Genomic DNA, 54090 nt, shown 5'->3' with positions numbered 1-54090 from the left:
AGCTGCAGGCCAAGGGTGTGAAGGAAATCTCGGTGGTCTCCGAGACCATCACCACCCACGAGTACGAATCGAAGACGCTGGCGAAGGCCTTCGAGGAAATCACCGGCATCAAGGTCAAGCACGACCTGATCCAGGAAGGCGATGTGGTCGAGAAGCTGCAGACCTCGATGCAGTCGGGCAAGTCGATCTACGACGGCTGGATCTCCGACTCCGACCTCATCGGCACCCACTACCGTTACGGCAAGGTCCTGAACCTGACCGACTACATGAGCGGCGCGGGCAAGGAGTGGACCAACCCCGGTATCGACATCAAGGACTTCATCGGCACCAAGTTCACCACCGCGCCCGACGGCAAGCTCTACCAGCTGCCCGACCAGCAGTTCGCCAACCTCTACTGGTTCCGCGCCGACCTGTTCGAGCGCAAAGACCTCAAGGACAAGTTCAAGGCCAAGTACGGCTACGACCTGGGCGTGCCGCTGAACTGGTCGGCCTATGAGGACATCGCCGAGTTCTTCACCAACGACGTCAAGACCATCGACGGCAAGGCAATCTACGGCCACATGGACTACGGCAAGAAGGACCCGTCGCTGGGCTGGCGCTTCACCGACGCCTGGCTGTCCATGGCCGGCACCGCCGACATCGGCGCGCCCAACGGCCTGCCGATCGACGAGTGGGGCATCCGCGTGGCGGCCGACAAGTGCACGCCGGTGGGCGCCTCGGTCGAGCGCGGTGGCGCGACCAACTCGCCGGCTGCCGTCTACGCGCTGACCAAGTACGTCGACTGGATGAAGAAGTACGCGCCCAAGGAAGCCACCGGCATGACCTTCGGCGAAGCCGGCCCGGTGCCCGCGCAAGGCCAGATCGCCCAGCAGATCTTCTGGTACACGGCCTTCACCGCCGACATGACCAAGCCGGGCCTGCCGGTGGTCAACGCCGACGGCACGCCGAAGTGGCGCATGGCGCCCGGCCCCAACGGCCCGTACTGGAAGCAGGGCATGCAGAACGGCTACCAGGACGTGGGCAGCTGGACCTTCTTCAAGGACCACGATGCCAACAAGACGGCCGCCGCCTGGCTCTACGCCCAGTTCGTGACCGCCAAGACCACCTCGCTCAAGAAGACCATCGTGGGCCTGACCCCGATCCGCGAGTCCGACATCCAGAGCAAGGCCATGACCGACATGGCGCCCAAGCTGGGTGGTCTGGTCGAGTTCTACCGCAGCCCTGCCCGCGTGGCCTGGAGCCCCACCGGCACCAACGTTCCTGACTACCCCAAGCTGGCGCAGCTGTGGTGGAAGAACGTGGCACAGGCCGTCACGGGTGAGAAGACCCCGCAGGGTGCGATGGACAACCTGGCCAAGGAGATGGACGAGGTGCTGGCCCGTCTGGAGCGCGCTGGCATGGCCCAGTGCCCGCCCAAGCTGAACAAGAAGGAAAGCGCCGACAAGTGGCTCTCCGACAAGTCGGCGCCGTGGAAGAAGCTGGCCAATGAGAAGCCGAAGGGCGAGACCATCAACTACCAGACCCTGCTGGACGCCTGGAAGGCCGGCAAGGTCCGCTGACCGGTTGTTTGTTTATCGTCTGATGTGAAACCTCCGCACGCACCCCGCCGAGGGTGTGTGCGGTCATCCCCTGATTCATGAACCCCGCAGAACGTCTTCAGTCCCTGGCCCGCCAACCACGCTTTGATCTGGTGGTGGTGGGCGGGGGCGCCACCGGCCTGGGTGTGGCGCTGGACGCGGCGCTGCGTGGTTTCTCCGTTGCCCTGTTCGAGTCGCACGACTTCGCGGGCGGTACCTCGTCGCGCTCCACCAAGCTGCTGCACGGCGGCGTGCGCTACCTCGCGCAAGGCAATGTGGCCCTGGTGCGCGAGGCGCTGGCGGAAAGAGCCACGGTGCTGCGCATCGCGCCGCACCTGGCGCAGCCGCTGCCGTTCGTCATGCCCTCCTACGCCTGGTGGCAGACGCCCTTCTACGGCGCTGGACTCAAGCTGTACGACCTCATGGCAGGGCGCGCTGGCCTGGGCCGCACGGAGTTCCTCAGCCGGGCGGAGACCCTGCAGGCCCTGCCAGGCGTCAACCCCGAAGGGCTCAAGGGGGGGGTGCAGTACTGGGACGGCCAGTTCGACGACGCGCGGCTGGCGCTGGCGTTGGCCCGAACTGCCCAGAACGCCGGGGCTCAGCTGTTCAACTATGCCGAGGTGGAGGCCCTGCAGCGGTCGGAGCAGGGCTTCTCTGTGACCGTTCGTGACCGTCTGTCCGGACATTCCCGGCAGGTCGAGGCCGGGTGCGTGATCAATGCCACCGGGGTCTGGGTCGACACGCTGCGGGCACGTGCTGGCGCGCCAGGTGGCGCGGGCACCGACCGCATGGTCAGCCCCAGTCAGGGTGTGCATGTGGTGGTGGACCGCGAGTTCCTGAATGGTCACCACGCACTGCTGGTGCCCAAGACGCGCGATGGGCGGGTCCTGTTTGCCGTGCCCTGGCTGGGCAAACTGGTGCTGGGCACGACCGACACCCCTCGCCAGGACCTGCCGCGCGAACCGCAGCCGTTCGCCGAAGAGCTGGATTTCATCTTGGGTGAGGCGGCCCATGTTCTGCGTCGTCCGGTGCAACGGCAGGACATCCGCAGTGTCTGGGTTGGGCTGCGTCCTCTGGTGGCTCCGCCCAAGAACGATGGGGGCGGGACCAAGGTGCTGTCGCGGGAACACACCATCGTGGTCGAATCCAATGGGTTGCTCACAGTCACCGGCGGCAAATGGACCACCTACCGCGCCATGGCGGACGATGTCATGGAGCGCTGTTTTTCTGCGGGCCTCCTGCTCCGCAAACCGGGAGGGCAGACAGAGTGCCATGCGCTGGACGGCGCACCCGCAGCGGCGCGGGCTGTGGTGCCGCTGCATGCTGGCCCCGGCCTGCACCTGTACGGGCAGCATGCGGATGAGGTTCTGGCCTGCTCGGGCGCCGATCACGTCCTGGGCTTGGGACTCACCGAGGCCATGGTGCGGTACGCAGTCAGATGTGAGTATGCGCACACTGTTGAGGATGTGCTGGCCCGTCGCTGGCGAGCCGTGTTTCTGGATGCCCGCGCCGCCGCCGCCATGGCGCCCCGTGTGGCGGAGATCCTTAAAGAGGAGGGCTGTAGCGGCCCTATGCTGGCCGAGTTCGAGTCGCTGTGTGCCAGCTACCTGCCAAAGAGCAGTTGACAGGCTGATACGGCGGTGCAATAATCCGCGGCTTCGCTGTAAAAGGCGAAGCTATCTGCCCAGCGACGCGGGCCATCCTTTCGGGGTGGTTGGCTACGACGGGCCCAAGACTGATCACTTCCAGCCGTGGTGGCCGGAAGGATTCAAGTTGGGACTTAAATCAAATGATCCAAACGCAATCTCGACTCGATGTTGCTGACAACACGGGTGCCAAGTCCGTGATGTGCATCAAGGTGCTCGGTGGTTCCAAGCGCCGTTACGCCAGTGTGGGCGATGTCATCAAAGTCAGCATCAAGGAAGCAGCGCCCCGTGGCCGCGTCAAAAAAGGCGAGGTGTACAACGCTGTGGTGGTTCGCACCGCCAAGGGCATCCGTCGCCAGGATGGCGCCCTGATCAAATTCGACGGCAATGCCGCCGTGCTGCTCAACGCCAAGCTGGAGCCGATCGGCACCCGCATCTTCGGCCCGGTCACGCGTGAACTGCGTACCGAGAAGTTCATGAAGATCGTGTCCCTGGCCCCCGAGGTTCTCTGAGGATTCACCATGAACAAGATTCGTAAGGGCGACGAAGTCATCGTCATCGCCGGGCGCGACAAGGGCAAGCGCGGCAAGGTGCTTGAGCGCGCTTCCGACGACCGTGTGGTCGTTGAGGGCGTCAACATCGTCAAGAAGCACGCCAAGCCCAACCCCATGAAGGGTGTGACCGGCGGCATCGTCGAAAAGACCATGTCCATCCACCAGTCCAACGTGGCCATCTTCAATGGCGCCACGGGCAAGGCGGACCGCGTGGGCATCAAGCAGCTGGCCGACGGCAACAAGGTGCGCGTCTACAAGTCCAGCGGCGAAGAAATCAAGGTGGCATGACCATGACACGCTTTCAAGAAATCTACCGCGACAAGGTTGCGCCCGAGCTGACCCAGAAGTTCGGTTACAAGTCTCCGATGGAGGTGCCCCGCATCACCAAGATCACCCTGAACATGGGTGTGAGCGAGGCGGTTGCCGACAAGAAGATCATGGACAACGCCGTGGGCGACCTGACCAAGATCGCCGGCCAGAAGCCCGTGGTGACCAAGGCCAAGAAGGCTATCGCCGGTTTCAAGATCCGCGAGCAGCAGCCCATTGGTTGCATGGTGACCCTGCGTGGCGCCCGCATGTACGAATTCCTGGACCGTTTCGTCACCGTGGCCCTGCCGCGCGTGCGCGACTTCCGTGGTATCTCCGGCAAGGCGTTTGACGGCCGTGGCAACTACAACATCGGCGTCAAAGAACAGATCATCTTCCCCGAGATCGAGTACGACAAGGTCGATGCCCTGCGCGGCCTGAACATCAGCATCACGACAACCGCCAAGACCGACGAAGAGTGCAAGGCTCTGCTGGCTGGTTTCCGTTTCCCGTTCAAGAACTGAGGTGGCGCGTGGCTAAACAAGCACTACTCCAACGTGAACTCAAGCGCGAGAAACTCGCCGCCAAGTTCGCCAAGAAATACGCCGAACTGAAGGCGACCGCCAACGACGCAAAGCAAAGCGACGAAGCCCGCGATGCCGCTCGTCTGGCGCTGCAGAAGCTGCCCCGCAACGCCAACCCGACGCGTCAGCGCAACCGCTGCGAGATCACCGGGCGTCCGCGTGGCACGTTTGCCTACTTCGGCTTGGCTCGTGCCAAGGTCCGCGAGATGGCCTTTGCCGGCGAGATCCCCGGCATCACCAAAGCCAGCTGGTAAGCCCTAGGAGAACCACAAATGAGCATGAGTGATCCTATCGCTGACATGTTGACCCGCATCCGCAACGCGCAGATGGTTGAAAAGACCACCGTGACGATGCCGGCGTCCAAAGTCAAGGCGGCCATTGCCCAGGTCCTGAAGGACGAGGGTTACATCGACGGCTTCCAGGTGAAGACCGAAGGTGGCAAGAGCGAACTCGAAATCGCCCTGAAGTACTACGCCGGTCGTCCGGTGATCGAGCGCATCGAGCGCGTGAGCAAGCCTGGCCTGCGCATCTACCGTGGCCGCGACGCGCTGCCGCAGGTGCAGAACGGTCTGGGCGTCGCCATCGTCACCACTCCCAAGGGTGTGATGACCGATCGCAAGGCCCGCGCCACCGGTGTCGGTGGTGAAGTCCTGTGTTACGTCGCCTGATGCGGGCATTGAGGAGCAACTGAAATGTCGCGTATTGGTAAACAGCCAGTCTCCGTCCCTGCAGGGGTCGAAGTGGCCGTCAAAGACGACCTGATCAACGTCAAGGGCTCGCTTGGTGCCCTGGCCCTGGCGCAGAACGCGCTGGTCAAGGTAGAAAACAACGCTGGCTCGCTGTCGTTCGTCCCGGTGAACGACTCGCGGGAAGCCAACGCCATGTCCGGCACCATGCGTCAGCTGGTGAACAACATGGTGACTGGTGTGAGCAAGGGCTTCGAGAAGAAGCTGTCGCTGATCGGTGTGGGCTATAAGGCCCAGGCCCAAGGTACCAAGCTCAACCTGAACGTCGGCTATTCGCATCCGGTCGAGATTGAAATGCCTGCAGGCATCAAGGTCGAGACCCCGACGCCGACCGAAGTCGTCATCAAGGGCGCTGACCGTCAGCGCGTGGGCCAGATCGCTTCCGAAGTGCGCGCTGTGCGCCCTCCCGAGCCCTACAAGGGCAAGGGCATCCGTTATGCGGATGAAAAGGTCGTGATCAAGGAAACCAAGAAGAAGTAAGGACCAGGATCATGTTGACCAAAAAAGAGCAACGTCTCCGTCGGGCCCGTCAGACGCGCATCCGCATTGCGCAGCAAGGCGCTGTGCGCCTGACCGTGAACCGCACCAACCTGCATATTTACGCCAACGTCATCTCTGGCGACGGCGCCAAGGTGCTGGCCTCCGCTTCGACGGCCGAAGCCGAAGTGCGCGCGCAACTGGGCGCTGCCGGAAAGGGTGGCAATGCCGCTGCTGCGGCTCTGATCGGCAAGCGCATTGCTGAAAAGGCCAAGGCCGCTGGTATCGAGAAGGTGGCGTTCGATCGTTCCGGTTTTGCCTACCACGGCCGTGTCAAGGCCCTCGCCGATGCGGCTCGTGAAGCCGGTCTGCAGTTCTGATCAGACGGGATACACAAAATGGCTAAATTTCAGGCAAACGTGAAGAACGAAGGCAACGACGACGGCCTGCGCGAGAAGATGATCGCGATCAACCGCGTGACCAAGGTGGTCAAAGGTGGTCGCATCCTCGGTTTTGCTGCATTGACCGTGGTCGGCGATGGCGATGGCCGCGTCGGCATGGGCAAGGGCAAGGCCCGCGAAGTGCCCGTGGCTGTGCAGAAGGCCATGGAGCAGGCGCGTCGCAACATGATCAAGGTGTCGCTCAAGAGCGGTTCCCTGCACCATGCGGTGCACGGCGAGCACGGAGCTTCCAACGTCATGATGCTGCCCGCTGCCAAGGGTACCGGCATCATTGCAGGCGGCCCTATGCGCGCAGTTTTCGAAGTGCTGGGCATCACCGACGTCGTGGCCAAGAGCCATGGCTCGAGCAACCCCTACAACCTGGTGCGTGCCACGCTGGACGCGCTGAAGAACTCCACGACTCCCGCCGACGTGGCCGCCAAGCGCGGCAAGTCGGTCGAAGAGATCCTGGGCTGATGGGATCGATCATGACCACTCAAAACACCGTCAAGGTTCAACTGGTGCGCAGCCCGATCGGCACCAAGCAATCTCACCGCGACACCGTGCGTGGCCTGGGTCTGCGCAAGCTCAACAGCGTCAGCGAGCTGCAGGACACGCCCGCCGTGCGCGGCATGATCAACAAGATCGCCTACCTGGTGAAGGTGCTTTAAGCACCCGACCGAAGAGGACTCATTCGTCATGGAACTCAACACCATTCAACCCGCAGCGGGTGCCAAGCACGCGAAGCGTCGCGTCGGTCGCGGCATCGGCTCCGGCCTGGGCAAGACCGCTGGTCGTGGCCACAAGGGTCAAAAGTCGCGCTCCGGTGGCTACCACAAGGTCGGCTTCGAGGGCGGTCAAATGCCCCTGCAGCGTCGCCTGCCCAAGCGTGGCTTCAAATCCGCGCAACTTCAGTTCAACGCTGAGGTTACCCTGGCAGACCTGAACACGGTCGAGGCCGCCGAGATCGATCTTCTGGTGCTCAAGCAGGCAGGCCTCGTGGCTCAGCTGGCCAAGCGCGTCAAGGTCATCAAGACCGGTGAGATCACTCGCGCCGTCAAGCTCAAGGACATCGGCGCAACCGCCGGTGCCAAGGCTGCCATCGAGGCCGCTGGCGGCTCGCTGGCCTGATTCAGATCGCAAGCAAAAGGCAATCTGTGGCTACTGGCTCCACGACCCTGGCCAAGACAGGCAAGTTCGGCGACCTGCGTCGCCGGCTGGTGTTCCTGTTGCTGGCCTTGGTGGTTTACCGGATCGGCGCACACATACCTGTGCCCGGGATCGACCCTGCCCAACTGGAACAGCTGTTCAAGGGCCAGCAGGGCGGGATCCTCAGCCTGTTCAACATGTTCTCGGGAGGCGCGCTGTCGCGCTTCACGGTCTTCGCGCTGGGGATCATGCCGTACATCTCGGCATCGATCATCATGCAGTTGATGACCTATGTGGTCCCGACGTTCGAGCAGCTGAAGAAAGAGGGCGAGGCCGGTCGTCGCAAGATCACCGCGTACACCCGATACGGGACGCTCGGTCTGGCCATCTTCCAGGCCATGGGTATCGCCCTGGCGCTGGAAGGACAGGCTGGACTGGTGATTGATCCGGGCATGGCGTTCCGTCTAACGGCGGTGGTGAGTCTGGTGGCCGGGACCATGTTCCTTATGTGGCTGGGCGAGCAGATCACTGAGCGCGGCCTGGGTAACGGCATTTCGATTCTCATCTTTGCCGGTATTGCAGCGGGCCTCCCCAATGCGATTGGTGGGCTTCTGGAGCTCGTGCGCACGGGTGCCATGAACATCCTGGTGTCGCTCTTCATCATTGCGCTGGTGATTCTGGTCACCCATTTCGTGGTGTTTGTCGAGCGTGGCCAGCGGAAGATTCTGGTGAACTATGCACGGCGTCAGGTCGGCAACAAGGTGTACGGCGGTCAGTCCTCGCACTTGCCTCTGAAGCTGAACATGGCTGGTGTGATTCCGCCCATCTTCGCGTCGTCCATCATCCTGCTGCCGACCACTGTGGTGAGCTGGATCAGCACGGGTGACTCGACACGCTGGCTGCGTGACATTGCATCTGCCCTGTCGCCAGGTCAGCCAATCTATGTGGCCCTCTACGCTGCAGCGATTGTATTTTTCTGCTTCTTCTACACGGCGCTCGTGTTCAACAGCCGCGAAACGGCCGACAACCTGAAGAAGAGCGGAGCGTTCATTCCCGGGATTCGGCCTGGTGACCAGACGGCCCGCTACATCGACAAGATCCTGCTTCGTTTGACGCTGGCTGGTGCGATTTACATCACTGCAGTCTGCCTGCTGCCCGAATTTCTGATCCTGAAGTACAACGTGCCTTTCTACTTCGGTGGTACTTCGCTGCTGATCATCGTGGTGGTCACCATGGACTTCATGGCCCAGGTGCAGAACTACATGATGTCCCAGCAGTACGAATCACTGTTGAAAAAGGCCAACTTCAAATCCTGATGTCGGCGCTGTCGTATGGCCAAAGACGATGTGATTGAAATGCAGGGGGAGGTGGTTGAGAACCTCCCGAACGCAACCTTCCGGGTCAAACTGGAAAACGGACATGTGGTGCTCGGGCACATCTCCGGCAAGATGCGGATGCACTACATCCGGATCCTCCCCGGCGACAAGGTCAAGGTGGAGCTGACTCCGTATGACCTGACCAGAGCACGAATCGTGTTCCGGGCGAAGTGACCAGTCGACATTGAATGTTTTGGAATATCTAGGAGAAGACTATGCGAGTTTCGGCTTCGGTCAAGAAAATGTGCCGCAACTGTAAGATCATCAAGCGCAAGGGCGTCGTGCGAGTCATCTGCACCGACCCGCGCCACAAGCAGCGTCAAGGCTGATTCGGAAGTTCAGAGGAACCAACATGGCTCGTATTGCAGGCATCAACATCCCGCCGCACAAACACGCCGAGATCGGCCTGACGGCAATCTTCGGTATTGGTCGCACCCGCGCTCGCAAGATCTGCGAAGCCTGTGGCATCGACTACAGCAAGAAGATCAAGGACCTGACCGACGCGGAACTCGAGAAGGTGCGCGATCAGGTCGGATCCTTCACCATTGAAGGTGACCTGCGTCGCGAGACCACGATGAACATCAAGCGTTTGATGGACATTGGTTGCTACCGCGGCTTCCGCCACCGTCGTGGCTTGCCGGTGCGCGGTCAACGTACCAAGACCAACGCCCGTACGCGCAAGGGTCCCCGCAAGGCCGCCCAGTCGCTCAAGAAATAATCGGTTGAAAGAGAAACATGGCTAAAGCTCCCAGCAGTTCGGCAGCGGCCCGCGTCCGCAAGAAAGTCCGCAAGAACGTGGCGGACGGCATTGCGCACGTGCACGCGTCCTTCAACAACACCATCATCACGATCACCGACCGTCAGGGCAACGCATTGTCTTGGGCGTCTTCGGGTGGTCAGGGCTTCAAGGGCTCGCGCAAGTCCACGCCGTTTGCTGCCCAGGTGGCTTCGGAAGTGGCTGGTCGCGCGGCCATAGAACAAGGCATCAAGAACCTGGATGTCGAAATCAAAGGTCCGGGTCCAGGCCGTGAGTCCTCCGTGCGCGCCTTGGGTGCCTTGGGCATTCGCATCACATCGATCTCCGACGTGACACCCGTGCCGCACAACGGCTGCCGCCCTCAGAAGCGCCGCCGCATCTGACGGGTCGCTTCCTGTTTCCGAAGCGGAAGGCAGGAAAGCGCTACAATCAAAAGCTTTTTTGAGCGCCACCGCAGTTGCCTGCGGTGGCATTTTTGCTAAGCCCACCGCTTTCCCCATCAGGGACAAGCTCCCGCAATGACACCAATCGGTGTGGGTTGCGGCAGATCATTAACAAGGAAACCAACGTGGCACGTTACCTCGGCCCCAAGGCCAAACTTTCCCGCCGTGAAGGCGCCGACCTGTTGCTCAAGAGCGCTCGCCGTTCCATCAGCGACAAGGCAAAGTTCGACTCCAAGCCTGGCCAGCACGGCCGTACCTCTGGTCAGCGCACCTCTGACTTCGGTCTGCAGTTGCGCGAAAAGCAGAAGGTCAAGCGCACCTACGGCGTGCTGGAGCGCCAGTTCCGCCGCTACTTTGCTGAGGCGGATCGTCGTCGTGGCAACACTGGCGCCAACCTGCTGTTCCTGCTGGAATCCCGTCTGGACAACGTGGTGTTCCGCATGGGCTTTGCATCGACCCGTGCCGAAGCCCGCCAGATCGTTTCGCACAAGGCCATCACCGTCAATGGCAGCCCGGTGAACATTCCTTCTTACTCGGTCAAGCCCGGTGATGTGGTCGCCGTGCGCGAGAAGTCGAAGAAACAGGCCCGCGTGATCGAGGCCCTGGAGTTGGCCAAGCAGATCGGCTTCCCCGCTTGGGTGGAGGTCTCGGCCGACAAGGTCGAAGGTGTCTTCAAGAAGACGCCGGACCGCGACGAATTCGGTGCTGAGATCAACGAATCGCTGATCGTCGAACTGTACTCGCGTTAATTTCGTTCCCGGCCTTCGTCGTTGCTGGCGAGGCCGGGCCATGCTCCGTCTGCCTTATCGGTGTAACGAGCCGAGGGAACTGAAGGAAGTTTGAATGCTGAACAATCTGCTCAAGCCCAAGACCATCAATGTCGAGCAAGTCTCGACCAACCGCGCCAAGGTGACACTGGAGCCTTTCGAGCGCGGCTACGGCCACACACTTGGCAACGCCCTGCGCCGTGTGCTGTTGTCGTCGATGGTGGGCCACGCGCCGACCGAAGTGACGATCGCTGGTGTGGTGCACGAGTACTCCTCCATCGATGGCGTCCAGGAAGATGTCGTCAACATGCTCCTGAACCTCAAGGGTGTGGTCTTCAAGTTGCACAACCGTGACGAGGTCACCCTGAGCCTGCGCAAGGACGGTGAAGGCGTGGTCACCGCAGCCGACATCCAGACCCCGCACGACGTCGAAATCGTCAACCCCGGTCATGTCATCGCCACGCTGTCTGCAGGTGCCAAGCTGGACATGCAGATCAAGGTCGAAAAAGGCCGTGGCTACGTGCCCGGCAGCCTGCGCCGCAACGACGACGCGTCGCGTTCGCTGGGTCGTATTGTCCTGGACGCCTCCTTTTCGCCTGTCAAGCGCGTGAGCTACACGGTGGAAAGTGCCCGTGTCGAGCAACGGACCGACCTCGACAAGCTGGTGCTGGAGATCGAGACCAACGGCTCTATCGGCCCGGAAGAGGCTGTGCGCGCGTCCGCCAAGATTCTGGTGGAGCAACTGGCGGTGTTCGCCCAGCTCGAAGGTGTGGAGCTGTCGGCATTCGACCAGCCTGCCCAGCGCAGCTCGCAGCAATTTGACCCGATCCTGCTGCGTCCTGTGGACGAGCTCGAACTCACCGTTCGCTCGGCCAATTGTCTCAAGGCGGAGAACATCTACTACATCGGTGATCTGATCCAGCGCACCGAGAACGAGCTGCTCAAGACTCCCAACCTGGGTCGTAAGTCGCTCAACGAAATCAAGGAAGTGCTCGCTTCGCGCGGCTTGACCTTGGGCATGAAGCTCGAAAACTGGCCGCCGGCCGGTCTCGACAAACACTGATCCCGTCAATCAACGTCTGACGAACTCCCAGTACCTGATCCGGCTGGGGGCAAAACACTGAAAGGAAATCACCATGCGTCACGGACACGGACTTCGTAAACTTAACCGCACCAGCGAGCACCGCCAGGCGATGCTGCGCAACATGATGAACTCGCTGCTCACGCACGAAGTCATCAAGACCACCCTGCCCAAGGCCAAAGAGCTGCGTCGCGTGGTCGAGCCCATGATTACCCTGGCCAAGGAAGCCACCGTGGCGAACCGCCGCCTGGCTTTCGATCGCCTGCGTGATCGCGATGTGGTGGTCAAACTGTTCGACGAACTGGGCCCGCGTTTCAAGGCACGTCCCGGTGGTTACACCCGCATCCTGAAGATGGGCTTCCGCGTGGGCGACAACGCCCCGATGGCACTGGTCGAACTGGTGGATCGTGCAGAAGATGCAGCGCCAGCCGCCGACGATGCAAAAGCGTGATAGAATATAAGGCTTGACGCGGAGTGGAGCAGCCTGGTAGCTCGTTGGGCTCATAACCCAAAGGTCGCAAGTTCAAATCTTGCCTCCGCAACCAATCCGGAACTTTTCAGAGTTCCTCAAAAAAACCCGCAGCAGCGGGTTTTTTTGTTTCTGTCGTTCTGCGGTCAGTCAGGCACGACCGCTGTGACTTCTATTTCCACTTTGGCGCGGGGTTCCACCAGCCGGCTGACTTCCACACAGGTCATGGCCGGGAAACATTTGCCCATCACATCGCGGTACGCGGTCCCCAGTTCCCGCAGACGGCTGTTGTACTCGTCGCGGTCGGTGATGTACCAGGTCATGCGGACCATGTGCTCGGGGCCCGCTCCCGCACAGGCCAGCACCGCGTGGACGTTTTGCAGGGCCTGCTTCGTCTGGTCAATGAAGTCGTCGCTCTCGAACCGCTGTTCCCCGTTCCATCCGATCTGGCCGCCGACGAAAACAAGGGTGCCGCGGGCGGCGACGCCATTGGCGTAGCCCTTGGGAATGGCCCAGCCGGGCGGTTGCAGGAATTGCATGGGGAAGGATCCTTCTTGACGTTCAGGATGAGGCCTCGGAGGCCATCTTGCGCAGCGCGAAGCGCTGCAGCTTGCCAGTTTCGGTGCGGGGCAACGCGTTGACGAAGCGCACCTCACGGGGGTACTTGTAGGGGGCCAGCGTGTGCTTGACGTGGTCCTGCAGGGACTTGACCTGGGTGGCATCAGCGGGCTGACCGGGCTTGAGCACTACGTAGGCCAGGATGATCATGCCGCGCTCATCGTCGGGTTTGCCCACCACGCCGCACTCGGCCACCGCCGGGTGCAGGAGCAGCGCGGCCTCCACCTCGGGGCCCGCCACGTTGTACCCGGCGGTGATGATCATGTCGTCGGTGCGCGCCTGGTAGATGAAGTAGCCGTCTTCGTCCTGCAGAAATGCGTCGCCGGGGAAGTTCCAGCCGCCCTGAACGTAGTTCGTCTGACGAGCATCGTCCAGGTAGCGACAGCCGGTCGGACCACGCACGGCCAAGCGGCCGACCTGGCCTCGCGGCAGCTCCTTGCCCTGATCGTCGACGATCTTCGCCTCGTAGCCCGGCACCAAACGGCCGATAGCGCCCCGCTTGACATCCTCGGGGACCGCCGAAATGAAGATGTGAAACATCTCGGTGGCGCCGATGCCGTCCAGCATCTCCAGTCCGCTCGCTTCCTTCCACAACTGGCGCGTCGCATCGGGCAGGCCTTCACCGGCGCTGACGCTCAGGCGCAATCGGCCTATGCCGTGCTGCTTCGCGAACGTCGCCATCTGCCGGTAAAAAGTCGGCGCGGTGTAGCAGATGGTGGCGCCCACCTGACCGATCAGCTTGACCATGGCCTCGGGGGTGTACGGAATGCTCGGGAAGTACACCGAGGCGCCTGCCCACATCGGAAACACCAGCAGGCCTCCCAGACCAAAGGTGAAGGCCAGTGGCGGAGAGCCCATGACGATGTCGTCGGGCGTGGCTCGCAGCACATGGCGCGGCCAGGTCTCGCAGGCGGCCAGCACGTCACGGTGGGTGTGCACCGCCGCTTTCGGGCTGCCGGTGGTGCCGGAAGTGAACGCCAACAGCGCGATGTCGTCGGCGCTGGTGAGGCAGGGCGTGGCCTGGTCGCTGGCGTGTTTCGCCAGCGCTTCGAGCGAGTGGTCGAGCACCACCGCGGCGTCGCCGGTGTTGAATAGTCGCAGCGGCAGGCCGGACGTGTCCGGGCTCAGTGCCAGTGCCGCCTTGAGTTCGTCCTGCAGCTTGACGTCGCAGAGCGCGGCGGATGGTTGGGCCTTGTCGATGATGCTCTTGAGCTCGGTTGCGCGCAGCAGTGGCATGGTGGCCACCGCGATCAGGCCGCTCTGCACCACGGCCAGCCAGGCCAGTGCCATGGCGATTGAGTTGCCGCCGCGCAGCAGCACGCGGTTGCCCGGTTGCAGGCCCAGGCTGGCGAGCACGTTGGCGAATCGGTTTACCTCGGCGCGGGCCTGGGTGTAGCTCAGGGTGCGTTCGTCGCTGCGGAACAGCGGCCGATCCGCTTGGCCGGCAGCGAAGGCTCGGTCGAAGAGCGCCTGCACCACGTTGAGCTGCGCGGGGAGCGCCTGCAGTTCAGGCAGGTCGTAGCGCAGCTCGGGCCACTGGTCCGGCGGTGGCAGGCGGTCGTGCACGAACCGGTCGGTCTGGGCGGAAGGGTGGTGGGCCATGCGTGTCTCCGGTTCAGGCCTTCAGGGCGTGTTTGCCAAGGATGAGCAACTGCACTTCGCTCGCGCCCTCGTAGATGCGCAGCGAGCGGATGTCCCGGTAAAGATGTTCGACCGTGTTGCCCACCTGTACACCTCGGCCGCCGAACATCTGCAACGCCATGTCGATGACCTTCTGCGCGTTCTCGGTGGCTGTGAGCTTGGCCGCCGCCGCCGCCGCGGTGTAGGCCGGTGTGCCGGCGCCGCTGGAGGAACTGCGGTCGCGCAGCCAGGCGGCGCGGTAGGTGAGCAACGCGGCAGCGTCTATGAGCGCGCCCATCTCGCCCAGCCGTGCCTGCGTGAGCTGGAAGTCCCCCAGGGTCTGGCCGAACATCTTGCGTTGCTTGGCGTGCACCACCGCTTCGGCGAAGGCCCGGCGCGCCATGCCCAGGGCAGCAGCAGCGACCGAGGCGCGGAAGATGTCGAGCGTCTGCATGGCGAGCTTGAAACCTCCGTTGACGTTGCCCACCAACGCTTCCCGCGCAACGGTGCAGCCACTGAAGGTGAGTGTGGCCAGCGGGTGGGGTGCCATCACCTGGATGTGGGCGCTGCTGTCCAGGCCCGCAGTGTCGGCGTCGACGATGAAGGCGCTGATGCCGCGCGCGCCGGCATCGGGCTCTGTTTTGGCAAAAGTGACGTAGAAGTCGGCCATGCCACCATTGCTGATCCAGGTCTTCTGTCCGTCGAGCTGCCAGCCGCTGGCGGTGGGCGTCGCACGCAGGGACATCGCCGCCACGTCGGACCCGGCCTCGGGTTCGCTCAGCGCGAAGGCTGCGATCTTCTGGCCTGTGGCGACGGCGGGGAGGTAACGCGCTTGCTGGGCAGGCGTGCCGGCGAGCGTGATGGCGCCACTGCCCAGGCCCTGCATGGCGAAGGCGAAGTCGGCTAGCGGGGAGTGGTAGGCCAGGGTCTCGCGCAGGATCACCAGCGCGCGCGAGTCGAGCGCGGGAAGGGCGCCGCCGTGCGCCTCTGGCACGCAGTAGCGCAGCCAGCCGGCCGCGCCCAGGCGCTGCACCCAGTCCTTGCAAGCGGCGCGGTCGTCGGTTTCGTCCACGTGCTGCTCGTGCGCCCAGACCACCAAGCCGTTGGCCAGTGCCCGGTGCGCATCGTCGAAAAAGGGGAGTTCCAGGTGCGCGGTCGGCGCGAGCGCGCGGTGCGGATGGGGATGTTCGAAGGCGACCATCTCAGTCCCCTTCAAACACGGGTCGCTGTTTGGAGGCGAAAGCCTCATAGGCGCGGCGGAAATCCTGCGTCTGCATGCAGATGGCCTGGGCCTGCGCTTCAGCCTCGATGGCCTGGTCGAGCGTCATGGCCCATTCCTGGTGCAGCATGGTCTTGGTCATGCCGTGCGCGAAGGTCGGGCCTTGCGCCAGTTGCGACGCCAGCTTGTGCGCGGCGGGCAGCAGGGCTTCGCTTTCGTGCAGCGCGTTGAAGAAGCCCCAGGCGTTGCCCTCCTGCGCGGTCATGGCGCGGCCGGTGAACAGCAGTTCGCTGGCGCGACCCTGGCCGATCATGCGTGGCAGCAGGGCACAGGCGCCCATGTCGGCACCGGCCAGGCCGACGCGTGTGAACAGGAAGGCGACCGTGGCGGCGGGCGTTCCCAGCCGCAGGTCGGAAGCCAGCGCCATCATCGCGCCGGCGCCGGCGCAGACACCATCCAGCGCCGCGACGATGGGCTGCGGGCAGGCGCGCATGGCGCTGACCAGCGCGCCGGTCATGCGGGTGAAGGCCAGCAGCTCCGGCATGGTCATCTTCGTGAGCGGACCGATGATTTCGTGCACGTCGCCGCCCGAGCAGAAGTTGCCGCCTGCGCCAGTGACCACCACCGCCTTGATGTCGGTGGCTCGCTGCAGGCCCAGGAACCAGTCGCGCAACTCGGCGTAGGAGTCGAAGGTCAGCGGGTTCTTGCGTTCGGGCCGGTTCAGGGTGATGGTGGCCACGCCGTCGGCCACGCTGAGCGCGAAGTGGCGGGGCTGCTCGGCGGCGACGGCGCGGTACTGGCCGCGCATGGGGTTGTGATCGGGGATGGGGTGTTTCATTCGAGTTCCAATTGGTGCTGCTTCACCTTGCCCAGCAGCTTGTGGAGGTGGTCCAGGTCCTTGGGGCTGAGGCCTTCGAAGGCCTGCACGATCCATTGCTCGTGCTGCACCGCCATGCGTTCGAAGGCGCTGCGCCCTTCGGCCGTGAGGCGTACGAGGAAGGCGCGGCGGTCGCCCTCGACACCCACGCGCTCCACCAGCCCTTCGGCCACCAGCTGGTCGGTGATGCCGGTGACGTTGCCGCCAGTGACCATGAGGCGCTGCGACAGCTCCTTCATCTTCAGGCCTTCAGGATGGCGCTCCAGCTGGGCCATGAGGTCGAAGCGCGGCAGTGTGGTGTCGAACTGTTCGCGCAACCCTGTGCGCACGCGCTTTTCGATCAGCTGCGAGCAGGCCAGCAGGCGCAGCCACAGGCGCAGCTCCTGCGCGTGTTCGCTGTGCGCGCGGGCTTCGAGGTCGAGGGTGTCGGTGCTGGAGGTCATTGGGCTTCGGCAGGGTCTTGCGTCACGACCGCGCCCTGAAGGGCCTGCTGGCGCGCGATCTCGCGGTAGAGCTGGTCGCGGCCGCTGAGGTAGGGCAGTGGCCAGTCGATGGCGCGGGTCTGCAGCTTTGCGGCCTCGTGCAGCGTCCAGGCCGGGTCGGCCAGGTGAGGGCGGGCCACGGCGCAGAGGTCGGCGCGGCCGGCGCCGATGATGCTGTTGGCGTGGTCGGCTTCGCTGATCGCACCGACGGCCATGGTGAGGATGCCGACCTCGTTGCGGATGCGGTCTGCAAACGGGGTCTGGTACATGCGGCCGTAAACCGGTTTCGCAGCACGCGTGGTCTGGCCCGAGGACACATCGATCACGTCGCAGCCCGCTGCCTTGAACAGGCGTGCGATGGCGACCGCGTCGTCGGGTGTGTTGCCACCGGGTGCCCAGTCGTGCGCCGAGATGCGTACGCTCATGGGTTTGTCGGCGGGCCAGGCGGCGCGCATGGCGGCGAACACTTCGAGCGGGTAACGGCAGCGGTTCTCCAGCGAGCCGCCGTACTCGTCGCTGCGCTGGTTGGTCAGCGGGCAGATGAAGGCCGAGAGCAGGTAGCCGTGGGCGCAGTGCAGCTCCAGCCAGTCGAAGCCGGCCGCCGTTGCGCGCTTCGTAGATTCGACAAAGGCCGCGGTCATCGCGTCCATGTCTGAACGCGTCATGGCCTTGGGCACCTGGTTCTGTTCGCCGTAGGGCAGGGCGCTGGCCGACAGCAGCGGCCAGTTGCCTGTGGCCAGCGGTTCGTCCATCGCTTCCCAGCCGAGCTGGGTCGACCCCTTGGGACCGCTGTGGCCGAGTTGCAGGCCCATCCTCGCGCCGCCGTTCTGGTGCGCGAAGTCGACGATGCGGGCCAGCGCCGCCTGTTGCGCTTCGTTCCACAGGCCGGGACAGCCGGGGGTGATGCGGCCCTCGGGCGTCGGGCTGGTCATCTCGACCATCACCAGCGCCGCGCCGCCCACGGCGCGCGCGCCCAGGTGCATCAGGTGCCAGTCGCCGACCACGCCGTCCTGCGCCTTGTACTGCGCCATGGGCGAGACGACGATGCGGTTCTTGAGTTCAACGCCGCGCACTTTGAGCGGCAGCAGCATAGGGGGCGTCGGCTTGCCACCGACGCTGCGGCTACCGGAGCGGTTCTGCAACCACGACTCATAGCCTTCGAGCCACTTCGCATCGCGCAGGCGCAGGTTCTCGTGGCTGATGCGCTGGCTGCGGGTGAGCAGCGAGTAGGCGAACTGCTGGATCTCCATGCCGGTATAGCGGTCGACGTGCTCGAACCATTCGGTGGAGTTGCGCGCAGCGTTCTGGATCTTGAGCACCTCCACGCTGCGGCGGGCTTCGTAGCCCTGCAGCACGCTCGCCATCTCGGCGCCGATGTTATTGGTGAACTCGTCGGCGAGGTCGATCGCATCCTCCAGCGCCAGCTTGGTGCCGCTGCCGATGGAGAAGTGCGCGGTGTGGGCGGCGTCGCCCATCAGCACGATGGGCGTCTGCTTGCCCGCAATGTCCTGCCAGTGCACCCAGGTGTTGCAGATCACGCGCGGGAACCGGATCCAGTTGGCCGAGCCTCGCAGGTGCTTGGCGTTGCTGATCAGGGCGTTGCCGTCTAGGTACTTCGCAAACAGCTTCTCGCAGAAGGCGATGCCGTCCTCCTGGCTCATGTCCTCAATGCCGTGGGCCTTCCAGACGTGCTCGGGCGTTTCCACAATGAAGGTCGAGGTCTCGGCATCGAACTTGTAGGCGTGGGCCTGGAACCAGCCGTGCTCGGTCTGTTCGAAGGCGAAGGTGAAGGCGTCAAACGTCTTCTTCGTTCCCAGCCAGACGAAGCGGCACAGGCGGGTGTCGACGTCGGGCTGGAAGGTACTTTCGTAGCGCGTGCGGATGCGGCTGTTCAGGCCGTCGCTGGCGATCACCAGGTCGGCGTTGTACTGCTGTGCCAGCGCCTGATCGTCGGTGACATCGGTCTCGAACACCAGCTTCACGCCCAGGGCTTCGCAGCGTTCCTGCAGGATGTTGAGCAGGCGTTTGCGGCCGATGCCGATGAAGCCGTGGCCACCGGAGCGCACGCTGGCGCCCTTGTAGAACACCTCGATGTCGTCCCAGTGGTTGAACGCATCCTGCATGGCCTGTGCGGTCTCGGGGTCGGCCCGGCGCAGGTTGACCAGGGTCTGGTCGGAGAACACCACGCCCCAGCCGAAGGTGTCGTACGGCCGGTTGCGCTCGACCACCGTCACCTCCAGTGCCGGGAAGCGCCGCTTCATGAGCAGACCGAAATAGAGGCCCGCCGGGCCACCACCGATGCACAGGATGCGCCGCAGCGCTGGAGTGGGTGTGTTCATGCCTGATTAGTTTAGGCTTGAACTAATCAAGGGCAACCGGGTTAACCCGCAGGGGGGAAGGGGCGGGCGGGCTTCCCGCCGAACGGTGCAAGAATGCTGTGCTGTGATCTCAGAGGAGGAGCCCCGAATGTCCCTGTACCGATTCAAGTCCCGCGAAACCGGCGATCTGGTGATGCTGGCGCCCAGCGGCAAGCACATCCTGGACATCCTGGGCAAGGACCCCTCCACCTCCGGCATCATCCGGCCCGAAGAAATGCCTGGTGCCATCGCCGCCCTGCGCGCGGCGGCTCAGGCGGAAGAAGCGGCTCAGCAGCAGATGAAGGAAGAGGCGCTGGCCAAGGGCGAACCGGTGCCGCAGTTCGAGGCGGTCAGCCTGCGCATGCGCAGCGCGCCGTTCATCGAGATGCTTCAGCGCTGTGCCAAGGCCGAGGTCGAGGTCGTGTGGGGCGTATGAGGCGCCCAAGGCCCTGGTCCCGGAAATGAAACAGCCCGCATCAGCGGGCTGTCGTTCTTTGACCGGGTCGACGACCCGGACGTGGGGCGTCAGTCGGCGAATTCGCCGGCGGCGTCGATCACGGTCTTGAGCTTGGTGATTTCGCTGGAGACGAAGGCCTTGTGACCGGCCGGGGTCACGCGGTTGTCGGTGACGACGATGGCGCCCAGCTCGTTCTGCTTCTTGATGAAGTCCGGGTCCTTCAGTGCGACCTGCAAGGCGTCGTTGAGCTTCTTCTGCACGTCGGCCGGCGTGCCCTTCGGTGCGTACATGGCGTGCCAGATGGTCAGGTTGAAGCCCTTGAGGCCCATCTCCTGCAGCGACGGGTAGTCCTTGAGCAGCTTGTGGCCAGACAGCGGCTTGGCCGTGGTGACGGCGAAGGCCTTGACGCGACCGCCTTCGATCTGTGCGGTGGTGTTGGTGGTCTGGTCGCACATCACGTCCACCTGGCCGCCAATCAGGTCGTTCATGGCCGGACCCGTGCCGCGGTAGGCGATGGTGGTCATGGCCTTGTCCAGCTTGACTGCCGATTGCCACATCAGGCCGCACAGGTGTGAGGCGGAACCCAGGCCGGCGTGTGCCAGATTCAGCTTGCCGCCGTTGGCGCGGATGTAGTTCTCGAAATCGCGGTAGGTGCTGGCGGGCAGCTTGGGCGAACCGATGAGGGTCATCGGCACGTCGTTGATCATGCCCAGGTATTCGAAGTCTTCCAGCGGCTTGTAGGGTAGCTTGCGGTAGAGGCTGGCGGTGGCGGCCATGCCGATGTGCCAGACCAGCAGGGTGTGGCCGTCCGGCGCAGCGCGGGCCACCTTGGCGGCACCGATGGTGCCACCGGCGCCGGCAGCGTTCTCGACCACGACGGAAGCGCCGCCCAGCGGCTTGCGCATGGCTTCGGCGAGCTGGCGCGCCACGAGGTCGGTAGGACCACCAGCGGCAAAGGGCACCACCAGGGTGATGGGCTTGCTGGGGAAACCTTGGGCGAAGGCGCCGGCCGAAATGGCGGCGGTCAGGGCAAAGGCCAGAATCTTCTTCATGCGGGTGCTCCTATGGGGGGATGTTCAGAGACGCATGGTAGTGCGCAACACCTCGCCGGAAATGGCGGAAATTACTTAGCCGGGCCTCGGGGGAAACCCTTTGCCTGATGGGCCTGCGCTCACTTGTAGCTGCGTGCGTCTTCGATCACCTTGCCGTCGTTGGGCAGGCTGCCGGGACGCACCACCTGCACGTCGCCGCGCAGTTTGGTCACCTCCCGGATCGCGGCCTCGATGCGCTCGCGCAAGCCGTCGCCGACTTCGGTGGCTTCGACCTGCAGACACATTGTGTCGCTGGCCATCTCGCCGCTGACCACCAGGCGTGCCTTTTTCACCTCGGGGAAGCGTCGGGCGATCTCGGCCACCTGCGAGGGGTGCACGAACATCCCCTTGATCTTGGTGGTCTGGTCGGCGCGGCCCATCCAGCCCTTGATGCGCGGCGCGGTGCGACCGGTGGGACACTGGCCCGGGAGGATGGCCGAGAGATCGCCCGTGCCGAAGCGGATCAGCGGGTAGGCTGTGTTGAGGGTAGTCACCACCAGTTCGCCCACCTCACCTTCATCCACCGGCGTGCCGGTGCCGGGGCGCACGATCTCGACGATCACGCTCTCGTCCAGCACCAGGCCTTCGCGCGCCGCAGTCTCGTAGGCCACCAGGCCCAGGTCGGCGGTGGCGTAGGTCTGGTAGACGTCCACACCCCTTTCCTTGAACCAGGCGGTCAGGCTGGGCGGGCAGGCCTCGCCACCGACCGAGGCCTTGGTCAGGCTGGGCAGGGTGATGCCCGATTCGGCCGCCTTCTCCAGCAGGATGCGCAGGAAGCTGGGCGTGCCGGTGTAGGCATTGGGCTTGAGGTCGACCATGGCTTCGAGCTGCTGTTCAGTCTGGCCGACGCCGCCAGGAAACACGGTGCAGCCCACGGCATGCGCGCCCGATTCGAGGATGAACGCGCCAGGCGTCATGTGGTAGCTGAAGCTGTTGTGAACCAGGTCGCCGGCGCGAAAGCCCGCTGCGAACAGCGCCCGACCGGCGCGCCAGTAGTCCTTGCCCGTGCCCTCGGGTTCGTAGATGGGGCCCGGGCTGGCGAAGATGCGCGACATGGCCGGGCCGCGCACCAGGGCCGAGAAACCACCAAAGGCGTCGTGCTGCCGCTTGGCCTTCTGGCGCTCCAGCAGCTCGCTCTTGCGCGTCACCGGGATGCGGGTCAGCGCGGTGCGGCTGTTGATGCCCGTCACGTCGATGTCGCGCAGGATGTCGGCATACGCCGCGCTGTTCTGCTTGGCGTGGGTCAGCTGGCCCGGCAGGGCCGCCATCTGCGCCGCCTCGCGTTCGGCGGGCGATCGGGTTTCCAGGGCGTCGAAGTGTTCGCTCATGGTGCAAGCCAAATGGTTGAGGTGAGGTGGGTCAGGCCAGCCAGCGTTTGCGGCGCTTGTAGCTCTTGACATCCTTGAAGCTCTTGCGCTCGCCGCCGCCCATGCCCAGGTAGAACTCCTTGACGTCCTCGTTGTTGCGCAGGTCGCTGGCGGCGCCGTCCATCACGATGCGGCCGCTTTCCATGATGTAGCCGTAGTCGGCGTACTTCAGGGCCATGTTGGTGTTCTGCTCGGCCAGCAGGAAGGTAACCTTTTCCTTGGTGTTGAGGTCCTTCACGATCTCGAACACCTCCTCCACGATCTGAGGCGCCAGGCCCATCGAGGGCTCGTCCAGCAGCACCACGCTGGGGTTGGCCATCAGCGCGCGGCCGATGGCGCACATCTGCTGCTCGCCGCCAGACGTGTAGGCCGCCTGCGAGGTGCGGCGCGTCTTCAGGCGCGGGAAGTAGTTGTAGACCTTCTCCAGGTTGCGCGCGACCTCGGCCTTGTCGGTGCGCGTGTAGGAGCCGGTCATCAGGTTCTCTTCGATGGTCAGGTGCGCGAAGCAGTGGCGCCCCTCCATCACCTGCACCACACCGCGGTTGACGAGGTCGGCCGGCGACAAGTTTTCGATGCGCTCGCCGCGCAACTCGATGCTGCCCTTGGTGACCTCGCCGCGCTCGCCCTTGAGCAGGTTGGAGATGGCGCGCAGCGTGGTCGTCTTGCCCGCGCCGTTGCCGCCCAGGATGGCTGCGATCTTGCCTTCGGGCACGTTCAGCGACACGCCCTTGAGCACGAGGATCACGTGGTTGTAGATGACCTCGATGCCGTTGACGTTGAGAACGATGGTGGGAGTGGTGCTCATGGTGTTTCCTCGTGGACCATTTGCAAGGCGTGGCGGACCTGCCTTGCAAATGGTCGCTGGCGAACCAGCGACCGTGGGGTGGGACGATCAGCTGCCGCAGTCGGAAGCCGCGCGGCGGGTCAGCTTCTTCTCGGCGGCGTACTTGTCGGCCGCAGCCTTCACCATCGGCTTGATGATCTGTTCATCGGCCTGGTACCAGTCGCTGCTGAAGTTCCACTTGGTTCCGTCCCAGGTGTGGATGCGGGCCCAGTTGGCGCCCATGTGGTCCTGGCAGCTGGTGGAGATCGGGCGCAGCACGCCCTTGAAGCCCAGCGCATCCAGCTTGGCCTGCGTCAGGTTCAGGTTCTCATAGCCCCAGCGCGCCTGCTCGCCGGTCACGACCTTGCCCTTGCCGAACTTCTCCTGCGCCTGGCGCACGCCTTCGACAGCGAACATGGCGCTGAACAGGCCGCGCATGTACAGCACGTCACCCACTTCTTCCTTCGGTCCGGTGCCCTGGCCCTTGGCGTGCAGCTTCTCCAGCACTTCCTTGACCACGGCCGAACCCTTCTCGGTGCCGTGCTGCATGGTGATGGCGTTGTAGCCCTTGGCGCCCATGCCGACGTCCTTGACATCGGGCTCGGCACCGGCCCACCACACGCCGTAGATCTTTTCGCGCGGATAGCCGGTGGCCTGGGCTTCCTTGAGCAGGGTCGAGTTCATCACGCCCCAGCCCCAGTTGATGACGTAGTCGGGGCGGTCGCGGCGGATCTGCAGCCAGGTCGACTTCTGTTCCACGCCCGGGTGGGTCACCGGCAGCAGGCTCAGCTTGTAGCCGTGCATGGCGGCGCGTTCCTGCAGGATGGGGATGGCTTCCTTGCCGAAGGGGCTGTCGTGGTAGACCAGCGCGATGTGCTTGCCCTTGAGGTTGGCGGCGCCACCTTCCTTCTTGGCGATGTCCTGAATGATCACGTCGCCGGCCACCCAGTAGGTGCCCGCCAGCGGGAAATTCCACTTGAACACACCGCCGTCGGCCGATTCGCTGCGGCCGTAACCCGCGGTGATCAGAGGGATCTTGTCGACCGGGGCCTTTTCGGTCAGGGCGAAGGTGATGCCGGTGGACAGCGGCTGGAACACGGTGGCGCCCTTGCCCTTGAGGCGTTCGTAGCACTCCACGCCCTTGTCGGTGGCGTAGCCGGTTTCGCACTCTTCCCAGCTGACCTTCACGCCGTTGATGCCGCCGCGGGCGTTCACCAACTTGAGGTAGTCGACATAGCCGTTGGCGAACGGGACGCCATTGGGGGCGTAGGCACCGGTGCGGTACACCAGGACAGGGAAGAACTGCTCCTTGGCCTGGGCCATGGCAGCCGTCGGGACCACGGCGCCCGAAAGGGCGGCACAGGCCAGCGACACGGAGAGAACCAGGTTACGTACTTTCATCGCTTTGTCTCCTTAAGGACAGGTCAGGCACACACAAAAACCGACGTTCAACAGGGAATCAGTGGGGGAAGGGCCAGAGGCGAAGCTTCTGCTTGCCAATGCTCCAGAGCTTGGCCAGGCCGTGAGGTTCCACGATCAGGAACCAGACGATCAGCGCGCCGAAGACCATGAAGGTCATGTGGGCCGCAGCGGCGGTCGACAGCCCGACCAGCAGGCTGATGCGCTCGATGAAGATCGGCAGCAACACGATGAAGGCGGCGCCGAAGAAGCTGCCCATGATCGAGCCCATGCCGCCGATGATCACCATGAACAGCAGCTGGAACGAGCGGTCGATCGAGAAGGCGGCCGGCTCCCAGGAGCCCAGGTGCACGAAGCCCCACAGGCCACCGGCCACGCCGATGATGAAAGAGCTGACCGCGAAGGCCGACAGCTTGGCGTACATCGGGCGGATGCCGATCACCGCGGCGGCCACGTCCATGTCACGGATCGCCATCCACTCGCGGCCGATGGCCGAGCGCACCAGGTTCTTGGCCAGCAGGGCGAACACCACGAGGAAGGCCAGGCAGAACAGGTACTTCTCCAGCGGGGTGTCGATGGCCATGCCGAACACCTGCAGGTTGGACACAGAGACCGAACCCGAGGCGTTGTTGTTGGTGAACCAGCCGATGCGCAGGAAGGCCCAGTCGCAGAAGAACTGTGCCGCCAGCGTGGCCACCGCCAGGTACAGCCCCTTGACGCGCAGGCTGGGGATGCCGAAGAACATGCCCACCAGCGTGGCGAAGAAGCCCCCGGCCAGCAGGGCCACGATCAGCGGCATGCCGTCGATGCGGATGTAGGTGTTGTAGGCCATGTAGGCGCCCACCGCCATGAAGGCACCGGAACCCAGCGAAATCTGTCCGCAGTAGCCCACCAGGATGTTCACACCCAGGGCGGCCAGCGCCAGGATCAGGAACGGGATCAGGATGGCGCGGAACAGGTACTCGTCGGCCAGCATCGGCACGCCGACGAAGGCGAAGGCGATCAGGGCGAGGATGGCCCAGCGGTCCTGCGCGATCGGGAAGATCTGCTGGTCGGCGCGGTAGGAGGTCTTGAACTGGCCGTTTTCGCGATAGAACATGTTCTTGTCTCCTTACACGCGGTCAATGATCTTCTCGCCGAACAGGCCCTGGGGCCTGAAGAGAAGGAACACGAGCGCCAGCACATACGCAAACCAGATCTCGATACCGCCGCCGACCATGGGGCCGAGGTAGACCTCCGAGAGCTTCTCTCCCACGCCAATGATCAGGCCGCCGATGATGGCGCCGGGCACCGAGGTCAGGCCGCCGAGGATGATCACGGGCAGGGCGCGCAGGGCCACGGTGGTCAGCGAGAACTGCACGCCCAGCTTGGAGCCCCAGATGATCCCGGCCACCAGGGCGGTGATGCCGGCCACGCACCAGACGATGACCCAGATGCGGTTGAGCGGAATGCCGATGGACTGGGCCGCCTGGTGGTCGTCGGCCACCGCGCGCAGGGCGCGGCCAGTGCTGGTCTTCTGGAAGAACAGCGACAGCACGGCGACCAGGCAGGCCGCGATGACGGCGGCGATGATGTCCTCCTGGTTCACCAGCACGCCGCCCTCGAACACGTTCTCGAACAGGAACACCGGGTCCTTGGGCATGCCGACATCGATCGGGTAGATGTCCGAACCGAAGATGGTCTGGCCCAGGCCGTCGAGGAAGTAGGTGATGCCCAGCGTGGCCATCAGCAGCGTCACGCCTTCCTGGTTCACCAGGTGGCGCAGCACCAGACGCTCGATCAGCCAGGCCAGGATGAACATGCAGCCGGCCGCGATGAAGAAGGCGAGCACGTTGCCCAGCAGCTTGCTCTCCAGCCCCAGCCACTGCGGAATCCATTCCGAGAAGCGGGCCATGGCCAGCGCAGCGAACAGCACCATCGCGCCCTGCGCGAAGTTGAAGACGCCCGAGGCCTTGAAAATCAGCACGAAGCCCAGCGCCACCAGCGAATACAGCATGCCGGCCATCAGGCCGCCGAGCAGTGTTTCAAGAAAGAATCCCATGGTGTTGTCTCCGTTCAGTGCGAGGTACCGAGGTACGCGCTGATGACTTCTTCGTTGTTGCGCACCTCTTCCGGGGTGCCGTCACCGATCTTCTTGCCGTAGTCCAGCACCACCACGCGGTCGCTGATGTCCATCACCACGCCCATGTCGTGCTCGATCAGCACGATGGTGGTGCCGAACTCGTCGTTTACGTCCAGGATGAAGCGGCTCATGTCCTGCTTCTCTTCCAGGTTCATGCCGGCCATGGGTTCGTCCAGCAGCAGCACCTGCGGCTCCATCGCCAGCGCGCGGCCGAGGTCGACGCGTTTTTGCAGGCCGTAGGGCAGCTGGCCCACAGGGGTCTTGCGGAAGGCCTGGATCTCGAGGAAGTCGATGATGTGCTCGACGAACTCGCGGTGCTTCTCTTCTTCCTTCTGCGCCGGGCCGATGCGCAGCGCCTGCAGGAACAGGTTGCTCTTCATGCGCAGGTTGCGGCCGGTCATGATGTTGTCGATCACGCTCATGCCCTTGAACAGCGCCAGGTTCTGGAAGGTGCGCGCGATGCCCATCTCCGCCACCTGGCGGCTGTTCATGTGCTTGAAGTGCTGGCCGCGGAAGGTGATCTGGCCTTCCTGCGGCTGGTAGACGCCGTTGATGCAGTTGAGCATCGAGCTCTTGCCGGCGCCGTTGGGACCGATGATGGCGCGGATCTCGTGTTCCTTGACGTTGAACGAGATGTCGGTGAGCGCCTTCACGCCACCGAAGCGCAGGCTGATGTTCTGGACGTCGAGGATGACGTCGCCGATTTTCTTGCTCATGCTGCTGCTTTCACGGGTGCGAACGTCTTGGCGTCGCTGATCTTCAGCGTGGCGCTCACGCTGCCGGTGCGACCGTCCTCGAACTTGACCTGGGTTTCGATGTACTGCTCGGCCTTGCCGCTGTAGAGAGCGTCCACGAGCACGCTGTACTTCTCGGCGATGAAGCCGCGGCGGACCTTGTTGGTGCGGGTGAGTTCGCCGTCGTCGGCGTCCAGCTCCTTGTGCAGCACCAGGAACCGGCTGATCTGGCTGCCGGCGAGCAGGGCGTCGCGGCTGAGGTCGGCGTTGACCTTCTCCACGCACTCGCGGATCAGCTCGTACACCTCGGGCTTCTGTGCCAGATCGGTGTAGCCGGCGTAGGGCAGGTTGCGGCGCTCGGCCCAGTTGCCCACGGCCTCGAAGTCGATGTTGACCATCACGCAGACCTTCTCGCGCTGGTCGCCGTAGGCCACGACTTCCTTGATCTGCGAGAAGAACTTGAGCTTGTTCTCGACGTACTTGGGCGCGAACATGGCGCCATCGTTGGCGCCGCCCTTGATCCGGCCGACGTCCTTGACGCGGTCGATGATCTTGAGGTGGCCCGAGGCGTCGATGAAGCCGGCGTCGCTGGTGTGGTACCAGCCGTCGGCCGTGAGCACTTCTTCGGTGGCCTTGGGGTTCTTGTAGTACTCCTTGAGCAGGCCGGGCGACTTGACCAGGATCTCGCCGGTCTCGGACAGCTTGATCTCCACGCCCTCGCAGGGCACGCCCACGGTGTCGGCGCGCGCCTCGTGGTCGGGCTGCAGGCAGACGAACACAGCGGTCTCGGTGGAGCCGTAAAGCTGCTTGAGGTTGATGCCGATGGAGCGGTAGAAGCTGAACAGGTCGGGACCAATGGCCTCGCCCGCGGTGTAGGCCACCCGCACCCGGCTCATGCCCAGGCTGTTGCGCAGAGGGCCGTAGACGAAGAAGTTGCCCAGCGCGTACTTCAGGTTGTCCATGAAGCCGACGGGCTTGCCGTCCATCTTGGCCGGGCCGACGCGGCGCGCCACGTCCATGAAGGCGTGGAACATCTTGCGTTTGAGCGCGCCCGCGTCTTCCATGCGGATCATCACCGTGGTCAGCAGGCCCTCGAAGACCCGCGGCGGCGCGAAGTAGTAGGTGGGTCCAACTTCCTTGAGGTCGATGGTGACGGTGGCGCCAGACTCGGGGCAGTTCACCACGTAGCCGGCCACCAGCCACTGCGCGTAGCTGAAGATGTTCTGCCCGATCCAGGCGGGCGGCAGGTAGGCCAGCACCTCGTCCTTCTCGGTCAGCTTGTCGAAGCGCGCGCCCACCGCCGCGCGGTCGATCAGCGTGTTGTGGGTGTGGACCACGCCCTTGGGATTGCCGGTGGTGCCCGAGGTGAAGAACATCGCGGCCACGTCGTCCGGCTGCGCCTTCTCGATCTCCTCGCGGAAGAAGCCGGGGTGTGCCTTCGCAAAGGCCTGGCCGGCGCCGACCAGCTCTTCAAGCCCGCCCAGGCCGGGCTGGTCGTAGTTGCGCAGGCCGCGCGGGTCGTCGTAGAAGATGTGCGCCAGCTGCGGGCACTGGGGCTGGATCTCCAGCATCTTGTCGACCTGCTCCTGGTCCTCCACCACCGCGAAGCGCACCTCGGCGTTGTTGATCGGGAACACGCACTCGTTGGCCACTGCGTCCTGGTAGAGCGGCACCGGAATCGCACCCAGCGACTGCGCAGCCAGCATGGTGGCGTAAAGCCGCGGGCGGTTGGCGCCGATCACCACCAGGTGCTCGCCGCGGGTCAGACCGGCTTGGTGCAGGCCGCAGGCGATGGCCTCGACCAGCCGGGCCATGCCCGACCAGCTGGTGGTCTGCCAGATGCCGTATTCCTTCTCACGCATCGCCGGCGCGTCGGGGCGCCGGGTTGCGTGGTCCAGCAGCAGCCGGGGGAAGGTGGTTTGCATGTGCTTGTCTCCTTGGGTCCTCCGCCGAACGGGGCAGGAAGACGGTGACGGTCGGTTGCCAATGGGGCGGATAGTAGGCCGATGTTTGACGTTATGTTGTCGGTGCGACGACAATTGAGGGATCAACCCAGCTAGGACTTTCCCTAGTCGAACGCCGCCCATGGTCTCTGCCAAGCACCCCCGTTCCGGCTCCGCGCTGCGCGCCAGTGCGCGGCCCGCGTCCGAGAGCGAGCTGTCGGAAATCCCTTGGCTCAAGGAGCTGATGGCCGACGAGCGCGAGCGTGCGCTCGGGGCGCTGGTGGTCAACGAGGTGCAGGTGGGCGAGTACATCTGCCGCATCGGTCGGCCCGTCACCTACTGGTTCGGCCTGCTCGATGGCCTGCTCAAGATGAGCAACGACGATTCGCAGGGCGCGGTGATCACGTTCACCGGCGTGGCGCCCGGCGGCTGGTTCGGCGAGGGCACGGTGCTCAAGCGCGAGATCTACCGCTACAACATCCAGGCCCTGCGCAAGAGCCGCGTCGCGGGCCTGCCGGTCGACACCTTCCACTGGCTGCTCGACCATTCGATCGGCTTCAATCGCTTCGTGATGAACCAGCTCAACGAGCGGCTGGGTCAGTTCATCGCCGCGCGCGAGATCGACCGCATCTCCAGCCCCGACCTGCGTGTGGCGCGCAACCTGGCCGCGCTGTTCCACCCTCTGCTCTCGCCCAACGTGGGCGGCGTGCTGCGCATCACCCAGCAGGAACTGGCCTACCTGGTCGGCCTGTCGCGCCAGCGGGTGAACGAGGCGCTGACCGCGCTGGCCGACAAGGGGTGGATCCGGGTGGAGTACGGGGGCTTGCGGGTGCTGGACCTTTCGTCGCTGCGATCAGGGGCGCTGTAGCCGGCCGGCATGGCCATGGGATCATCGGGGCATGACCGACAAACCCAAGACCTTGCAGCTCAAGGCCCCACCCGTGGCCGGGAAGCCGGCGGCCCCCCGCGCCCCGGTGCGCCCCCGCGGCCCCGCCCGGGCCCGCCCCCTTTCTGAGGTGCGGGCCGAACGGGCCGCGCGCGATGCCGCCTGGGCGGCGAACAAACCAGCTGGTGACCGGCCGAGCCGCGAAGATTCCTCCCGCGGACCGGCGGCGCGGCCTCGCACGGAAGGTTCACGCAGCGCGCCGCCGCCGCGCCCCGAGCGTGCGGCCCCGCGCCCCCCGCGCGACCCGAGGCCCGACCTGGCCCGTGTCGGCAACGCCAACGGCGAGATCCGCCTGAACAAGCGCATGGCCGAGCTGGGCCTGTGCTCGCGCCGCGAGGCCGACGAATGGATCGCGCGCGGCTGGGTGCTGGTCAATGGCCAGCCCGCCGTCATGGGCCAGCCGGTGCCGCCCGACGCGCACGTGGAGGTGCTGCCGCAGGCGCGTCACCAGCAGGCGGGGCAGGTCACCATCCTGCTGCACAAGCCGGTGGGTTATGTGAGCGGCCTGCCCGAGGACGGCCACGAGAGCGCGGCCGTGCTCATCAAACCCCAGAGCCACTGGCGCGAGGACCGCAGCGGCCGCCGCTTCGAGGCGGTGCACACCCGCGGCCTGGCGCCAGCAGGCCGGCTGGACATCGACTCCACCGGCCTGCTGGTGCTCACGCAGGACGGGCGCGTCGCCCGCACCCTGATCGGTGAGGACTCCGGTGTCGAGAAGGAATACCTGGTGCGCGTGCACTGGGCACCGAACGGCCCCAGGGGCGCGGGCGTGGTCACGCAGGACGTGCAGGCCGTGTTCCCGACCGAACGGCTGGCGCTGTTGCGCCACGGCCTGAGCCTGGACGAGCAGCCCTTGAAGCCGGCGCAGGTCGACTGGCAGAACCCCGAGCAGCTGCGCTTTGTGCTCAAGGAAGGCAAGAAGCGCCAGATCCGCCGCATGTGCGAGCAGGTGGGCCTGCACGTGGTCGGCCTCAAGCGCATCCGCATCGGGCGGGTGATGCTGGGCAACCTGCCGGTCGGGCAGTGGCGCTACCTGGGGGCTGGAGAGGGATTCTGAGAGGGGCGGCGTTAGAGGGGCGCATCCATCGCCGGCGGACCCTGGCGCCCACAATGCCCCATGACCAAGCCCATCCCGACCGAACCGCAGCGTCGCGCCGTTCTGCGCCACATTCGCCCGTCCGACCTGCAGGCTGCAGCCCAGCTGGCGGTCCAGGGCACCTATGGCGTCATCAACCTCACCGAGGCTGTGCACCAGGCGGTGCACCGGCGGTTGGGGCTGTCCGGTGGCGCCACGGGTGAACAAACCGGCGGCCTGACGGGACAGATCTACCAGGCCGTGCGCGGCGTGACCCGGCTGGCGGGTTGGGGCACGAACGCTGCGCTGGGCCTGCTGCTGCCGTTGATGGACGACCCGACGTCCTATCCCGAGGCCTCACCGCAGCGCGAGGCGGTGCTGGCCGCACTCAACGGTGTGCTGGGCGACCGGCTGCAGGTCCTGGGTAACCCGCTGGCGCAGGCCATGGAGCTGCGCGCCGGCGGGGTAACGCTGTCGCTGGGACCCGATGCGCTGAAAACCCAGCTGCCCGGCGCCGGCGCGCACCTTGTGTTGCTGATCCACGGCCTGTGCATGAACGACACCCAATGGCGCCGCAGCGGCCACGACCACGGTGAGTTCCTGGCAGAGGCGCTGGGCGCCACGCCCGTCTACCTGCGCTACAACAGCGGCCTGCACATTTCGGTCAACGGGCGCGCGCTGGCGCTGCTGCTGGAGCAGCTGGTGGCCGCGTGGCCCGTGCCGCCGGAGCGCATCACGATCGTCGGCCACAGCATGGGTGGGCTGGTGGCCCGTTCGGCGGTGGCGGTGGGCCAGGCGGCAGGCCTGTCGTGGACGCAGCCGCTGCGCGAGCTGGTCTTCCTGGGCACCCCGCATCACGGTGCGCCGCTGGAGCGTGCCGGCCACGGGGCCGACTGGCTGCTGGCCTCCAACCCCTTCACCGCGCCATTCGCACGGCTCGGCCAGCTCCGCAGCGCGGGCATCACCGACCTGCGACACGGCCATGTGCAGCACGCCGACTGGCAGGGGCGCGACCGCTTTGCCTCGGGCGCCGACCACCGTCTGCCCTTGCCGCTGCCCGAGGGGGTGGACTGCTATGCGGTGGCGGCCACCCTGGCCGGGCAACGCAGCCGGCTGGCCGAGCGCCTCACCGGCGACGGCCTGGTGCCGCTGGACAGCGCGCTGGGCCGCCATGAGGACCCGTCGATGCGGCTGGCGCTGGCGCCCGATCACCTGTGCACCGTCTACCGGACCGGGCACCTGGACCTGCTGTCCAGCCCGAGGGTGGCCGCCCAGCTGCAGGCCTGGCTGGCCACCCCGGCTTGAAATCGCGCGGCCTGCCCATAATTGCGCCCTCGCGAGTGCCTCCCGGCCGGTCCGGCGCGGGTGGCACGGCCCCTCATTCCTTTTGACAGTCCTCCAAGCATGAGCAAACAGACCCTCTCCTTCCAGGCCGAGGTGGCCCAGCTGCTGCACCTGGTCACCCATTCGCTGTATTCCAACCCTGAGATCTTCCTGCGCGAGCTGGTCTCCAACGCCTCGGACGCCTGCGACAAGCTGCGCTTCGAGGCGCTGAACAACGCCGCGCTGTTCGAGGACGCCCCCAACCTCGACGTGCGGGTGGCCTTCGACAAAAACGCGAAAACCATCACCATCACCGACAACGGCATCGGCATGAGCCAGGCCGAGGCGGTCGAGCACCTGGGCACCATCGCCAAGAGCGGCACCCGCGACTTCATGAGTCACCTCAGCGGCGACCAGAAGAAGGACGCGCAGCTGATCGGCCAGTTCGGCGTGGGCTTCTATTCGGGCTTCATCGTGGCCGACAAGATCGTGGTCGAAAGCCGCCGCGCCGGCCTGCCGGCGGCCGAGGGCGTGCGCTGGACCAGCGGCGGCACGGGCGACTTCGAGGTCGAGACCATCGAGCGCGCCGCGCGCGGCACCACCATCACCCTGCATATCCGCGAGGACAAGACCGAGTTCCTGAGCCACTGGAAGCTCAAGTCGCTCATCACCAAGTACTCCGACCACATCAGCCTGCCCATCCTGATGCAGAAGGAAGAGTGGGACGCGGAGAAGAGCGAGTACATCACCCGCGACGAGTGGGAGCCCGCCAACTCGGCCAACGCGCTGTGGGCGCGCAGCAAGAAGGACATCAGCGACGAGCAGTACGCCGAGTTCTACAAGAACATCAGCTACGACCAGGCCGACCCGCTGGCCTGGAGCCACAACCGTGTCGAGGGCAGCACCGAGTACACGCAGCTGCTCTACATCCCGTCCAAGGCGCCGATGGACCTGTGGAACCGCGACCGCAAGGCCGGCATCAAGCTCTACGTGCGGCGTGTGTTCATCATGGACGAGGCCGAGAGCCTCATGCCCGCCTACCTGCGCTGGCTCAAGGGCGTGGTCGATTCGGCCGACCTGCCGCTGAACGTCAGCCGCGAGCTGCTGCAGGAAAGCCGCGACGTCAAGGCGATCCGCGAGGGCAACACCCGCCGTGTGCTCACCATGCTGGACGACCTGTCCAAGGATGTCGACAAGTACGCCACCTTCTACGCCGAGTTCGGCGCCGTGCTCAAGGAAGGCCTGGGCGAGGACTTCTCCAACCGCGACAAGCTGGCCAAGCTGCTGCGCTTTGCCAGCACCACCAGCGACGCGGTGGCGGTGTCGCTGGCCGACTACAAGGCCCGCATGAAGGACGGCCAGAAGGCCATCTACTACATCACCGCCGACACGCTGGCCGCAGCCAAAAACAGCCCGCAGCTCGAACTCTTCCGCAAGAAGGGCATCGAGGTGCTGCTGATGACCGACCGTGTGGACGAGTGGGCGCTGTCCTTCCTGCCCGAGTTCGACGGCACGCCACTGCAAAGCGTGGCCAAGGGCGCTGTGGACCTGGGCGAGCTGCAGGACGAGGAAGAGAAGAAAGCGGCCGAAGAGGCCGCCGAGAGCTTCAAGCCGGTGCTCGACAAGCTCAAGGAAACCCTCAAGGACAAGGCCAGCGACGTGCGCGTGACCACCCGGCTGGTGGATTCGGCCGCCTGTCTGGTGGTGGGCGAGGGCGAGCTTTCCAGCCAGCTCGCCCGCATGCTCAAGGCCGCGGGGCAGAAAGCGCCGGACGCCAAGCCCACGCTGGAAGTCAACCCGGCGCACCCCCTGGTGAAGAAGCTCGATGGCTCGGCGCACTTCGACGACCTGGCCCACATCCTGTTCGACCAGGCGCTGCTGGCCGAGGGCGGTCTGCCCGACGATCCGGCCACCTACGTCCGACGGGTCAATGCCCTGCTGGCCTGAGTGCTACGGAAATCGAGAACATAAGGTCTGAAACCCGGTCCGGTATCCGCCCCGGGTTTTTTTGCGCCGCAGCGGCTTTTGGGCGACAGTGGTGGCCGTGAAACAGGTCACAGATGACTACACTGGCAGATTGGGAGCTTCCGATCGGGGCGATTCGCCCCACCACTGTTGACATCCAACCACCGTGCAACCCCAGCGCCCCTTTGATCCTGTTGTCACCTTCCGAAACAGCCAAGGCGAAGCCGCGCGCGGCACGCTGACCAGTCTCCAGCGCCGCTCGCTGGTGATGGAGATCTACAACCCCTATTCCATCGTCCAGGTCAGCGAGGTGCTCAGCGACCTAGTGATCCGCTCCGGCGAGCGCGCCATCTACCAGGGCAAAGCCGTGGTGGTGAGCCTGCTCAACACCGGCCTGATGGCGGTGGTCTCGCTGGCCCTGATTGACGAGTGGTCGGACCTCAACCTGGCACGTGGCAATGTGCGGGAGGTTGGCATGGAGGCTGCCCGTTTTGTCGAGGACTGGGAGCAGCGCTTCCGGGTCAAGGAGAGCTACCAGGTGGCGGTCAGCGAGTTCCGGGCCTTCCTGTCCGAGACCGCGCGCTGGATCGACCAGGCCGACATGCTGGACTCGCTGCCCAAGGGCGAGGACGGCCGGCTGACCGATGCCGTGTTCTGGGCCATGGCCGAACCCCTGATGACCAAGGGCAAGAGCTTCCTGGTGCGGCTGGAAAGCGAGGCCGCCAGCGTGCCTGCGGAAGATGCCCTGTTGCACCGCAGCTACGCCCAGGCGGCGCTGCACCCGCTGGTGCTGCGGGCGCCCTTCGTCTATCGCACCTTCGCCAAGCCCCTGGGCTACGCCGGCGACTACGAGATGGTCAATCAGCTGCTGGGCGACCCGCGGCAGGGCGGCAGCACCTACATCCAGCTGGTCAACGCGACCTTCCTGCGGGCGGCGGTGGCCGAGGCGCACCGCAACCGCATCAACATCCTGGTCGACTACCTCCGGCGTGCCGTGGCCCTGGGCGAGCAGGAAGGGCGCCAGGTGCGCATCCTCAACGTGGGTTGCGGCCCGGCTGTCGAGCTGCAGCGGCTGATTGCCTCCGGCGCGGACCTGAGCCGCCTGAGCTTCACGCTGCTGGACTTCAGCCGCGAGACCCTGGACTACACGCGCGAACGCATCGAGGCGGTGATGGCCGAGACCGGTCGGCGGGTCGAGGTGAACTATGTTCAGGAGTCGGTGCACGACCTGCTCAAGCGCCCGGCCCAGTCGCAGGAGCTGGAGGGCGGCCGGGGTTTTGACTTCATCTACTGCGCGGGCCTGTTCGATTACCTGTCCGACAAGGTCTGCACCCGGCTGATCCGCTATTTCATGTCCCGCTCCGCACCGGGCGCCCGCATGCTGCTGACCAATGTGCACTCGAGCAACCCCGAGCGCCATGGCATGGAGCACCTGCTGGAGTGGCATCTGATCTACCGCGACGAGGCGCAGATGACCTCCGTGATGTCCGAGGTCGGGGCGGCGATCGACCTGTACACCGACCAGACCGGTGTCAACGTGTTCGCGGAAACCACGCTGACGGGGCGCGTCCCCCTGGACACTGCATGATCGCCAGGGACACCGCGTCCTACGAGCGTCAGCTGTCGGCGTTCCGGCTCGCCTACAGCAAGGCCGGCAGCATCACCTCCATCGGGCTGGTGCTCGCGGGGGTGGGGCTGGACTATTTCTCCTATCCGGAGTGGTTGATCGAGTTCTTCCTGCTGCGTCTGCTGGTGGCCTGCCTGACCCTGGGCATCCTGATGCTGCTCTACACCCGGATGGGGGCGCAGCAGGTGCGGGTGCTCACCATGACCTGGCTGGTGCTGCCGCAGATGATGATCGCCTGGATGATCTGGTTGACCAGTGGGGTCGAGTCGATCTACTTTGTTGGCCTGCACTTGGCCATGTACGCGGTGGGCATCATCCTGCCGATCACGCTGTTCGAGGGCATCGGCTTCGGTGTGCTCACACTGGTGCTCTACCTGATGGCCTGCATGCTCCACCCCGATGGCGTGGCCGAACCCGGCAAGCTCTACACCAACAGCCTGTTCATCCTGTTCTCGGCCATTGCCAGCGCGGTCTGCACCTGGTTCAACGAGCGGGCGCGGCTGCGCCTGTTCCAGCTGCAGCACGAGGTGGCGATGAACAACGCGCAACTGCAGGAAACCAACCGCACCCTGGCCGAGGTCAAGGGCCAGCTGATCCAGCGCGAGAAGATGGCCGCCATCGGCACGCTGTCGGCCGGGCTGCTGCACGAGCTCAACAACCCGGTGAACTATGCCCTGATGGCGGTGAACATGGGCCTGAGCGTGCCCTCGGCCAAGACCGATCCGATGCTCAAGGAAAGCCTGGACGACGCGCGCGAGGGACTGACGCGGGTGCAGAACATCGTCTCCGACCTCAAGACTTTCGCCTACCAGAAGCCCGGTGACGACAGCCAGCGGCCCTTTCTGCTGGAGCACGCGGTGCGCTCGGCCATCCGCCTGGCGGGCTACGAGCTCAAGGGCATCGAGCTGGTGCTCGACCTGCCCCAGGACACCCATGTGATGGGCGACGAGCCGGCCATCATCGGGGTGCTGATCAACCTCCTGAGCAACGCCGCCCATGCCATGCAGTCCGTGCAGCGGGCGCAGCCGCGCATCGATGTGCGGGTGACGCCGCAGGGCGAGCGGCTGCGGATCGCGGTGCGGGACAACGGGCACGGCATCGATCCGGCCAACATCGGCCGGGTGTTCGAACCCTTCTTCACCACCCGCGACGTGGGGGCCGGCCTGGGGCTGGGGCTCAGCGTGAGCTACGGCATCGTGCAGCGGCACGGCGGCATCCTGTCCGTCGACAGCGTGTTCGGCGAATGGACCGAGTTTTCGTTCGACTTGCCGAGGCCGCCCCAATGAAATCCGAGCTGCCGGGTGCCGGTTCCGTCTCCCCGCTGGCCCATGCCGTGCTGCTGGTCGATGACGAGCCGCAGGCGCTCAAGTGGTTTGCGCGCTCCTATGGCGACGAGTTCGATGTGCGGACCGCCGCCAGCGTGCGGCAGGCGCTGGAACTGTTGGATCGGCAGGGACACGAGGTCGCCGTCCTGCTGACCGACTACCGCATGCCCGAGCGCGACGGGGTGGCCCTGCTGGCCGAGGTCCGGCAGCGGCATCCCCTGGTGTCGCGGCTGCTGATGTCGGCCTATGCCGACAAGGACGTGGCGATGGCGGCGGTCAACCTGGGGCATGTGGGGCAGATCCTGGAAAAGCCGCTGGACGAGCTGCTGACCCGGCGGGCCTTGCGTGAGGCCCTGGCGGCCTGCCAGCAGCGGCTGCGGGAGCAGACCCTGCTGCAGCGACGGGACGATGCCCTGCGGGAGACCCTGGGATTCCTGGCGCACGAGGTGGGCACGCCGCTGGCCACCGTCAGCGGCTACCTGCACGCCATGCGCGAGCGCCAGCAGTCTCCCCTGTGCGGCAACACCGACCTCGTCTGCCTCACCCAGCGCCGTCCCGGCGAGATCGGCGCGATGCTGGAGGCGGCCCTGCGCCGCACCGACTATGCCCAGTCCCTGGTGGCGACCTTCGTGCGCACCGCTCGCGACGCCTACCATGCCGACGCCACCGCCAGCGAACTCGCCAGTGATCTGGTGCGATCGGTGCGCGAGGGCTATCCTTTCGACGGCGACGAGGCACGCTGGCTGGTCTGCGACGTGCTGCAGGACTTTGTGCTGCCCGGCCAGCGCGACCTGCTGTACCTGGTGCTGTGCACCGTGGTCAAGAATGCCCTGCTGGCCCTGCATTCGGCGCGGCCGGCCGAACCCCGCATCCGCATCGTGATTGCAGGTACGCCGGACCGCGCGGTCATTGAAATCAGCGACAACGGTCCAGGCATTGCACCGGAAGTGCTGGCCCGGCTGACCCGGGAGCCCGTCACCACCCGGTCGGCCAGTGGCGGCAGCGGCATGGGCCTGGTCTTCTGCCGACGGGTGATGGCATCCGTGGGCGGATCGGTCGAGGTCCGGTCACCGGTGGGCGGTGGCGCCGCGGTCCGCCTGCACTTCGGTGTCCCGGACACAGAACAACACCATGAGGTATCCAGATGAAACCCGAGAAGATCCTGTACGTCGACGACGAGGCGATCGCCCTCAAGTACTTTGAGCGGCTGGTGGGGCCATTGGCACCGGTGCTGACCGCCAACTCGGTCGACGAGGGGCGGGCGGTGCTCAGCGTGCACGGCGCCGACATCGCCGTGCTGGTGTGTGACCAGCGCATGCCCGGCGAGCGCGGCAACGAGCTGCTGCGCCACGCCCGCACCCACTACCCGCACATCGTGCGCATGCTCACCACAGCCTATTCCGAAATCGGCGAGGCCATCGATGCGATCAACACCGGCGAGATCTACCGCTACATCGCCAAGCCCTGGGAGCTGGAGAGTCTGCGCTCCGACCTGAAGAACGCGCTGGAGCTGTCGGCCTTGCGCAGCGAACGCGATGAACTGGTGCGCGACAAGATGCTGGCCCAGCAGTCGCGCCTGGTGTCGGGCCGTCTTTCGTCCCTTTTCGTGATCGGCGCCGGTGCCGACCCGGCGGCGTACGAGCGTGCTCTGTTCCGTTTCGCGCAGGCGGCCCTGTGGGTGGGGGCGCTGGAGCCTGAGGTGGACTGGCACCGCTGGGACCATGCCGACCTGCAGCAGGCCGAAGCGCGCCGGGGTGTCGCGGTGGCGCTGCAGGTCCGCTCCTGGCTGGAACGGTTTGGCACCCGGCAGGACGACGCACACGCGCTGGCGCAGCTGGCGGCCGTTCTGGGCGAAGAGCTCCGGGGCGGTGTTCTGCACCTTGCCCGCACCGCGCCCTGCACGGCCCTGCTGAGCGCACCCGCCGGTGGTCCGGCCTCGGCGGACGATTGCGCTTGGCTGGCCTGGCAGATCTGGACCCGGGGACGTTTCGGCCTGCGGGCGGCCGGCGAAGGCTGGGTGGTGGCACCGGCTTCGGACGAACCACTGCCCAAAGACTGGCTGGCCGACGCCATGGAGCGCCTGGGCGGCCAGACTTGATCTGCGTCAGGGGCCGGACCGGGTCTGGCCCCTGCCCGGCGACTACACTTGTGGGGTTCTGCGGCGCCTTGTAGCGCCGCTTCGCTTTGTTTCCCACGGGTTTCCATGAAATACGCCAAGACCGTTCTCAAGTGGCTGATGTATGCGGCCGTCGTGGCGTCGATCGTGTTCTTCGTGCGCGCCTTCATGATCCACATGGAGAAGCTGCCGCCGATTCCCCTCAACCTCAGCACCGTGGCCATCGGCCTGCTCAGCATGGTGAGCGTGGTCGTGACCCACTTTTTCGGCACCCATGTGTGGCGCTTGCTGATGTCCGACCAGGGCCACCGTGTGCCCACGCGGCTGGCGGTGCAGGTGTTCTTCATCTCGCAGCTGGGCAAGTACCTCCCCGGCAATGTGGGGCAGTTCATCGGTCGCGGCGTGCTGGCCAAATCCACCGGCATTCCAGTGGGGGTGGCGGTGGGCACAGCGGTGTTCGAGGGCATCTGGAATCTGGTGATCAGCTGCTCGCTCGCCCTGCTGGGCACGGTTGTGCTGTGGGACCTGCACACCGCCGGCGGGGCGGCGCCCGCCTTCGCGTCCAAGCTGGTCTGGATTCTGCCGCTGGCCCTGGTGGCGCCCTGGCTGGGCATCAAGGTGGTCAACACCCTGTTGCCCCGGCTCAGCATGAAGATCGGTGGTGGACAGATGTTGCGTCTGCCGCAACTGCGCACCGCGCTGTTCGTGTCCCTGTTGATCTTGATCAACTTCATGCAGCAGGGGTATGTAGTGAAATTGCAGTCGGAATACTTATTCGCAAGTCCCGACATTGACTGGTTCAGCATCGCGTTGCTCTACAGCAGCGCCTGGGTGGTGGGCTACGTGGTGCCAGGCTCTCCCGGTGGTCTGGGGGTGCGCGAGGCGATGATGGTGGTGCTCTTCACTCCGTTGACCGGAGCTGCGGTGGCCGCCGGACTGGCCGTGAGCATGCGCCTGACCACCCTGCTCGGAGATGCACTGACCGTGTTGCTCGGCGTTCTCGGACGCCGCATGCAGCAGCACAAGACGCCTGCCGCCACACCCTGAAGAGGAGGCCGGTCACTGACGGGATGTTTCATGGGACCGCCGTCCCGACACCCTCAGGAGCCTTCAGTGTCCCGCCCCGACCTGTCCAACCGTTTCGTCTTCGACGACCCCCGCTACGAACAACTCGCCATCGAGGGCGAGGCCCAGTACAAGCTCGGCACGCCCTTCAACCACATGGCGTTCGACAACTTCCTTCCGGAGGACATCGCCGAGGCGATGTGGCAGGAGTTCCCCAAGGCGCAGGACATCGAGTGGCACAACTACAACCGCCCGGCCGAGCGCAAGCTGGTGTGTGTGGACGAGACCAAGTTCGGCCCGGTGACGCGCCAGATGCTCTACCAGTTCAATTCGGCGCCGTTCCTGCGCTTCCTTGAAAAGGTCACGGGCATCGACAACATGATTGCCGACCCCTCGATGCGGGGCGGCGGTCTGCACCAGACGCCGCGCGGCGGCCTGCTCAAGCTGCACGCCGACTTCAACAAGCACGACCAGAACTTCCTGGACCGCCGAATCAACGTCATCTTCTACATGAACAAGAACTGGAAGGAAGAGTACGGCGGCAGCCTGGAGCTGTGGGACCGCGAGGTGACCTACTGCGGGGCCAAGATTCTGCCGGTGTTCAACCGTCTGGCGATCTTCTCGCCGACCAGCAACACCTTCCATGGCCACCCGGACCCGCTGACCTGCCCGGAGGGCGACTCGCGCAAGTCGCTGGCATTGTTTTATTACACGAACGGGCGGCCCGACGAAGAGAAGAACGGTGCGCACACCACCATCTTTGCCGAGCGGCCCAACGAGAAGATCGGCGGACTGCGCTGGCGCGTGTCGCAGGACTACATGCCGCCGGTGCTGTTCCGGGCCATGCGCCGCTTCCGCGAGCGGCACCTGGCCGGAACGATCCAGAAGCGCGGCTGATCAGGCCAGCGTGAGGGTGACGTCGATGTTGCCGCGGGTCGCGTTCGAGTAAGGGCAGACCTGGTGGGCGGCGTCGACCAGGGCTTGGGCCTGCGCACGGTCCATGCCCGGCAGGTGCACGGTCAGGCGCGCCGCGATGCCGTAGGCCTGGCCCACCGGGCCCAGGTCCACCTCGGCGTCCACCGCCACATCGGCCGGCACGGCCAGCTTCATCTTGCCGGCCACGGCCTTGATGGCGCCAATGAAACAGGCCGAATAGCCGGCCGCAAACAGCTGCTCGGGGTTGGTGCCGTTGCCAGGCGCGCCGGGCGGCGTGTGCTTGACGTCCAGCCGGCCGTCGTCGGAGCGCGAGGCACCATCGCGGCCGCCGGTGGTGTGGGTGCGGGCGGTGTAGAGGACTTTGTCGAGAGAGGCCATGGTCGGGTCTTTCATGAAAAGCTTGCGTTGCAAGCGGGTGGGTGAAGGGGTCAGGCGCTGAGCCGGTCGCGCAGCGTCTGGATCTGCCGGGTCAGGGCGGTGACCTCGTCGAGGTTGCACTGCGCGGCCTGCATCACGCAGGCGGGCAGGCGGGCCGCCCGGGCCTTGAGCCGCCGGCCGGCCGTGGTCAGGCGGATCAGCACGCGGCGCTCGTCGGCGGCGTCCCGCAGGCGCGACACCAGGTCGGCCGCCTCCAGGCGCTTGAGCAGCGGGGTCAGGGTGCCCGAATCGAGGTGCAGGCGCTCGCCGAGTGCCGAGACGGTCTCGCCGTCGCGCTCCCACAGCGCCAGCATCACCAGGTACTGGGGATAGGTCAGGCCCATCGATTCCAGCAGCGGCTTGTACAGCTTGGTCATCGCCAGCGAGGCGGAGTACAGCGCGAAGCACAGCTGGTTGTCCAGCAGCAGGGCGCGGTCGTCGAGGGCGGGGTTGGAAGGCATGGGTGAACTGTAGTCATCAATTAAATTGTGCGCAATTTAATTGATGAAAACCTTTATGCGGAAAGGGTCAAAACGGAGCGCGATGCAGATCCAGGGCACCGCGGAACCGGCGCAGCCGGGTGCGGGGGTCAGACCACCAGCGGCGGCTTCTGCATTTCTTCGATCTGTTCGACCAGCATGTCCACCTGGCCGTGCCAGTAGTCGCGGCCGCCGAACCAGGGGAAGTTGATCGGGAAGGCCGGGTCGTCCCAGCGGCGCGCGATCCAGGCGCTGTAGTGCACCAGCCGCAGGGTGCGCAGCGGTTCGATCAGGGCCAGTTCGCGCCGGTCGAAGTCACGCATCTGCTCGTAGCCGTCGAGCAGCGCGCCCAGTTGCTGCGTCTGCTGGCGCCGCTCGCCCGAGAGCAGCATCCACAGGTCCTGCACGGCGGGTCCCGTGCGGGCGTCGTCCAGGTCCACGAAGTGAGGTCCGGCGCCAGGCGCGCCCTCGGGCGTCCAGAGGATGTTGCCGGGGTGGCAGTCGCCGTGCAGGCGGATGAGGGCCGCGCCGTCCTCGGTGGCCGGAGCCCGGACCGGGCGCAGGGCGGGGTGCGATTCGATGATCTGCAGCGCTTCGCCCAGTGCCTGGCGCCAGGCGGTGCGCACCTCGGGCGCCACCGCCTCGTGTGTCAGCAGCCAGTCGCGCGGCTCGTGGCCGAAGCTGGCGGCGTCCAGCGCCGGGCGATGCTCGAAGGGCCGGGCGGCGCCCACGGTGTGCAGCCGCGCGAGGAAGCGGCCGGTCCACTCCAGCACCTCGAAGTTCTCCAGTTCTGGACGGCGTCCGCCGCGCCGAGGACTCACGCTGAACAGGAAGCCGCCATGCCGGTGCAGCGTGCGGCCCTCGATGGCCAGCGGTGCCACCACCGGCACATCGGCGGCGGCCAGCTCGGCCGCGAAGGCGTGCTCTTCGAGGATCTGCGCTTCGCTCCAGCGCTCCGGGCGGTAAAACTTGAGCACCACCTGCGCGTGCCCCTCCAGCGGTGTTTCCAGCGCCGCCTGGTAGACCCGGTTCTCATAGCTGCTAAGCGCCGACAGGCGCCCGTCGCCCCACAGGCCCAGGCTCGTCAGTGCGTCCTGCACCGCATCGGGCGTGAGGGTCTCGTAGGGGTGTCGCGGGTCGGTGGCGTGCATGCGCCGATTGTGACCGCCTGCGACAATCCGCCCCATGTCCAAAGCCGCCCGCCGCACCCGAGAAGCCCCCAGCCTGCAGGAACAGCTGCCCGAACTTCGCGAGGGCCAGTCCGTCGAGCTGCTCAAGGAACTGCACATCCTCACGCGCGAGGGCAAGCTCAACCAGGACACCCGGCGCAAGCTCAAACAGGTCTACCACCTGGTCCAGTTCATCGAGCCGCTGCTGGCCGAGGTGCTCAAGGACCGGGGCGACGTGACCCTGGCCGACCACGGCGCGGGCAAGTCCTATCTGGGCTTCATCCTTTACGACTTGTTCTTCAAGTCGAAGCCGGTCGGCTGGGTGTACGGCGTCGAGACCCGTGCCGAGCTGATCGAGAAGTCCCGCGCGCTGGCGCAGCGGCTGGGCTTTGCGCGCATGGGCTTTCTGGCGACGACGGTGCAGCAGGCGCTGGAGCATCCCGACCTGCCGGCGCAGATTGACGTGGTGACGGCGCTGCACGCCTGCGACACGGCCACCGACGACGCGATCGCCTTCGGCCTGGCCAAGCAGGCCCGCTTCATGGTGCTGGTGCCGTGTTGTCAGGCCGAGGTGGCCTCGGTGATGCGCCAGCACAAGGCGTTGTCACTCGCCCGAACACCGCTGGCCGAACTCTGGCGGCACCCGCTGCACACACGCGAGTTCGGCAGCCAGATCACCAACGTGCTGCGCTGCCTGCAGCTCGAAGCCCACGGCTACCAGGTCACGGTCACCGAACTGGTGGGCTGGGAACACTCGATGAAGAACGAGCTGATCCTGGCGCGCCGGCACGACGGGCCGCAGGGTCAGCGACAACGCGCCCGCGAGCGCCTGCTGCAGATCGTCGAGGAGCTGGGCCTGCAGCCGCTGCGCGAGCGCTTCGCCGCTTGAAGCGCCGCGTGCGGCGGCGTCCTTTTACTTGGCGCCCGGTTGGGCCGCGGGTGGTGCGGGTTTGGCAGGTTTAGCCGGTGTGGCGGCGGCCGAGGTGGCCGCCTTCAGGCGCTCGCTCAGGGTTTTCTCCAGCGCCTGCACGCGGGGCTCGACGGTGGCCCGGGTGTCGGACACCAGCTTGGCCTGCAGCGACTGCTGCATCTCGCCGCTCAGTTGCTGGTACTTTCCGTAGGCCGGCGACTCCAGCATCGCCACGATCTCGCGCAGCTCGTCCTCGTTGAACTTGCTCTCCAGCACCGCGCCGATGGTGGCAGGTGCCAGCTGCTGGGCGCTGCGGCGCACCAGGGGCACGGTGTCCTTGAGGTACTTTTGCAAATCGGACTGGACCTCTTTGGCGACGGTCTCCTGCCGCTCCTTGGGCACCTTGGCGGCAATGATTTCAGAGGCCCGATCCGCCAGCACCAGTGCGGGCTCTTCGGTCATGGCCGTGGCCAGCCGCTCGATGCCGCCTTGCTGCAGCTTGAGCACGCGCTGGATCAGCTCCTTCTTGGCCGGGCTGGGCGCGGCGGCGGCCGCGGGAGCGGCGGGCGCCGCGGCAGGGCTGGACTGGGCGTGGGACGCGAGGGCGGTCAGCGACAGCAGCAGCGACACGCCGACGGAACGGGCGAGAGAACGGGAGAGGGGATGGCGTTGGGTTTGGGTCATGCGGCATGGTAACCCTGCGTCCCCGGGGGGGGTGTAACCAGACCTTGGCGCCGTCCAGGGGGCCGGTCGTTACCATCGTGCGATGGTTTGCAAGCCCCTGACCCTGATCTCGCGCCTGCTCGCCTCTGCCGTGGTGGTGTTGGCGGGGTGTGCGTCGCCGTTACCCCGCGGAGCCGACGAAAGCGCACCGGTGGCAGCCTGCCAGCGCTGGCTGCAGCAGCTCGACGAACAGACCGATGCACACGCGGTGCGCGACGGCGGCGCGGCCCGCATCGACGGTGTGCCCTTTTTGCGCGTCGACCGCCTGCTGGCCTCCTTCCGCGACGAATCCATGCAGGACGCCGCACGCTGGCGGGCCTGGGGCGAACGCCTGCTGGCGCTGGACCAGGTGGCGCGCAGGGCCGAGATCCGCAACCTGCCGCCCACTTCACTGCAAGCGCTGGGCGCTGCCGACCGCGAGGACCTCGATGCGCGCGCAAAGGCCTGCGGCCCTGTGCTCTGGCAGGCGCTGTCGGCCGACGAGGCGGCTCGGCAGAGGCTGCGCGACGCCGCGGTGGTGCCCGACGACTACAGCGCCGCACTGCGCACGCTGGGCCTGTACCCTCTGAGCCGGTGGCCCTTCTTCGCCGGTGTCGAGCGCGAACTGCGGCACTGGCAAAGCCGCTGGATGGCCTTGCCGCCCGCGGAGGCGCCGGGTTGGGTGCGCTACCGGCCTGCCGGTGAGACCACCCCGCCGGTGCCGTGGACGCCTCTGCCTGTGGACGCGCTGGGCATTCCGGCGCCCGACGCCGACACCGCCCGCCGCGTGCTGCAGGCCTATGCGCCGGTGTTGCACATCGAGACCCGCTCCGACGCCGACCGGCCCGGCCGGCTGCGCTGGGGCCAGGGCCCCGCACCCGAAGTACAGACGCAGCAGCCGGTGCTCTACCAGCGCATTGCCCACACGCGTTACGGCGACCGGGTACTGCTGCAGCTGGTCTACAGCCTGTGGTTTCCTGAGCGGCCGGCGCGCCACGGGCTGGATCTGCTGGCCGGCCGGGTGGACGCAGTGGTGCTGCGCCTGACCCTGGACGAACGCGGCCGGCCGCTGATGCTCGACAGCATCCACGGTTGCGGCTGCTACCACGTGTTCGTGCCGGCGCGCAGCGTGGACCTGCGCCCGCCACCGTCGGCGCGCATCGAGTGGGCCTTCGTTCCGGCCGCGCTGCCCGAACTCGCACCCGGCCAGCGCCTGCGGGTGTACCTGAGCGCGTCGGACCACCAGTTGGTCGGGGTGGCTGCCGACGATGGGGCAGGGCAAGGGACGGCCTTGCGGCTGGAGGACGAGGACCAGCTGCGCAGCCTGCCCACGCCGGCTGGTGGTCATCGCAGTGCTTTCTGGTCCAGTGGCATCATGCCGGGCACCGAGCGCGGCGAGCGGGCCTTGTTCTGGCCCATGGGCATCGAGAGCCCCGGCGCGATGCGTCAGTGGGGACGGCATCCGACGGCCTTTGTCGGCCGCCGCCATTTCGACGAACCACGCCTGCTGGAACAGCGTTTTCACTGGCGTCAAGAGGCCGCCGCCCCCTGAGGGGTTTCGTCCTGTTACATGACAGCACCCTCCCGGGGTGGTACACCCGGGGGCCCCGGGCGCCGCCCGAGCAACCATTCCTTCTCTGCATGGTGACCGACTTTCCCTTTCTTCTTCAGTCCATGGCCTGGCCTCTGGTGCTGCTGCTGGCCTGGTACCTGGGCGAGCGCCTTCACGAATGGGCCAACCTGCCACGGGTGACCAGCTACGTGGCGGTGGGCCTGGTGGCCAGCCTGATCAACCTGCCGGGTCTCACCGACGCGGTGCCGGGCCTGCCCTTCCTGGCCAACGTGGCGCTGTCGCTGATCCTGTTCGAGCTGGGCTACCGCATCCACCTTCGCTGGTTCCGCCACAACCCCTGGGTACTGGCGCTGGGGCTGGTGGAGTCGGTGGCCACCTTCGCGGCGGTGTACTGGGTCTCCGGTCTGTTCGCGCTGCCGGTGGACACGCGACTGATCATCGCAGCGCTGTCGGTGTCCGCGTCGCCCGCCGGCATCGTGCGGGTGGCCAACGAGATGCGCAGCGCTGGCCAGGTGACCGAGCGCGTGCTGCACCTGTGTGCAATCAACTGCCTGGTGGCCGTGCTGGCGCTCAAGCTGGTCATCGGCTACTGGCACCTCTCGACCTCGGGCGACCTGGTGCTGGCGGCGTTCGGCAGCGTGCACGTGCTGGTGACCTCGGTCGCCGTGGGGGCGTTGCTGGGCGTGGGCATGCCCGCGCTGCTGCGCAGTCAGCGCATCCAGGAGCGCGACGTGACCCTCGTCTTTGCCCTGGCGGTGGTGCTGCTGACCACCATGGCCTACGGCCTGAAGCTCTCTCCGCTGCTGGCCGCACTGACCTTCGGCATCGTGGCGCGCGAGCGCCGCGTGCACCTGACCAACGCGCAGCGCGGCTTCGGCACCGCGGGCGACATGCTGACCCTGTTCCTGTTCGTCTACATCGCCGCCCTGCTGGACTGGAGCGAGATCGGTGGCGGCGTGCTGCTGGGTCTGGCACTGATCTTCGTGCGCATCGCCACCAAGGTGGTGTGCAACGTGGCTGCGGCGCGCCTGTCGGGCAGCACCGAGCGCAAGGGTCTGCTGACCGGCCTGGCGCTCACACCGATGTCGGCCTTCGCCATCCTGCTGCTGGAACAGAGCCGCCTCTACGGCTTCGAACCCGCGCGCCAGGTGCTGATGGCCCTGGCCTTCATGATGGTGCTGCAGGAGCTGTTTGGTCCGCTGGTGACGCAGCGAGCCCTGCAGGCGGCGCGCGAAACGCATGTGACCCGGGAGTGACGCAGACATGCCGCTGGAAACCTTCAAAGCCTCCGAATCCCTCACGCTCGGCGTCGAGCTCGAACTGCAGCTGGTCAACACCTACGACATGGACCTCTCCAGCAGCGCCAACGACCTGCTGGAGCTGCTGCGGCGCAAGCCCTTCCCGGGCGTGGTCACGCCCGAGATGACGCAGAGCATGATCGAGATCGCGACCGACGTGCAGCACCTGCACGGTCCGCTGCTGGCGCAGCTGCGCGAGATCCGCGACACCCTGGTGCATGCGGGCGACCGTCTCAACATCGCGCTCGCAGGGGGCGGCACCCACCCATTCCAGCGCTGGTTCGAGCAGCGCATCTTTTCCAAGCCGCGCTTCGAGCAGCTCTCGGGCCTCTACGGCTACCTCGCCAAGCAGTTCACCGTATTCGGGCAGCACGTGCACGTGGGTTGCAGCTCGCCCGACGAGGCGCTGTTCCTGTTGCACTCGCTCAACCGCTATGTGCCGCACTTCATCGCGCTGTCGGCGTCCTCGCCGTTCTTCCAGGGCGTGGACACGCTGTTCGATTCGGCGCGGCTGAACTCGGTGTTCGCCTTTCCGCTGTCGGGCCGTGCGCCCTTCACCCTCAGCTGGGACGAGTTCGCCAACGTGTACTTCACCAAGATGGAGAGCACGGGCGTGGTCAAGTCGATGAAGGACTTCTACTGGGACATCCGGCCCAAGCCCGAGTACGGCACCATCGAGCTGCGGGTCTGCGACACACCGCTGACGGTGGAGCGCGCCGCCGCGCTGGCCTGTTACCTGCAGTGCCTGTGCCGACACCTGTTGCAGCGCGACGAACCGCCTCCGGTCGAGGACGATTACCTCGTCTACACCTACAACCGCTTCCAGGCCTGCCGCTTTGGTCTGGACGGGATGATGGTCAACCCCAAGACGCGCGAGCAGATCAGCATCCGCGAGGACATCCTGGCCACGCTGCGCAAGCTGGGCCACCACGCCGATGTGCTGGAGGCGCAGGCCGCGCTGGACGAGGTCGAACGCACGGCGGCGCGCGATGGCAACCACGCCACCTGGCTGCGCAAGTGTTATGCCGAGAGCGGCAGCGTGCAGGGGGTGGTGGCGGCGGCGGTGGACGCGCTGCGCGCCTGACGGAGGGTGAGGCGGGGCCGGCTGGAGCCCCGCTCGGAGGAAAACTGACAGGTGATTGCCGTTTATCTCACGGCTTGTCAGGCAATTTCCTACAACGCGAATGGCGAGGCGCCGACTTAACGCCTTGAAACAGGATGAATACAGTTTGTGACATCGACAAACGCCTTGTTTTCAACCTCTTTCTCCCCAGGACAGCGCCATGAACACCCCCGACAGCCTCAACCCCTTCGTCCTCATGCTCGATCCGGAAGCCGTGATCACGGCCATGGAAAGCAGCCGCGATCTGCGCGGCCTGCGCCACCGCGTGTGCCGCCCGCTGGACAAGCCCCTGATCCCGATCACCCACCGCACCCTCACCCAGCGCAAGGCCATCCGCGCCTACGACGCCGTGATCGACAACGAGGCCTTCATGGACTCGGGCGTCGAGTTCTACGCCGCAGCCCAGCCGGCCCTGCAGCGCGCGGTGCACTGATCACTTCGCAAAGCGTTTGCGGGTCAGCGCCAGCGCGACCCAGAACGCGCCGACCGCGTAGACCGCCAGCACCGCCAGGTGCACCAGGGGCCGATCGGGCCACTGGTCCATGAACAGGGGGCGCACCAGCGCGACGGCATTGGTCAGCGGCAGCCATTCGGAGATGGCGCGCAACAGACCCGGCAGCTGTTCCCGGGGAAAGAAGACACCCGAGAGAAACATCATCGGTGTCAGGAACAGCGTGAAGTAGTAGGTGAAGAAGTCGTAGCCCTGGGCCAGCGCGTTGAACACCAGGGCGATGCACGAGAAGGTGATGCCCGCCACCAGCAGGACCGGCAGCACCAGCAGCAGCTTCGGTGAATGGCTGATGCCCAGCGCGAGCATCACCCCCAGGATGGCCAGCACCGTGAACAGGGCCTTGAAGGCCGCCCACAGCATTTCCGCCAGCACCACGTCGTCCAGCCGCACCGGTGCGTTCATGATGCCGTCCCATGTCTTCTGCACATGCATGCGCGAGAAGGCGGAGTACAGCGCCTCGAAGCTGGCCGCGTTCATCGCGCTCATGCAGATGCTGCCGCTGGCCAGGAACAGGATGTAGGGCACGGCCTGCTGCCCCTGCGGCGTGGACAGGCTCACCTGGCCCACGAGCGCGCCCATGCCGTAGCCGAAGGCGACCAGCCACATCAGCGGCTCGGCGATGTTGCCGACCAGGCTGGGCAGCGCGAGCTTCTTCCACACCAGCAGGTTGCGCTGGAAGACGGGCCACCAGCGCATGGACAGTTGCGGTGCAGACCAGTGTGCGTTGGCGGTGTTCATCAGCCGTCTTCCCGTATTTGTCTGCCAGTCAGTTTCAGAAACAGGTCCTCCAGGTTCGCCGGCCGGTGCAGCGTTCGCAGATCGTGCATCGGCGCCAGCGCCTGCAGCAGCGACCGGGCGTCCTGGGTGTAGAAGAACACCGTCTCGCCGCTCACCTCGACGCGCCCGGCCATCTGGCGCAGGGCGGTGTGTGCGGGCGCGTCGTGCAGGGCCAGCGCGCCGGTGCCGTAGACCTCCACCACCTCGGGCTCCAAGTGCTGCGCGATCAGCTCGCGCGGCCGGCCTTCGGCGATCTTGCGACCATGGTCCAGCACCAGCAGGCGCGAACACAGGCGCTCGGCCTCGTCCATGAAGTGGGTGGTCAGCAGGATGCTCTTGCCCTGCTGCAGCAGCAGCTGCAGGCGCTCCCACATGAGGTGCCGGGCCTGCGGGTCCAGCCCGGTGGTGGGCTCGTCGAGCAGCAGCAGTTGCGGGTCGTTCACCAGGGCACGCGCCAGCGACAGCCGCCGCTTCATGCCGCCCGAGAGTTCGCCCGGCTTGGCGTCGGCCTTGTGCGACAGGGCCGCAAACTCCAGCAGCTGCGGGATGCGCGCGCGGATGGCCGAGTCCTTCAGGCCAAAGTAGCGCCCGTAGACCAGCAGGTTCTCGGCGCAGGAGAAGTCCGGGTCCAGCGTGTCCATCTGGCTCACCACGCCGAGCCGTTGCTTGACCGCCAGCGCCTCCTGCGGCATGGGCAGGCCGAAGGCGGTCACCGCGCCGGCGTCCGGTGCCGTCAGGCCCAGGCACATGCGGATGGTGGTGGTCTTGCCGGCCCCGTTGGGGCCGATCACGCCCAGACACTCGCCCGGCGCGATGCCGAACGAGAGACCATCGACGACGGTCTGGCCTCCATACCGCTTCACCAGCTCCCGGCACTCGAACAGCAGTTCACTCATGGCGGCCGATTGTGCCGTGCCCGCTGTGCCCCTGCCGGCGGAAATGGCGGGTGAAAACGACCGACCTACAATGCCGGCTTCCCGGCCGAACGGTCGTCTGACGCCGCGTCCTGCGCGTTCCAAAGTGTCCCTTCCCCCCGCCGTCGCCCTGCAATACCTGCTGCCCAAAACCGCCATCACGCGCTTCGCCGGCTGGTGTGCCCACTCGCGCGCCACCTGGTGGACGCACAACGTGATCCCCTGGTTCATCAAGCGCTACGGCGTCAACATGGACGAGGCGGCCAACCCCGATCCGCGCAGCTACGCCACCTTCAACGAATTCTTCACCCGGCCGCTGCGCGCCGGTGTGCGCCCGCTGGCGCCCGAGGGATTTGTGTGTCCGGTCGATGGCGCGATCAGCCAGTTTGGCGACATCAAGGACGACCAGATCTACCAGGCCAAGGGCCACCGCTACAGCACCCGCGCGCTCGTGGGAGGCAGCGCCGGCCTGGCCGCGCAGTTCCGCGGCGGCTCGTTCGCCACCATCTACCTCAGCCCCAAGGACTATCACCGCATCCACATGCCCAGCAACGCGCGGCTGCGGCGCATGATTTACGTGCCTGGCGAGCTGTTTTCTGTGAACCCGGTGACCGCCGCGCACGTGCCCGGCCTGTTTGCGCGCAACGAACGCGTGGTCTGTGTGTTCGACGTGCCGCATGGTGTCAATGGCGAGACCCGTCCGATGGCGCTTGTGCTGGTGGGCGCCACCATCGTCGGCAGCATGGCCACGGTCTGGCACGGTGTGGTCAATCCGCCGCGCACCCGCAACGTGCGTGAATGGACCTACGACGACGAGCCCTGCCTGCTGCAGCGCGGCGAGGAGATGGGCTGCTTCCTGCTGGGGTCCACGGTCGTGATGCTCTGGCCGAAGAACACCATCGACTTCCACCCGCGCTGGGCGGCTGGCCGGCCGGTTCGCATGGGCGAGGCCATGGGCCTTGCCGCCCCCTGACGTCTTTTCCGAGGACCCCCAATGACGACGCTTGGTACACCTTTCTCGCCCTCCGCCACCCGTGTCATGCTGCTGGGCAGCGGCGAACTCGGCAAGGAAGTGCTGATCGCGCTCCAGCGCCTGGGCGTGGAGACCATCGCGGTCGACCGCTATCAGAACGCGCCGGGCCAGCAGGTGGCGCACCACGCGCGCACCATCACCATGAGCGACCCTGAGCAGCTCAAGGCGCTGATCGAGGCCGAGCGCCCGCACCTTGTGGTGCCGGAGATCGAGGCGATCGCCACGCCCATGCTGGAACAGCTCGAAGCCGCTGGCACGGTGACAGTGATCCCGACCGCGCGTGCCGCGCGCCTGACCATGGACCGCGAAGGCATCCGCCGCCTCGCGGCCGAGACGCTGGGCCTGCCGACCAGCCCGTACAAATTCTGTGATTCCCTGCAAGAGCTGCAGGCGGCCATCGATGCCGGCATCGGCTACCCCTGCATCGTCAAGCCGGTGATGAGCTCCAGCGGCAAGGGCCAGAGCAAGATCGACGGCCCGGCCGATGTGCAGAAGGCCTGGGACTACGCCATGGCCGGCGGCCGCGTGAGCCATGGCCGTGTCATCGTCGAGGGGTTCATCGACTTTGACTACGAGATCACCCAGCTGACGGTGCGTGCCAAAGGTGCGAACGGCGACACCGAAACCCATTTCTGCGAACCCATCGGCCATGTGCAAGTCAGCGGTGACTACGTCGAGAGCTGGCAACCCATGGCCATGCGCCCCGAAGCCATTCAGAAGTCGCGCCAGATCGCCAAGGCCGTGACCGACAACCTCGGCGGCCTGGGCCTGTTCGGCGTCGAGCTGTTCGTCAAGGGCGAGCAGGTGTGGTTCAGCGAGGTCAGTCCGCGCCCGCACGACACCGGCCTGGTGACCCTGTGCACCCAGCACCAGAGCGAGTTCGAACTGCACGCCCGCGCCATCCTGGGTCTGCCGGTGGACACCAGCCTGCGCAACCCCGGCGCCAGCGCCGTGATCTACGGCGGCGTGGATGCACAAGGCATCGTGTTTGACGGCGTGGACGACGCGCTGCGCGTGCCCGGCACCGACCTGCGCCTGTTCGGCAAGCCCGAGAGTTTCGTCAGGCGCCGCATGGGCGTGGCGCTGGCACGGGCAGCGGACACCGACACTGCGCGTGCCAACGCCAAGCTGGCTGCGAGCAAGGTCAAACCCCGTCAGGCCTGAGCTTCTTCTTTCAGGGGCGCTGCACCAGCCGCGCCAGCTGGGCGTCGTGCCAGCGCGCCAGCAGCTGCTGCGCCACCACAGCGCCGACAAAGGCCAGTGCCATGTCCTTCTGTGTGTCCCAGGGGTCGCCCTGGGTGCCCA

At 65.8% G+C, this 54090-nt stretch carries 59 protein-coding genes and 1 tRNA gene (2 of these 60 cut by a window edge); 39 read left to right on the top strand and 21 right to left on the bottom strand.

Annotation, left to right across the window (positions count from 1 at the left end; genetic code table 11):
• The 21 genes from ACFOPI_RS13225 to ACFOPI_RS13125 form a co-directional block, all read left to right on the top strand.
• A protein-coding gene (locus ACFOPI_RS13225; protein ID WP_382174508.1) for an ABC transporter substrate-binding protein crosses the window boundary here: on the top strand, positions 1-1559 show its 3' portion. Its footprint begins 175 nt before the window's first position; 1559 of the gene's 1734 nt are visible here — the last part of the coding sequence; its start codon lies off the left edge, out of view; it ends in the stop codon at positions 1557-1559.
• A 77-nt stretch (positions 1560-1636) separates the two neighbouring features.
• Positions 1637-3202 carry a glycerol-3-phosphate dehydrogenase/oxidase gene (locus tag ACFOPI_RS13220; RefSeq protein WP_382174506.1) on the top strand — a complete coding sequence of 522 codons (1566 nt, stop codon included), beginning with the start codon at positions 1637-1639 and terminating at the stop codon, positions 3200-3202.
• 164 nt (positions 3203-3366) lie between these two features.
• Positions 3367-3735, top strand: coding sequence for a 50S ribosomal protein L14 (rplN, locus tag ACFOPI_RS13215; protein WP_009514936.1), 369 nt, complete (start codon positions 3367-3369; stop codon positions 3733-3735).
• Positions 3736-3744: 9 nt separating this feature from the next.
• Positions 3745-4065 (top strand): 50S ribosomal protein L24, encoded by a 321-nt coding sequence (gene rplX, locus ACFOPI_RS13210; RefSeq protein WP_066157232.1) that lies wholly within the window; start codon positions 3745-3747, stop codon positions 4063-4065.
• Positions 4066-4067: 2 nt separating this feature from the next.
• Positions 4068-4607, top strand: a complete 540-nt coding sequence (rplE, locus tag ACFOPI_RS13205) for a 50S ribosomal protein L5 (protein ID WP_308328663.1) — start codon at positions 4068-4070, stop codon at positions 4605-4607.
• Positions 4608-4615: 8 nt separating this feature from the next.
• Positions 4616-4921, top strand: a complete 306-nt coding sequence (rpsN, locus tag ACFOPI_RS13200; RefSeq protein ID WP_066157231.1) for a 30S ribosomal protein S14 — start codon at positions 4616-4618, stop codon at positions 4919-4921.
• Between the two features lie 18 nt (positions 4922-4939).
• A complete protein-coding gene (gene rpsH, locus ACFOPI_RS13195) occupies positions 4940-5335 on the top strand; it encodes a 30S ribosomal protein S8 (RefSeq protein ID WP_382174504.1) in 396 nt (131 codons plus the stop codon).
• 24 nt (positions 5336-5359) lie between these two features.
• Positions 5360-5893 (top strand): 50S ribosomal protein L6, encoded by a 534-nt coding sequence (gene rplF / locus ACFOPI_RS13190; RefSeq protein ID WP_382174502.1) that lies wholly within the window; start codon positions 5360-5362, stop codon positions 5891-5893.
• Positions 5894-5904: 11 nt separating this feature from the next.
• Positions 5905-6270 (top strand): 50S ribosomal protein L18, encoded by a 366-nt coding sequence (gene rplR, locus ACFOPI_RS13185; RefSeq protein ID WP_066253441.1) that lies wholly within the window; start codon positions 5905-5907, stop codon positions 6268-6270.
• A gap of 18 nt (positions 6271-6288) precedes the next feature.
• On the top strand, positions 6289-6807 hold the full coding sequence (gene rpsE, locus ACFOPI_RS13180) for a 30S ribosomal protein S5 (protein WP_066157220.1): 519 nt from the start codon (positions 6289-6291) through the stop codon (positions 6805-6807).
• Between the two features lie 11 nt (positions 6808-6818).
• Positions 6819-7001: a 50S ribosomal protein L30 gene (rpmD, locus tag ACFOPI_RS13175; protein ID WP_066157720.1), complete on the top strand. Its 183-nt coding sequence runs from the start codon at positions 6819-6821 to the stop codon at positions 6999-7001.
• A gap of 28 nt (positions 7002-7029) precedes the next feature.
• Entirely contained in the window at positions 7030-7461 is a 432-nt protein-coding gene (gene rplO / locus ACFOPI_RS13170) for a 50S ribosomal protein L15 (RefSeq protein ID WP_382174500.1), read from the top strand.
• Positions 7462-7487: 26 nt separating this feature from the next.
• Positions 7488-8795, top strand: a complete 1308-nt coding sequence (gene secY, locus ACFOPI_RS13165; RefSeq protein ID WP_382174498.1) for a preprotein translocase subunit SecY — start codon at positions 7488-7490, stop codon at positions 8793-8795.
• A 15-nt stretch (positions 8796-8810) separates the two neighbouring features.
• Complete coding sequence (gene infA, locus ACFOPI_RS13160; RefSeq protein ID WP_009514918.1) at positions 8811-9029, top strand: translation initiation factor IF-1; 219 nt, start codon at positions 8811-8813, stop codon at positions 9027-9029.
• Between the two features lie 41 nt (positions 9030-9070).
• Positions 9071-9184 (top strand): 50S ribosomal protein L36, encoded by a 114-nt coding sequence (gene rpmJ / locus ACFOPI_RS13155; protein ID WP_066157211.1) that lies wholly within the window; start codon positions 9071-9073, stop codon positions 9182-9184.
• A 23-nt stretch (positions 9185-9207) separates the two neighbouring features.
• Positions 9208-9573 carry a 30S ribosomal protein S13 gene (gene rpsM, locus ACFOPI_RS13150; RefSeq protein ID WP_382174496.1) on the top strand — a complete coding sequence of 122 codons (366 nt, stop codon included), beginning with the start codon at positions 9208-9210 and terminating at the stop codon, positions 9571-9573.
• A gap of 17 nt (positions 9574-9590) precedes the next feature.
• Positions 9591-9995: a 30S ribosomal protein S11 gene (rpsK, locus tag ACFOPI_RS13145; protein WP_308328656.1), complete on the top strand. Its 405-nt coding sequence runs from the start codon at positions 9591-9593 to the stop codon at positions 9993-9995.
• A gap of 185 nt (positions 9996-10180) precedes the next feature.
• On the top strand, positions 10181-10804 hold the full coding sequence (rpsD, locus tag ACFOPI_RS13140; protein WP_066253805.1) for a 30S ribosomal protein S4: 624 nt from the start codon (positions 10181-10183) through the stop codon (positions 10802-10804).
• Positions 10805-10898: 94 nt separating this feature from the next.
• Positions 10899-11885, top strand: coding sequence for a DNA-directed RNA polymerase subunit alpha (locus tag ACFOPI_RS13135; protein WP_066157201.1), 987 nt, complete (start codon positions 10899-10901; stop codon positions 11883-11885).
• Between the two features lie 73 nt (positions 11886-11958).
• Positions 11959-12354, top strand: a complete 396-nt coding sequence (gene rplQ / locus ACFOPI_RS13130; RefSeq protein ID WP_066253427.1) for a 50S ribosomal protein L17 — start codon at positions 11959-11961, stop codon at positions 12352-12354.
• Between the two features lie 17 nt (positions 12355-12371).
• Positions 12372-12448: transfer RNA gene (locus ACFOPI_RS13125), tRNA-Met, on the top strand.
• A gap of 70 nt (positions 12449-12518) precedes the next feature.
• Here the strand turns inward: ACFOPI_RS13125 and ACFOPI_RS13120 are convergent.
• Genes ACFOPI_RS13120 through ACFOPI_RS13095 form a run of 6 tightly spaced genes read right to left on the bottom strand, consistent with a single transcriptional unit; the run spans position 12519 to position 19527 of the window.
• Complete coding sequence (locus ACFOPI_RS13120; RefSeq protein WP_382174493.1) at positions 12519-12911, bottom strand: RidA family protein; 393 nt, start codon at positions 12909-12911, stop codon at positions 12519-12521.
• A gap of 22 nt (positions 12912-12933) precedes the next feature.
• The gene (locus ACFOPI_RS13115; RefSeq protein WP_382174491.1) at positions 12934-14592 is read right to left on the bottom strand and encodes an AMP-binding protein; all 1659 of its coding nucleotides are present in this window, start codon (positions 14590-14592) and stop codon (positions 12934-12936) included.
• 13 nt (positions 14593-14605) lie between these two features.
• Positions 14606-15811 carry an acyl-CoA dehydrogenase family protein gene (locus ACFOPI_RS13110; RefSeq protein ID WP_382174489.1) on the bottom strand — a complete coding sequence of 402 codons (1206 nt, stop codon included), beginning with the start codon at positions 15809-15811 and terminating at the stop codon, positions 14606-14608.
• Between the two features lies 1 nt (position 15812).
• Positions 15813-16667, bottom strand: coding sequence for an enoyl-CoA hydratase family protein (locus ACFOPI_RS13105; RefSeq protein WP_382174487.1), 855 nt, complete (start codon positions 16665-16667; stop codon positions 15813-15815).
• A complete protein-coding gene (locus ACFOPI_RS13100; RefSeq protein WP_382174485.1) occupies positions 16664-17149 on the bottom strand; it encodes a MarR family winged helix-turn-helix transcriptional regulator in 486 nt (161 codons plus the stop codon). Before ACFOPI_RS13100 ends, ACFOPI_RS13105 begins: the two co-directional genes overlap by 4 nt.
• Positions 17146-19527 (bottom strand): bifunctional salicylyl-CoA 5-hydroxylase/oxidoreductase, encoded by a 2382-nt coding sequence (locus tag ACFOPI_RS13095; protein ID WP_382174483.1) that lies wholly within the window; start codon positions 19525-19527, stop codon positions 17146-17148. The genes ACFOPI_RS13100 and ACFOPI_RS13095 overlap by 4 nt, the downstream gene beginning before the upstream one ends.
• Positions 19528-19654: 127 nt before the next feature.
• Between ACFOPI_RS13095 and ACFOPI_RS13090 the strand changes: the two genes are divergently transcribed.
• A complete protein-coding gene (locus ACFOPI_RS13090; RefSeq protein WP_382174481.1) occupies positions 19655-19981 on the top strand; it encodes a DUF1840 domain-containing protein in 327 nt (108 codons plus the stop codon).
• Positions 19982-20070: 89 nt separating this feature from the next.
• On the opposite strand, the gene ACFOPI_RS13085 is transcribed toward ACFOPI_RS13090, so the two are convergent.
• The 8 genes from ACFOPI_RS13085 to ACFOPI_RS13050 form a co-directional block, all read right to left on the bottom strand.
• Positions 20071-21054 (bottom strand): tripartite tricarboxylate transporter substrate-binding protein, encoded by a 984-nt coding sequence (locus ACFOPI_RS13085; protein WP_382174479.1) that lies wholly within the window; start codon positions 21052-21054, stop codon positions 20071-20073.
• 119 nt (positions 21055-21173) lie between these two features.
• Positions 21174-22421 (bottom strand): phenylacetate--CoA ligase family protein, encoded by a 1248-nt coding sequence (locus ACFOPI_RS13080; protein ID WP_382174477.1) that lies wholly within the window; start codon positions 22419-22421, stop codon positions 21174-21176.
• Positions 22422-22452: 31 nt separating this feature from the next.
• Complete coding sequence (locus ACFOPI_RS13075; RefSeq protein WP_382174475.1) at positions 22453-23265, bottom strand: ABC transporter ATP-binding protein; 813 nt, start codon at positions 23263-23265, stop codon at positions 22453-22455.
• 87 nt (positions 23266-23352) lie between these two features.
• A complete protein-coding gene (locus ACFOPI_RS13070) occupies positions 23353-24684 on the bottom strand; it encodes an ABC transporter substrate-binding protein (protein WP_382174474.1) in 1332 nt (443 codons plus the stop codon).
• 58 nt (positions 24685-24742) lie between these two features.
• Positions 24743-25801, bottom strand: a complete 1059-nt coding sequence (locus ACFOPI_RS13065; RefSeq protein WP_382174472.1) for a branched-chain amino acid ABC transporter permease — start codon at positions 25799-25801, stop codon at positions 24743-24745.
• 12 nt (positions 25802-25813) lie between these two features.
• The gene (locus ACFOPI_RS13060; RefSeq protein ID WP_382174470.1) at positions 25814-26743 is read right to left on the bottom strand and encodes a branched-chain amino acid ABC transporter permease; all 930 of its coding nucleotides are present in this window, start codon (positions 26741-26743) and stop codon (positions 25814-25816) included.
• 14 nt (positions 26744-26757) lie between these two features.
• Positions 26758-27540: an ABC transporter ATP-binding protein gene (locus ACFOPI_RS13055; protein ID WP_382174468.1), complete on the bottom strand. Its 783-nt coding sequence runs from the start codon at positions 27538-27540 to the stop codon at positions 26758-26760.
• A complete protein-coding gene (locus ACFOPI_RS13050; RefSeq protein ID WP_382174466.1) occupies positions 27537-29483 on the bottom strand; it encodes an AMP-dependent synthetase/ligase in 1947 nt (648 codons plus the stop codon). The genes ACFOPI_RS13055 and ACFOPI_RS13050 overlap by 4 nt, the downstream gene beginning before the upstream one ends.
• A 160-nt stretch (positions 29484-29643) precedes the next feature.
• Here ACFOPI_RS13050 and ACFOPI_RS13045 point away from each other — a divergent pair, with 160 nt between their 5' ends.
• From ACFOPI_RS13045 to ACFOPI_RS13000, 10 genes are all read left to right on the top strand, one after another.
• On the top strand, positions 29644-30369 hold the full coding sequence (locus ACFOPI_RS13045; protein ID WP_382174465.1) for a Crp/Fnr family transcriptional regulator: 726 nt from the start codon (positions 29644-29646) through the stop codon (positions 30367-30369).
• 31 nt (positions 30370-30400) lie between these two features.
• Positions 30401-31504 (top strand): pseudouridine synthase, encoded by a 1104-nt coding sequence (locus ACFOPI_RS13040; RefSeq protein ID WP_382174463.1) that lies wholly within the window; start codon positions 30401-30403, stop codon positions 31502-31504.
• A gap of 60 nt (positions 31505-31564) precedes the next feature.
• Complete coding sequence (locus ACFOPI_RS13035) at positions 31565-32827, top strand: esterase/lipase family protein (protein ID WP_382174461.1); 1263 nt, start codon at positions 31565-31567, stop codon at positions 32825-32827.
• Positions 32828-32926: 99 nt separating this feature from the next.
• Positions 32927-34792 carry a molecular chaperone HtpG gene (gene htpG, locus ACFOPI_RS13030; RefSeq protein ID WP_382174459.1) on the top strand — a complete coding sequence of 622 codons (1866 nt, stop codon included), beginning with the start codon at positions 32927-32929 and terminating at the stop codon, positions 34790-34792.
• A 184-nt stretch (positions 34793-34976) separates the two neighbouring features.
• The gene (locus ACFOPI_RS13025) at positions 34977-36398 is read left to right on the top strand and encodes a class I SAM-dependent methyltransferase (RefSeq protein WP_382174457.1); all 1422 of its coding nucleotides are present in this window, start codon (positions 34977-34979) and stop codon (positions 36396-36398) included.
• A complete protein-coding gene (locus ACFOPI_RS13020) occupies positions 36395-37723 on the top strand; it encodes a sensor histidine kinase (protein ID WP_382174455.1) in 1329 nt (442 codons plus the stop codon). Before ACFOPI_RS13025 ends, ACFOPI_RS13020 begins: the two co-directional genes overlap by 4 nt.
• Positions 37720-38910 carry a hybrid sensor histidine kinase/response regulator gene (locus ACFOPI_RS13015; protein WP_382174453.1) on the top strand — a complete coding sequence of 397 codons (1191 nt, stop codon included), beginning with the start codon at positions 37720-37722 and terminating at the stop codon, positions 38908-38910. The genes ACFOPI_RS13020 and ACFOPI_RS13015 overlap by 4 nt, the downstream gene beginning before the upstream one ends.
• Positions 38907-39860: a response regulator gene (locus tag ACFOPI_RS13010; protein WP_382174451.1), complete on the top strand. Its 954-nt coding sequence runs from the start codon at positions 38907-38909 to the stop codon at positions 39858-39860. The genes ACFOPI_RS13015 and ACFOPI_RS13010 overlap by 4 nt, the downstream gene beginning before the upstream one ends.
• Positions 39861-39965: 105 nt before the next feature.
• On the top strand, positions 39966-40925 hold the full coding sequence (locus ACFOPI_RS13005; RefSeq protein ID WP_382174449.1) for a lysylphosphatidylglycerol synthase domain-containing protein: 960 nt from the start codon (positions 39966-39968) through the stop codon (positions 40923-40925).
• A gap of 66 nt (positions 40926-40991) precedes the next feature.
• Complete coding sequence (locus tag ACFOPI_RS13000) at positions 40992-41840, top strand: 2OG-Fe(II) oxygenase (RefSeq protein WP_382174448.1); 849 nt, start codon at positions 40992-40994, stop codon at positions 41838-41840.
• On the opposite strand, the gene ACFOPI_RS12995 is transcribed toward ACFOPI_RS13000, so the two are convergent.
• From ACFOPI_RS12995 to ACFOPI_RS12985, 3 genes are all read right to left on the bottom strand, one after another.
• Positions 41841-42257: an organic hydroperoxide resistance protein gene (locus ACFOPI_RS12995; RefSeq protein ID WP_308328828.1), complete on the bottom strand. Its 417-nt coding sequence runs from the start codon at positions 42255-42257 to the stop codon at positions 41841-41843.
• Positions 42258-42307: 50 nt separating this feature from the next.
• Positions 42308-42757, bottom strand: coding sequence for a MarR family winged helix-turn-helix transcriptional regulator (locus ACFOPI_RS12990; RefSeq protein WP_382174446.1), 450 nt, complete (start codon positions 42755-42757; stop codon positions 42308-42310).
• Positions 42758-42885: 128 nt separating this feature from the next.
• Positions 42886-43926, bottom strand: coding sequence for a serine/threonine protein kinase (locus ACFOPI_RS12985; protein WP_382174444.1), 1041 nt, complete (start codon positions 43924-43926; stop codon positions 42886-42888).
• 34 nt (positions 43927-43960) lie between these two features.
• Between ACFOPI_RS12985 and ACFOPI_RS12980 the strand changes: the two genes are divergently transcribed.
• A complete protein-coding gene (locus tag ACFOPI_RS12980) occupies positions 43961-44833 on the top strand; it encodes a class I SAM-dependent methyltransferase (protein WP_382174442.1) in 873 nt (290 codons plus the stop codon).
• Positions 44834-44857: 24 nt separating this feature from the next.
• On the opposite strand, the gene ACFOPI_RS12975 is transcribed toward ACFOPI_RS12980, so the two are convergent.
• Positions 44858-45538 (bottom strand): hypothetical protein, encoded by a 681-nt coding sequence (locus tag ACFOPI_RS12975; RefSeq protein ID WP_382174440.1) that lies wholly within the window; start codon positions 45536-45538, stop codon positions 44858-44860.
• Positions 45539-45620: 82 nt separating this feature from the next.
• On the opposite strand from ACFOPI_RS12975, the gene ACFOPI_RS12970 reads away from it, so the two are divergent.
• From ACFOPI_RS12970 to ACFOPI_RS12955, 4 genes are all read left to right on the top strand, one after another.
• Positions 45621-47108 (top strand): hypothetical protein, encoded by a 1488-nt coding sequence (locus ACFOPI_RS12970; RefSeq protein ID WP_382174438.1) that lies wholly within the window; start codon positions 45621-45623, stop codon positions 47106-47108.
• Between the two features lie 122 nt (positions 47109-47230).
• Positions 47231-48385, top strand: coding sequence for a cation:proton antiporter (locus ACFOPI_RS12965; RefSeq protein WP_382174437.1), 1155 nt, complete (start codon positions 47231-47233; stop codon positions 48383-48385).
• A gap of 7 nt (positions 48386-48392) precedes the next feature.
• Positions 48393-49511, top strand: a complete 1119-nt coding sequence (locus ACFOPI_RS12960) for a YbdK family carboxylate-amine ligase (RefSeq protein WP_066253337.1) — start codon at positions 48393-48395, stop codon at positions 49509-49511.
• 199 nt (positions 49512-49710) lie between these two features.
• Positions 49711-49983, top strand: a complete 273-nt coding sequence (locus tag ACFOPI_RS12955) for a hypothetical protein (RefSeq protein ID WP_382174435.1) — start codon at positions 49711-49713, stop codon at positions 49981-49983.
• Here the strand turns inward: ACFOPI_RS12955 and ACFOPI_RS12950 are convergent, their stop codons facing one another.
• Together ACFOPI_RS12950 and ACFOPI_RS12945 are read right to left on the bottom strand one after the other, a co-directional pair.
• Entirely contained in the window at positions 49984-50799 is an 816-nt protein-coding gene (locus tag ACFOPI_RS12950) for an ABC transporter permease (RefSeq protein ID WP_382174433.1), read from the bottom strand.
• Entirely contained in the window at positions 50799-51734 is a 936-nt protein-coding gene (locus ACFOPI_RS12945; RefSeq protein ID WP_382174431.1) for an ATP-binding cassette domain-containing protein, read from the bottom strand. The genes ACFOPI_RS12950 and ACFOPI_RS12945 overlap by 1 nt, the downstream gene beginning before the upstream one ends.
• Before the next feature lie 124 nt (positions 51735-51858).
• On the opposite strand from ACFOPI_RS12945, the gene asd reads away from it, so the two are divergent.
• The gene (gene asd, locus ACFOPI_RS12940; protein ID WP_382174429.1) at positions 51859-52725 is read left to right on the top strand and encodes an archaetidylserine decarboxylase; all 867 of its coding nucleotides are present in this window, start codon (positions 51859-51861) and stop codon (positions 52723-52725) included.
• A 21-nt stretch (positions 52726-52746) separates the two neighbouring features.
• A complete protein-coding gene (purT, locus tag ACFOPI_RS12935; RefSeq protein WP_382174427.1) occupies positions 52747-53949 on the top strand; it encodes a formate-dependent phosphoribosylglycinamide formyltransferase in 1203 nt (400 codons plus the stop codon).
• A gap of 10 nt (positions 53950-53959) precedes the next feature.
• Here the strand turns inward: purT and ACFOPI_RS12930 are convergent, their stop codons facing one another.
• A protein-coding gene (locus ACFOPI_RS12930) for a DUF2238 domain-containing protein (RefSeq protein ID WP_382174425.1) crosses the window boundary here: on the bottom strand, positions 53960-54090 show its end. Its footprint extends 499 nt past the window's final position; the window shows 131 of its 630 coding nt (coding positions 500-630); the start codon falls outside the window, past its right edge — the gene reads right to left on this strand; the stop codon is at positions 53960-53962.

Source organism: Hydrogenophaga luteola (genome assembly GCF_042648585.1).
In the GTDB taxonomy this organism is placed as follows: Bacteria; Pseudomonadota; Gammaproteobacteria; order Burkholderiales; family Burkholderiaceae_C; genus Hydrogenophaga; species Hydrogenophaga luteola.
Note: the sequence above shows the minus strand (reverse complement) of the source record. Positions and strands in the feature narration are given on the sequence as shown.

Excerpts from the sequence above, each read along its gene's own strand:
- ACFOPI_RS12995 (WP_308328828.1), bottom strand. The coding sequence starts at position 42,257 with ATGGCCTCTCTCGACAAAGTCCTCTACACCGCCCGCACCCACACCACC.
- ACFOPI_RS13100 (WP_382174485.1), bottom strand. The coding sequence starts at position 17,149 with ATGACCTCCAGCACCGACACCCTCGACCTCGAAGCCCGCGCGCACAGC.
- ACFOPI_RS13015 (WP_382174453.1), top strand. The coding sequence starts at position 37,720 with ATGAAATCCGAGCTGCCGGGTGCCGGTTCCGTCTCCCCGCTGGCCCAT.
- ACFOPI_RS13135 (WP_066157201.1), top strand. The coding sequence starts at position 10,899 with ATGCTGAACAATCTGCTCAAGCCCAAGACCATCAATGTCGAGCAAGTC.
- rpsK (WP_308328656.1), top strand. The coding sequence starts at position 9,591 with ATGGCTAAAGCTCCCAGCAGTTCGGCAGCGGCCCGCGTCCGCAAGAAA.
- infA (WP_009514918.1), top strand. The coding sequence starts at position 8,811 with ATGGCCAAAGACGATGTGATTGAAATGCAGGGGGAGGTGGTTGAGAAC.
- ACFOPI_RS12960 (WP_066253337.1), top strand. The coding sequence starts at position 48,393 with ATGCCGCTGGAAACCTTCAAAGCCTCCGAATCCCTCACGCTCGGCGTC.
- ACFOPI_RS13060 (WP_382174470.1), bottom strand. The coding sequence starts at position 26,743 with ATGGGATTCTTTCTTGAAACACTGCTCGGCGGCCTGATGGCCGGCATG.
- ACFOPI_RS12945 (WP_382174431.1), bottom strand. The coding sequence starts at position 51,734 with ATGAGTGAACTGCTGTTCGAGTGCCGGGAGCTGGTGAAGCGGTATGGA.
- rplF (WP_382174502.1), top strand. The coding sequence starts at position 5,360 with ATGTCGCGTATTGGTAAACAGCCAGTCTCCGTCCCTGCAGGGGTCGAA.
- ACFOPI_RS13075 (WP_382174475.1), bottom strand. The coding sequence starts at position 23,265 with ATGAGCACCACTCCCACCATCGTTCTCAACGTCAACGGCATCGAGGTC.
- ACFOPI_RS13095 (WP_382174483.1), bottom strand. The coding sequence starts at position 19,527 with ATGAACACACCCACTCCAGCGCTGCGGCGCATCCTGTGCATCGGTGGT.
- ACFOPI_RS12955 (WP_382174435.1), top strand. The coding sequence starts at position 49,711 with ATGAACACCCCCGACAGCCTCAACCCCTTCGTCCTCATGCTCGATCCG.
- ACFOPI_RS13105 (WP_382174487.1), bottom strand. The coding sequence starts at position 16,667 with ATGAAACACCCCATCCCCGATCACAACCCCATGCGCGGCCAGTACCGC.
- ACFOPI_RS13090 (WP_382174481.1), top strand. The coding sequence starts at position 19,655 with ATGTCCCTGTACCGATTCAAGTCCCGCGAAACCGGCGATCTGGTGATG.
- rpmD (WP_066157720.1), top strand. The coding sequence starts at position 6,819 with ATGACCACTCAAAACACCGTCAAGGTTCAACTGGTGCGCAGCCCGATC.
- ACFOPI_RS13080 (WP_382174477.1), bottom strand. The coding sequence starts at position 22,421 with ATGAGCGAACACTTCGACGCCCTGGAAACCCGATCGCCCGCCGAACGC.
- rpmJ (WP_066157211.1), top strand. The coding sequence starts at position 9,071 with ATGCGAGTTTCGGCTTCGGTCAAGAAAATGTGCCGCAACTGTAAGATC.
- rplX (WP_066157232.1), top strand. The coding sequence starts at position 3,745 with ATGAACAAGATTCGTAAGGGCGACGAAGTCATCGTCATCGCCGGGCGC.
- ACFOPI_RS13045 (WP_382174465.1), top strand. The coding sequence starts at position 29,644 with ATGGTCTCTGCCAAGCACCCCCGTTCCGGCTCCGCGCTGCGCGCCAGT.
- ACFOPI_RS13020 (WP_382174455.1), top strand. The coding sequence starts at position 36,395 with ATGATCGCCAGGGACACCGCGTCCTACGAGCGTCAGCTGTCGGCGTTC.
- ACFOPI_RS13055 (WP_382174468.1), bottom strand. The coding sequence starts at position 27,540 with ATGAGCAAGAAAATCGGCGACGTCATCCTCGACGTCCAGAACATCAGC.
- ACFOPI_RS12980 (WP_382174442.1), top strand. The coding sequence starts at position 43,961 with ATGTCCAAAGCCGCCCGCCGCACCCGAGAAGCCCCCAGCCTGCAGGAA.
- ACFOPI_RS13085 (WP_382174479.1), bottom strand. The coding sequence starts at position 21,054 with ATGAAGAAGATTCTGGCCTTTGCCCTGACCGCCGCCATTTCGGCCGGC.
- rplE (WP_308328663.1), top strand. The coding sequence starts at position 4,068 with ATGACACGCTTTCAAGAAATCTACCGCGACAAGGTTGCGCCCGAGCTG.
- rpsH (WP_382174504.1), top strand. The coding sequence starts at position 4,940 with ATGAGCATGAGTGATCCTATCGCTGACATGTTGACCCGCATCCGCAAC.
- rplR (WP_066253441.1), top strand. The coding sequence starts at position 5,905 with ATGTTGACCAAAAAAGAGCAACGTCTCCGTCGGGCCCGTCAGACGCGC.
- ACFOPI_RS13120 (WP_382174493.1), bottom strand. The coding sequence starts at position 12,911 with ATGCAATTCCTGCAACCGCCCGGCTGGGCCATTCCCAAGGGCTACGCC.
- ACFOPI_RS13010 (WP_382174451.1), top strand. The coding sequence starts at position 38,907 with ATGAAACCCGAGAAGATCCTGTACGTCGACGACGAGGCGATCGCCCTC.
- ACFOPI_RS12970 (WP_382174438.1), top strand. The coding sequence starts at position 45,621 with ATGGTTTGCAAGCCCCTGACCCTGATCTCGCGCCTGCTCGCCTCTGCC.
- ACFOPI_RS12990 (WP_382174446.1), bottom strand. The coding sequence starts at position 42,757 with ATGCCTTCCAACCCCGCCCTCGACGACCGCGCCCTGCTGCTGGACAAC.
- ACFOPI_RS13110 (WP_382174489.1), bottom strand. The coding sequence starts at position 15,811 with ATGGTCGCCTTCGAACATCCCCATCCGCACCGCGCGCTCGCGCCGACC.
- purT (WP_382174427.1), top strand. The coding sequence starts at position 52,747 with ATGACGACGCTTGGTACACCTTTCTCGCCCTCCGCCACCCGTGTCATG.
- ACFOPI_RS13065 (WP_382174472.1), bottom strand. The coding sequence starts at position 25,801 with ATGTTCTATCGCGAAAACGGCCAGTTCAAGACCTCCTACCGCGCCGAC.
- ACFOPI_RS12975 (WP_382174440.1), bottom strand. The coding sequence starts at position 45,538 with ATGACCCAAACCCAACGCCATCCCCTCTCCCGTTCTCTCGCCCGTTCC.
- ACFOPI_RS13070 (WP_382174474.1), bottom strand. The coding sequence starts at position 24,684 with ATGAAAGTACGTAACCTGGTTCTCTCCGTGTCGCTGGCCTGTGCCGCC.
- htpG (WP_382174459.1), top strand. The coding sequence starts at position 32,927 with ATGAGCAAACAGACCCTCTCCTTCCAGGCCGAGGTGGCCCAGCTGCTG.
- ACFOPI_RS12965 (WP_382174437.1), top strand. The coding sequence starts at position 47,231 with ATGGCCTGGCCTCTGGTGCTGCTGCTGGCCTGGTACCTGGGCGAGCGC.
- rpsM (WP_382174496.1), top strand. The coding sequence starts at position 9,208 with ATGGCTCGTATTGCAGGCATCAACATCCCGCCGCACAAACACGCCGAG.
- rplO (WP_382174500.1), top strand. The coding sequence starts at position 7,030 with ATGGAACTCAACACCATTCAACCCGCAGCGGGTGCCAAGCACGCGAAG.
- rplQ (WP_066253427.1), top strand. The coding sequence starts at position 11,959 with ATGCGTCACGGACACGGACTTCGTAAACTTAACCGCACCAGCGAGCAC.
- ACFOPI_RS13040 (WP_382174463.1), top strand. The coding sequence starts at position 30,401 with ATGACCGACAAACCCAAGACCTTGCAGCTCAAGGCCCCACCCGTGGCC.
- rpsE (WP_066157220.1), top strand. The coding sequence starts at position 6,289 with ATGGCTAAATTTCAGGCAAACGTGAAGAACGAAGGCAACGACGACGGC.
- ACFOPI_RS13050 (WP_382174466.1), bottom strand. The coding sequence starts at position 29,483 with ATGCAAACCACCTTCCCCCGGCTGCTGCTGGACCACGCAACCCGGCGC.
- ACFOPI_RS12950 (WP_382174433.1), bottom strand. The coding sequence starts at position 50,799 with ATGAACACCGCCAACGCACACTGGTCTGCACCGCAACTGTCCATGCGC.
- rplN (WP_009514936.1), top strand. The coding sequence starts at position 3,367 with ATGATCCAAACGCAATCTCGACTCGATGTTGCTGACAACACGGGTGCC.
- ACFOPI_RS13220 (WP_382174506.1), top strand. The coding sequence starts at position 1,637 with ATGAACCCCGCAGAACGTCTTCAGTCCCTGGCCCGCCAACCACGCTTT.
- ACFOPI_RS13035 (WP_382174461.1), top strand. The coding sequence starts at position 31,565 with ATGACCAAGCCCATCCCGACCGAACCGCAGCGTCGCGCCGTTCTGCGC.
- ACFOPI_RS13005 (WP_382174449.1), top strand. The coding sequence starts at position 39,966 with ATGAAATACGCCAAGACCGTTCTCAAGTGGCTGATGTATGCGGCCGTC.
- ACFOPI_RS12985 (WP_382174444.1), bottom strand. The coding sequence starts at position 43,926 with ATGCACGCCACCGACCCGCGACACCCCTACGAGACCCTCACGCCCGAT.
- ACFOPI_RS13115 (WP_382174491.1), bottom strand. The coding sequence starts at position 14,592 with ATGGCCCACCACCCTTCCGCCCAGACCGACCGGTTCGTGCACGACCGC.